This is a genomic window from Burkholderia sp. Tr-862 (assembly GCF_011753085.1).
In the GTDB taxonomy this organism is placed as follows: Bacteria; Pseudomonadota; Gammaproteobacteria; order Burkholderiales; family Burkholderiaceae; genus Burkholderia; species Burkholderia ambifaria.
In genome coordinates, this window is record NZ_VWWG01000058.1 from 1 (window position 1) to 40,579 (window position 40,579).

33 protein-coding genes are annotated in these 40,579 nt (G+C 64.6%); 27 read left to right on the forward strand and 6 right to left on the reverse strand.

Features of this window, described 5'->3' with window-relative positions; translation table 11 throughout:
• The first annotated feature begins 269 nt into the window (after window positions 1-269).
• The 6 genes from F3J14_RS17495 (at window position 270) to F3J14_RS17520 (ending at window position 5,127) form a co-directional block, all read left to right on the forward strand.
• Entirely contained in the window at window positions 270-848 is a 579-nt protein-coding gene (locus F3J14_RS17495) for a YqgE/AlgH family protein (protein ID WP_006751106.1), read from the forward strand.
• Window positions 845-1,294 carry a Holliday junction resolvase RuvX gene (ruvX, locus tag F3J14_RS17500; protein WP_006751105.1) on the forward strand — a complete coding sequence of 150 codons (450 nt, stop codon included), beginning with the start codon at window positions 845-847 and terminating at the stop codon, window positions 1,292-1,294. Before F3J14_RS17495 ends, ruvX begins: the two co-directional genes overlap by 4 nt.
• Window positions 1,281-1,796 carry a bifunctional pyr operon transcriptional regulator/uracil phosphoribosyltransferase PyrR gene (gene pyrR, locus F3J14_RS17505; RefSeq protein WP_166724068.1) on the forward strand — a complete coding sequence of 172 codons (516 nt, stop codon included), beginning with the start codon at window positions 1,281-1,283 and terminating at the stop codon, window positions 1,794-1,796. Before ruvX ends, pyrR begins: the two co-directional genes overlap by 14 nt.
• Before the next feature lie 74 nt (window positions 1,797-1,870).
• Complete coding sequence (locus F3J14_RS17510; RefSeq protein ID WP_006751103.1) at window positions 1,871-2,902, forward strand: aspartate carbamoyltransferase catalytic subunit; 1,032 nt, start codon at window positions 1,871-1,873, stop codon at window positions 2,900-2,902.
• Window positions 2,903-2,963: 61 nt separating this feature from the next.
• Window positions 2,964-4,250 carry a dihydroorotase gene (locus F3J14_RS17515; RefSeq protein ID WP_166724069.1) on the forward strand — a complete coding sequence of 429 codons (1,287 nt, stop codon included), beginning with the start codon at window positions 2,964-2,966 and terminating at the stop codon, window positions 4,248-4,250.
• 19 nt (window positions 4,251-4,269) lie between these two features.
• Entirely contained in the window at window positions 4,270-5,127 is an 858-nt protein-coding gene (locus F3J14_RS17520) for a lysophospholipid acyltransferase family protein (protein ID WP_166724070.1), read from the forward strand.
• A gap of 31 nt (window positions 5,128-5,158) precedes the next feature.
• Here F3J14_RS17520 and F3J14_RS17525 read toward each other — a convergent pair whose 3' ends face one another.
• On the reverse strand, window positions 5,159-5,998 hold the full coding sequence (locus tag F3J14_RS17525; protein ID WP_166724071.1) for a symmetrical bis(5'-nucleosyl)-tetraphosphatase: 840 nt from the start codon (window positions 5,996-5,998) through the stop codon (window positions 5,159-5,161).
• Window positions 5,999-6,342: 344 nt separating this feature from the next.
• Here F3J14_RS17525 and rfbB point away from each other — a divergent pair, with 344 nt between their 5' ends.
• From rfbB to F3J14_RS17620, 19 genes are all read left to right on the forward strand, one after another.
• Window positions 6,343-7,404 (forward strand): dTDP-glucose 4,6-dehydratase, encoded by a 1,062-nt coding sequence (rfbB, locus tag F3J14_RS17530; protein WP_166724095.1) that lies wholly within the window; start codon window positions 6,343-6,345, stop codon window positions 7,402-7,404.
• A gap of 11 nt (window positions 7,405-7,415) precedes the next feature.
• The gene (rfbA, locus tag F3J14_RS17535; RefSeq protein WP_166724072.1) at window positions 7,416-8,309 is read left to right on the forward strand and encodes a glucose-1-phosphate thymidylyltransferase RfbA; all 894 of its coding nucleotides are present in this window, start codon (window positions 7,416-7,418) and stop codon (window positions 8,307-8,309) included.
• The gene (rfbC, locus tag F3J14_RS17540) at window positions 8,294-8,845 is read left to right on the forward strand and encodes a dTDP-4-dehydrorhamnose 3,5-epimerase (RefSeq protein ID WP_166724073.1); all 552 of its coding nucleotides are present in this window, start codon (window positions 8,294-8,296) and stop codon (window positions 8,843-8,845) included. The genes rfbA and rfbC overlap by 16 nt, the downstream gene beginning before the upstream one ends.
• Entirely contained in the window at window positions 8,838-9,740 is a 903-nt protein-coding gene (rfbD, locus tag F3J14_RS17545) for a dTDP-4-dehydrorhamnose reductase (protein ID WP_166724074.1), read from the forward strand. The genes rfbC and rfbD overlap by 8 nt, the downstream gene beginning before the upstream one ends.
• 139 nt (window positions 9,741-9,879) lie before the next feature.
• Window positions 9,880-11,325, forward strand: a complete 1,446-nt coding sequence (locus F3J14_RS17550; RefSeq protein ID WP_166724096.1) for a mannose-1-phosphate guanylyltransferase/mannose-6-phosphate isomerase — start codon at window positions 9,880-9,882, stop codon at window positions 11,323-11,325.
• Complete coding sequence (locus F3J14_RS17555; protein WP_166724075.1) at window positions 11,325-12,119, forward strand: ABC transporter permease; 795 nt, start codon at window positions 11,325-11,327, stop codon at window positions 12,117-12,119. Before F3J14_RS17550 ends, F3J14_RS17555 begins: the two co-directional genes overlap by 1 nt.
• Window positions 12,119-13,339: an ABC transporter ATP-binding protein gene (locus F3J14_RS17560; protein WP_166724076.1), complete on the forward strand. Its 1,221-nt coding sequence runs from the start codon at window positions 12,119-12,121 to the stop codon at window positions 13,337-13,339. Before F3J14_RS17555 ends, F3J14_RS17560 begins: the two co-directional genes overlap by 1 nt.
• Complete coding sequence (locus F3J14_RS17565) at window positions 13,336-14,730, forward strand: methyltransferase domain-containing protein (protein WP_166724077.1); 1,395 nt, start codon at window positions 13,336-13,338, stop codon at window positions 14,728-14,730. Before F3J14_RS17560 ends, F3J14_RS17565 begins: the two co-directional genes overlap by 4 nt.
• Window positions 14,731-14,822: 92 nt before the next feature.
• Window positions 14,823-16,259 carry a PfkB family carbohydrate kinase gene (locus tag F3J14_RS17570; RefSeq protein ID WP_166724078.1) on the forward strand — a complete coding sequence of 479 codons (1,437 nt, stop codon included), beginning with the start codon at window positions 14,823-14,825 and terminating at the stop codon, window positions 16,257-16,259.
• 389 nt (window positions 16,260-16,648) lie between these two features.
• Window positions 16,649-20,305, forward strand: coding sequence for a glycosyltransferase (locus tag F3J14_RS17575; protein ID WP_166724079.1), 3,657 nt, complete (start codon window positions 16,649-16,651; stop codon window positions 20,303-20,305).
• 60 nt (window positions 20,306-20,365) lie between these two features.
• A complete protein-coding gene (gmd, locus tag F3J14_RS17580; RefSeq protein WP_105787408.1) occupies window positions 20,366-21,400 on the forward strand; it encodes a GDP-mannose 4,6-dehydratase in 1,035 nt (344 codons plus the stop codon).
• Window positions 21,378-22,295 (forward strand): NAD-dependent epimerase/dehydratase family protein, encoded by a 918-nt coding sequence (locus F3J14_RS17585; protein WP_166724080.1) that lies wholly within the window; start codon window positions 21,378-21,380, stop codon window positions 22,293-22,295. Before gmd ends, F3J14_RS17585 begins: the two co-directional genes overlap by 23 nt.
• The gene (locus tag F3J14_RS17590) at window positions 22,292-23,443 is read left to right on the forward strand and encodes a glycosyltransferase family 1 protein (RefSeq protein WP_166724081.1); all 1,152 of its coding nucleotides are present in this window, start codon (window positions 22,292-22,294) and stop codon (window positions 23,441-23,443) included. Before F3J14_RS17585 ends, F3J14_RS17590 begins: the two co-directional genes overlap by 4 nt.
• 25 nt (window positions 23,444-23,468) lie before the next feature.
• A complete protein-coding gene (locus F3J14_RS17595; protein ID WP_166724082.1) occupies window positions 23,469-24,545 on the forward strand; it encodes a glycosyltransferase family 1 protein in 1,077 nt (358 codons plus the stop codon).
• Window positions 24,542-25,732, forward strand: coding sequence for a glycosyltransferase (locus F3J14_RS17600; protein ID WP_166724083.1), 1,191 nt, complete (start codon window positions 24,542-24,544; stop codon window positions 25,730-25,732). Before F3J14_RS17595 ends, F3J14_RS17600 begins: the two co-directional genes overlap by 4 nt.
• Window positions 25,733-26,211: 479 nt before the next feature.
• The gene (locus F3J14_RS17605; protein ID WP_166724084.1) at window positions 26,212-27,177 is read left to right on the forward strand and encodes an SDR family oxidoreductase; all 966 of its coding nucleotides are present in this window, start codon (window positions 26,212-26,214) and stop codon (window positions 27,175-27,177) included.
• A 5-nt stretch (window positions 27,178-27,182) separates the two neighbouring features.
• Window positions 27,183-28,199: a glycosyltransferase family 4 protein gene (locus F3J14_RS17610; RefSeq protein WP_166724085.1), complete on the forward strand. Its 1,017-nt coding sequence runs from the start codon at window positions 27,183-27,185 to the stop codon at window positions 28,197-28,199.
• A gap of 12 nt (window positions 28,200-28,211) precedes the next feature.
• Window positions 28,212-30,095 (forward strand): nucleoside-diphosphate sugar epimerase/dehydratase, encoded by a 1,884-nt coding sequence (locus F3J14_RS17615; RefSeq protein WP_166724086.1) that lies wholly within the window; start codon window positions 28,212-28,214, stop codon window positions 30,093-30,095.
• A gap of 317 nt (window positions 30,096-30,412) precedes the next feature.
• Window positions 30,413-32,746 carry a protease pro-enzyme activation domain-containing protein gene (locus F3J14_RS17620; RefSeq protein WP_247682239.1) on the forward strand — a complete coding sequence of 778 codons (2,334 nt, stop codon included), beginning with the start codon at window positions 30,413-30,415 and terminating at the stop codon, window positions 32,744-32,746.
• Window positions 32,747-32,864: 118 nt separating this feature from the next.
• Here the strand turns inward: F3J14_RS17620 and F3J14_RS17625 are convergent, their stop codons facing one another.
• From F3J14_RS17625 to F3J14_RS17645, 5 genes are read right to left on the reverse strand one after another with little or no spacing between them, the layout of a single operon-like run.
• Window positions 32,865-33,971: a glycosyltransferase gene (locus tag F3J14_RS17625; RefSeq protein WP_166724088.1), complete on the reverse strand. Its 1,107-nt coding sequence runs from the start codon at window positions 33,969-33,971 to the stop codon at window positions 32,865-32,867.
• Between the two features lie 27 nt (window positions 33,972-33,998).
• Window positions 33,999-35,021: a UDP-glucose 4-epimerase GalE gene (gene galE / locus F3J14_RS17630; RefSeq protein WP_166724089.1), complete on the reverse strand. Its 1,023-nt coding sequence runs from the start codon at window positions 35,019-35,021 to the stop codon at window positions 33,999-34,001.
• Between the two features lie 14 nt (window positions 35,022-35,035).
• Window positions 35,036-36,172, reverse strand: a complete 1,137-nt coding sequence (locus tag F3J14_RS17635) for a glycosyltransferase family 4 protein (RefSeq protein WP_166724090.1) — start codon at window positions 36,170-36,172, stop codon at window positions 35,036-35,038.
• A gap of 49 nt (window positions 36,173-36,221) precedes the next feature.
• Entirely contained in the window at window positions 36,222-37,046 is an 825-nt protein-coding gene (locus F3J14_RS17640; protein ID WP_166724091.1) for a glycosyltransferase, read from the reverse strand.
• Window positions 37,043-38,299, reverse strand: coding sequence for an oligosaccharide flippase family protein (locus tag F3J14_RS17645; protein WP_166724092.1), 1,257 nt, complete (start codon window positions 38,297-38,299; stop codon window positions 37,043-37,045). The genes F3J14_RS17640 and F3J14_RS17645 overlap by 4 nt, the downstream gene beginning before the upstream one ends.
• 242 nt (window positions 38,300-38,541) lie before the next feature.
• Here F3J14_RS17645 and F3J14_RS17650 point away from each other — a divergent pair, with 242 nt between their 5' ends.
• Window positions 38,542-39,936 (forward strand): phosphomannomutase/phosphoglucomutase, encoded by a 1,395-nt coding sequence (locus tag F3J14_RS17650; RefSeq protein ID WP_166724093.1) that lies wholly within the window; start codon window positions 38,542-38,544, stop codon window positions 39,934-39,936.
• Between the two features lie 126 nt (window positions 39,937-40,062).
• On the forward strand, window positions 40,063-40,579 hold a 517-nt coding region (gene waaC / locus F3J14_RS17655), incomplete at its 3' end, for a lipopolysaccharide heptosyltransferase I (protein WP_348772001.1).

Here is a 40,579-nt window from a genome sequence, read left to right on the forward strand (position 1 = left end):
GCGCTGCTGAAGATCGCCGCGGGGGTGGCGCCGCCGGACCTGACCGCGGCGTCCGGGGCGCTCGGCGAGGCGCTCGGCCGGACCTGACGCGCAACGGGGCGCGTACACGTCGGCAGCCCTTGTCGCGCGGGCCGGCAACACGCTGCCGACAGCGCCCGCGCGCGTGTTAGAGTGCCGTGTGATCCGCGTGCGTCGTTGCCAGCGTCGCGCGGCGTTGCTTGTTGATCGCGGCCCGGTCAGGTCGCGGCGTCTTTGCTAAAATTCAAACCATGTCAAAGCCTTCCGATCGCATCAATCTCACCAACCAGTTCCTGATTGCCATGCCCAACATGGCCGATCCGACGTTTTCAGGAACGGTGGTCTATCTTTGCGATCACAGCGAGCGCGGAGCGCTCGGCCTCGTCATCAATCGTCCCACCGACATCGACCTCGAATCGCTGTTCAACCGCATCGACCTGAAGCTCGACATCGAGCCGCTGCTGCACATTCCCGTGTACTTCGGCGGCCCGGTGCAGACCGAGCGTGGCTTCGTGCTGCACGAGCCGGTCGAGGGCGCGAACTACAACTCGTCCATGTCGGTCGAGGGTGGGCTCGAGATGACGACGTCGAAGGACGTGCTCGAGGCGGTCGCGACGGGCACCGGCCCGAAGCGCTTCCTGCTGACGCTCGGCCATGCAGGCTGGGGCGCAGGGCAGCTCGAGGAAGAAATTTCCCGCAACGGCTGGCTGACGGTTGCCGCCGATCCGCGCATCGTGTTCGATACGCCGGCCGAGGAGCGTTTCGAAGCCGCGCTCGGCCTGCTTGGCGTCAGCTCGTCGATGCTGTCCGGCGAAGCAGGGCACGCATGAGTGGCGCGAGTGCGCGCGATGCGACGCTCCTGGCGTTCGACTACGGCGAGAAGCGGATCGGGGTCGCAATCGGCAATGCGCTGACGCGCTCGGCCCGCGCGCTCGTCGTGATTCCCAACCTGAACCGCGAACACCGCTTCAAGGCGGTCGGCGACCTGCTGGCCGAATGGCGGCCGGACGCGCTCGTCGTCGGCCTGCCGATGCATCCGGACGGCACGCCGCACGAGATGACGCAGCAGGCGAAGCGCTTCGGCAACCAGCTGAACGGTCGCTTCGGGCTGCCCGTCACGTGGGTCGACGAACGCTATTCGTCGGTCGAGGCCGAGGCCGGTCTGCGCGAGCGCAACGTGCGCGGGCGCGCACGCGCCGAGATGCTCGATGCCGAGGCCGCGCGCGTGATCCTTCAACAGTATCTCGATCAATTGTCCGACCATGAGCACCATTGACGCCGACGCGCTCTACCGCGTCCTGCTCGACCAGATTCGCGACGCATACGGCACAGCCTTCGCCGAGCCGGGCGGCCCGCGGCTCGCCGGCATTTACAGCGGCGGCGCGTGGCTCGCCGAGCGCCTCGCGCGCGATCTCGGCGCGCCGGACTTCGGCGTCGTGAACGTCGCGCTGCATCGCGACGACTACGCGAAGAAGGGGCTGCACAGCCAGGCCAGCCCGACGTCGCTGCCGTTCGAGGTCGGCGGCGCGCGCATCGTGCTCGTCGACGACGTGCTGTACACCGGCCGCACCGTGCGCGCCGCGCTCAACGAACTGTTCGACTACGGCCGTCCGGCCGCGGTCGAGCTCGCGGTGCTCGCCGATCGCGGCGGCCGTGAGCTGCCGGTCGCCGCGCGCTTCGCGGGCGGCACGCTCGACGTGCCGGCCGATGCGACGCTCGTGCTCGCGCGCGACGAAGCCGCCCAGCTCACGCTGCGCATCGAGGCGCACGGCGCCTGAGCGAACCGCGAAACCGTATCCCGGGCCGCCGGTTCGCGCCGCGGCCCGTTTGCATAGTTGGAATCACGCACACCATGACCACCGACACCACTGGCCGCACCGGCAATCCCGCTGCGGCCGCGAGCCCCGAGCGGTTCCGCTACGGTTTCCTGAAGGGCAACCCGCAGCTCACGAAAAACGGCGAGCTGAAACACCTGCTGTCGATCGAGGGCCTGCCGCGCTCGATCGTCAATCACATTCTCGACACGGCCGAGCAGTTCGTCAGCGTGACGGACCGCGAGGTGAAGAAGGTGCCGCTGCTGCGCGGCAAGTCGGTGTTCAACCTGTTCTTCGAGAATTCGACGCGCACGCGCACGACCTTCGAGATCGCCGCGACGCGCCTGTCGGCCGATGTGCTGAACCTGAACATCAACGCGTCGTCGACGAGCAAGGGCGAGTCGCTGCTCGACACGATCAACAACCTGTCGGCGATGCATGCCGACCTGTTCGTCGTGCGTCACGCATCGAGCGGCGCGCCGTACCTGATCGCCGAGCACTGCGCGCCGCACGTGCACGTGATCAACGCCGGCGACGGCCGCCATGCGCACCCGACGCAGGGCCTGCTCGACATGTACACGATCCGCCACTACAAGCGCGACTTCACGAAGCTGCGCGTGGCGATCGTCGGCGACATCCTGCATTCGCGCGTCGCGCGCTCGGACATCCACGCGCTCACCACGCTCGGCGTGCCGGAAGTGCGCGCGATCGGCCCGCGCACGCTGCTGCCGGGCGGTCTCGAGCAGATGGGCGTGAAGGTGTTCAACAACCTCGACGAAGGGCTGAAGGGCGTCGACGTGATCATCATGCTGCGCCTGCAGAACGAGCGGATGAGCGGCGCGCTGCTGCCGTCTGCGCAGGAGTACTTCAAGACCTGGGGCCTGACGCCCGAGCGCCTCGCGCTCGCCGCGCCCGACGCGATCGTGATGCATCCGGGCCCGATGAACCGCGGCGTCGAGATCGACTCGCAGGTCGCCGACGGTCCGCAGTCGGTGATCCTCAACCAGGTCACGTTCGGCATCGCCGTGCGGATGGCGGTGATGGGCATCGTCGCCGGCAACAGCGACTGAGCCCGCTTTCGCGCATCCTGATCCAGGCATTCAACGCAATCAACGCATTCACAGACAGCGCATGAAGATTCATATCCAAGGCGGCACGCTGATCGATCCGGTCGCCGGCACCGAGCGGCAGGCCGACGTATTCGTCGCGGACGGCAAGATCGCCGCGCTCGCCGAGGCCGGTACAGCGCCGGCCGGTTTCAACGCGGAGAAGACGATCGACGCGTCGGGACTGATCGTCGCCCCCGGCCTCGTCGACCTGTGCGCGCGGTTGCGCGAACCCGGCTACGAGCACAAGGCCACGCTCGCGTCCGAGATGGCCGCGGCCGTCGCCGGCGGCGTCACGACCCTCGTGTGCCCGCCGGACACCGACCCCGTGCTCGACGAGCCGGGCCTCGTCGAGATGCTCAAGTTCCGCGCGCGCAACCTGCACCAGGCGAACGTCCATCCGCTCGGCGCGCTTACCGTCGGCCTGAAGGGCGAGGTGATCACCGAGATGGTCGCGCTGACCGAATCGGGCTGCGTCGGCTTCACGCACGCGAACGTGCCGGTGCGCGACACCCAGGTGCTGCTGCGCGCACTGCAGTACGCGAGCACCTACGGCTACACGACGTGGCTGCGTCCGCTCGACGCGTTCATCGGGCGTGGCGGCGTCGCCGCGAGCGGTGCGCTCGCGTCGCGGCTCGGGCTGTCCGGCGTGCCGGTCGCGGCCGAGACGATCGCGCTGCACACGATCTTCGAACTGATGCGCGTGACGGGCGCGCGCGTGCACCTCGCCCGCCTGTCGTCGGCGGCCGGCCTCGCGCTCGTGCGCGAGGCGAAGGCCGAGGGGCTGCCCGTGACGTGCGACGTCGGCGTGAATCACCTGCATCTGATCGACATCGACATCGGCTACTTCGATTCGCAGTTCCGGCTCGACCCGCCGCTGCGCGGCGAGCGCGACCGCGAAGCGATCCGCGCAGCCCTCGCCGACGGCACGATCGACGCGATCTGCTCCGATCACACGCCGGTCGACGACGACGAGAAGCTGCTGCCGTTCGGCGAAGCGACGCCCGGTGCGACGGGGCTCGAACTGCTGCTGTCGCTCACGGTGAAGTGGGCCGATGAAACGAACACGCCGCTTGCGCAGGCGCTGCGCCGCATCACGGCCGCGCCGGCCAATGTGTTGCAGCTGCCGGCCGGCCGCGTGGCCGAAGGCGCCGCGGCCGACCTGTGCGTATTCGACCCGCGCGCGCACTGGCGCGTCGAGCCGCGTGCGCTGAAGAGCCAGGGGCACAACTCGCCGTTCCTCGGCTACGAACTGCCGGCCTGCGTGCGCGCGACGCTCGTGGCAGGGCAGGTCGCGTTCGAGCGCCACTGAACCACGCCGGATCCTCGCCATGACCGCTCTTCGCAAGCTGCGTCTCGTCTTTCACCTGCTGCGCGGCATGGCGATCGTCGCGCTGCGCTTTTCGCATGTCACGCCCGCGCGCCGCGCCGAGATGACGCGCCGCTGGTCCATCAAGATGCTGCGCATCTGCGGGATGCGTCTCGTCGTCCACAACGACGGCGCGCGGCTCGACGCGAGCGCGCTCGTGGTCGGCAATCACGTGTCGTGGCTCGACATCTATGCGCTCAACGCGTGGCGGCCGACGCCGTTCGTGTCGAAGGCCGAGGTGCGGCAGTGGCCGGTCGTCGGATGGCTCGCGGAGAAGCTCGATACCGTGTTCCTGCAGCGCGAGAAGCGTACCGAGGCAATGCGGATCATGCACGAGATGGCCGAGCGCCTGCGCAACGGCGGGCTGATGTGCGTGTTTCCGGAAGGCACCACGTCGGACGGGCAGGCGCTGCTGCCGTTCCATGCGAACCTGTTCCAGGCCGCGGTGTCGGCCGGCTGCGCGGTGCAGCCGGTCTGCCTGATGTACGAGGACGCGCAGCGGCGGCAGTCGGTCGCGCCGGCCTACACGGGCGAGCTGTCGCTCGGGAAGTCGCTCGACATGGTGTTGCGCGGCGGCCCGCTCGTCGCGCACCTGTACGTGTGCGAGCCGATCGCGCCGGGCGGCGACCGCCGGGCGACCTCCGCGGCGGCGCGCGACGCGATCGCGGCCGCCCTCGAGACGCTGCAGGCGAAGGTCGGCAAGCCGTCGCCCGAGTCGCTGGCGGAGCTCGAGAGGCATGCGTATCCGGCAACCGAAGTCGGCGCGGGGGCGACGGACGGAGCCGCGGCCGAGGAGGCGGTGCCGGGGCGCGAGGGGTGATGTTCTTTCGCCCGCGCGTGTCGCGTGCGGGCTATTCGCCGCCCTGCGTGCGGCACGCTTCGCATTGCACCTGCGTGACCGTACGCTGTGCGGGGTCGGCCGTCAGTCGCACGGCCGACAGCTGGTTTCCCCACACGCATCCCGAGTCGAGCCCGACGACGTTGTCGCGCAGCATCAGGCCGAGCGCGGCCCAATGGCCGAACACGAGCGTCACGTCTTCGGTGCGGCGGCCCGGCACGTCGAACCACGGCAGGTAGCCGGGCGGCGCACTGTCGGGGCCGCCGTTGGCCTTGAACTCCATCGCGCCCTCGGGCGTGCAGAAGCGCAGGCGCGTGAACGCGTTGAACGCGACGCGCATCCGGTCGCGTTTCTTCAGGGTCGGACTCCATCGATTCGGCTCGTTGCCGTACAGGTTTTGTAGCGTTTCGCGCCAATCCGGCGCGCGCAGTGCGTGCTGCAATTCGTCAGCGAGTTCGAGCGCGAGCGCCGTGTCCCATTGCGGCAGTACGCCCGCGTGCACGAGCAGCATCCCGTGTTCGAAATGCGCGAACGGGCGGTGACGGACCCATTCGAGCAGGGCGTCGGCGTCGGGCGCGTCGAGGATTTCGCCGATCGTGTCGCCCGGGCGTTCGGTGCGGATGCCCGCTGCAACCGCGAGCAGGTGGAGATCGTGATTGCCGAGCACGACGGTCGCGCGTGGGCCGAGTTCGACGAGCGCACGCAGCGCGGCGAGGGAATCGGGGCCGCGGTTGACGACGTCACCGGCGATCCATAGCGGGGTGTCGGCGGGGGCTGAAAGCTTTTCCAGCAGCAGGTGGAAAGCGGAATGACAGCCTTGGATGTCGCCGATGGCGATGGGAGTGGGCGGCATGAGGAGTGGATGTTGCAAATTTTGACGCTGATTGGAAAATGGCGCGGGCGCCACAATACGCCCGTGCACAACTTTGTTCCATCTTAACAGGTTGATTTAAAACATAATTTCATTCGTGTCGGCGCGCGTGGACCACTGTTTCAAGTTGTTAGCACCATGGCTTTTAGAGCGGCTTGCTTCCTATAATTGCCGCTTCCTCGACAAAATTAGCATTTCATGACTTTGACGGTCACGGTGAGAAGTTAGAATGCCCGCCTTGAGCGACGCGCACCTTGGCGTTGTCGCTGTTCGAAATGAGGGCGGCTCGTGCTCGAGGTCTGCCGCGGACGACTAAAGGGAGCCTCATGATCCTGGTGACGGGTGGCGCGGGTTTTATCGGCGCAAATTTTGTACTCGACTGGCTGCGTCATTCCGACGAGGCCGTGCTCAATGTCGATAAGCTGACCTACGCTGGCAATCGTCGCACGCTGCAGTCGCTGGACGGGAGCCCGCAACACGTGTTCGTACGCGCCGACATCTGTGATCGCGCCGCGCTCGACGCGCTGTTCGCCGAATACCAGCCCCGCGCTGTCCTGCATTTCGCCGCTGAAAGCCATGTCGATCGCTCGATTCACGGCCCGGCGGATTTTGTTCAGACCAATGTGGTGGGCACGTTCACGCTGCTCGAAGCCGCACGGACATACTGGAACGGCCTGAACGAAGCAGACCGGTCGGCCTTTCGTTTTCTGCACGTATCGACGGACGAAGTGTTCGGCTCGCTGTCGGCCACCGATCCGCAGTTCTCGGAAACCACGCCGTACGCGCCTAATAGCCCGTATTCGGCGACCAAGGCGGGTTCCGATCATCTCGTGCGCGCCTATCATCATACGTACGGCCTGCCCACGCTCACCACGAACTGCTCGAACAACTACGGTCCGTACCAGTTTCCGGAGAAACTCATTCCGCTGATGATTGCCAATGCGCTCGCCGGCAAGCCGCTGCCCGTCTACGGTGATGGGCAGAACGTGCGCGACTGGTTGTACGTCGGCGACCACTGCAGCGCGATTCGTGAAGTGCTCGCGCGAGGCGTGCCCGGCGAGACTTACAACGTCGGCGGCTGGAACGAGAAGAAGAACCTCGACGTCGTGCATACGCTGTGCGATTTGCTGGACCAGGCGCGCCCGAAGGCAGCGGGTTCATACCGCGACCAGATCACCTATGTGACGGACCGTCCCGGCCATGATCGTCGTTATGCGATCGATGCGCGCAAGCTCGAGCGCGAGCTCGGCTGGAAGCCCGCGGAGACGTTCGAGACCGGTATGGCGAAGACGGTCGCGTGGTATCTCGACAACCAGGTGTGGGTGGACGAGGTGGCCTCGGGTGAATACCGCAAGTGGGTTGAAACCAACTACGCAGCACGCGCTTGAGGAGTTCATCGATGGCACGTAAGGGCATCATTCTCGCCGGCGGTTCCGGCACGCGTCTGTATCCGATCACGCATGCGGTCTCGAAGCAGCTGCTGCCGGTCTACGACAAGCCGATGATCTATTACCCGCTCTCGACGCTGATGGTCGCGGGCATTCGCGACGTCCTGATCATCTCGACGCCGCAGGACACCCCGCGCTTCGAAGCCATGCTCGGCGACGGCAGTCAGTGGGGAATGAATATCCAGTACGCCGTGCAACCGTCGCCGGACGGCCTTGCGCAGGCATTCATCATCGGCAGGGAATTTGTTGGCCGGGATCCGTCGGCGCTGATCCTTGGCGACAACATCTTCTATGGTCACGACCTGGCGAAGCAGCTCGAGCGCGCGGACGCGCAGGATGCGGGCGCGACGGTGTTCGCCTATCACGTGCACGATCCGGAGCGTTACGGCGTCGTCGAATTCGACCAGGACTTCCGTGCCGTGTCGATCGAGGAAAAGCCGGCCAAACCGCGCTCGCACTATGCCGTCACCGGTCTGTACTTCTACGACAATCACGTGTGCGATATCGCGGCGGACATCAAGCCGTCGCCGCGGGGTGAGCTGGAAATCACCGACGTCAATTCGCGCTATCTCGCTGCGGGCGCGCTGAATGTCGAGATCATGGGGCGCGGCTATGCATGGCTCGACACCGGCACCCATGATTCGCTGATCGAGGCCGCGACATTCATCGCGACGCTGCAGAAGCGTCAGGGTCTCATGGTCGCCTGCCCCGAGGAGATCGCGTACCGCCGCAACTGGATCGATGCGGAACAGGTACAGAAACTGGCCGAGCCATTGTCGAAGAACGCCTACGGTCAATACCTCACGAGTCTTCTCACGAGTCAGGTCGCATGGCAATCCAAGTAACGGCAACGGCGCTGCCCGACGTCAAGCTCATCGAGCCGAAGGTGTTCGGCGACGCGCGCGGGTATTTCTACGAAAGCTTCAACGGGCGGGAATTCGCCGAGCATATCGGGCCTGGCATCGAGTTCGTCCAGGACAACCATTCGCGTTCGGCGAAGGGCGTGCTGCGCGGGTTGCACTATCAGGTTCAGCATGCGCAGGGGAAGCTCGTGCGCGTGGTGGAAGGCGAGGTATTTGACGTCGCCGTCGACATCCGGCGCAGTTCGCCGACCTTCGGCAAGTGGGTCGGCGTGATACTGTCGGCGGACAATCATCGCCAGCTCTGGGTGCCGCCCGGCTTCGCGCACGGCTTCGTCGTGTTGTCGGAGGCGGCGCAGTTCCTGTACAAGACGACCGACTACTGGTATCCGGAACACGAGCGCTGCATCGTGTGGGACGATCCCGAAATCGGGATCGAGTGGCCGATCGATGCGGCCCCGGTATTGGCTCCGAAGGACGCGGCGGGCAAGCGTTTGAGCGAGGCGGAAGTGTATGCGTGAGGGTGGCGTGCATCCTGAACCGACGATCCTCGTGACTGGCGTGAACGGCCAGGTCGGGTTCGAATTGCTGCGGTCGCTCCAAGGGCTCGGACGTGTGGTGCCGTGCGATCGGTCGACGCTGGATCTTTCGGATCTCGATCGAGTGCGCGCGTTCGTACGGGACCTGAAGCCATCCCTCATCGTGAATCCGGCGGCCTATACGGCGGTGGACAAGGCCGAGACCGAAGTCGACGCTGCGCGCCGCCTGAATGCAGACGTGCCGCGCATCTTCGCCGAGGAGATGGCGCGCACCGGCGGCGCGCTGATTCATTATTCGACCGATTACGTGTTTGATGGCACGAAGGCCGGCGCCTATACGGAAACCGATGCGACGAATCCCGTGAATGCTTACGGCGCGACCAAGCTTGAAGGCGAGCAGGCGATCGCGGCGACGGGGTGTGCGCATTTGATTCTCCGGACGAGCTGGGTGTACGGGCGGCGCGGAAAGAACTTCCTGCTGACCATGCTGAAGCTCGGCAAGGAGCGGCCGGAGTTGCGTGTCGTGGCGGATCAGGTCGGTGCGCCGACCTGGGCCCGGACGATCGCCGTCGTCACCTCGCACATCATCGCGCAGCAAGCCGCCGCGGATGATGTCGCCGATTGGTGGGCGAAGCGTTCCGGCGTCTATCACTTCACGTCGTCCGGCGCGACGTCGTGGTGCGGCTTCGCGCAGGCGATTCTTGATCACGCGATGGGCGAGCTTGCGCCGAAGGTATTGCCGATTCCGGCGAGCGAGTATCCGGTTCCGGCGAAGCGCCCGGCGAATTCGCGGATGGCGCTGGAAAAGCTGGCGCGGACGTTCGGCGTGACGATGCCGGCATGGGACGATGCACTGAGGCTCTGTCTGGGCGAGTAGGGTGCGTCGGCTATAATTCTGTCCCAACTAAGTTGGCCTAAGTGGCCGATATTTTTTGCTGACGGACTGTTGAATCAAAGGCGAAAGGCGGTGAAAGCCTTCCTTTCGCGGTTGGAAAACCAAATCTGGAGTGAAAGTGATATTGATCCCCGTCATCCTGTCTGGTGGCGCAGGCACACGACTTTGGCCGGTCTCTCGTGAAGGGCACCCGAAACCATTCATGAAGCTTGCGGACGGCGAGAGCCTGCTCCTGAAAACCTATCGCCGCGCGGCTGCCGTGGTCGGCGGTGGTACGGGGTCGCAGCATCGGGAGATTCTCACGGTCACCAATCGCGACTACTACTTCATGAGCAAGGACGAGTTCGCAGGCGTGAAGCTTGGTGAATCTCTGTCCGGCGCATTCATGCTCGAACCTGCCGGTCGCAACACCGCACCCGCAGTCGCAATGGCGGCCCATCACGTCGCGGAAAAGTACGGGCGCGATGCGCTGATGCTGATTCTCGCGGCCGATCATCTGGTTCAGGATCAACAAGGATTTTCCGCCGCGGTCGCGAGTGCCGTCGAACTGGCGAATCAGGACAAGCTGGTGACGTTCGGCATCGTGCCGACCCGCGCGGATACAGGCTTCGGTTACATCGAGGCCGGGCAGACGATCGGCGCAGGTCGGGCCGCGCTGCGTTTCGTCGAAAAGCCGGATGCCGACAAGGCGGCCGAATATCTTGCCGCTGGCAACTATCTGTGGAATTCCGGGATGTTCTGCTTCAAGGCAGGGGTCATTCTGGACGAAATGGCACGCTATGCGCCGGACGTCGCGACAGCGGCCGAGGCGTGCTGGTCGGCGCTGAAGGCGAACAACACGTCGGAGCAGATGCTCGAGATTCCCGCGGAGTCTTTCGCAAAGATGCCCGATATCTCGATCGACTACGCAGTGATGGAGCGCTCGACGAACGTGGCGGTCGTGCCGTCCAGTTTCGGGTGGAGCGATATCGGTTCGTGGGGAGCGGTTCGTGATCTGGTTTCGCCGGACGCGGACAGTAACCGCGCTATCGGCGAAGCAATCTTCATCGACAGCCGGAATACCTATGTGCAGAGCCAGGACCGCGTGGTGGCGGCCGTGGGCGTGGCTGATCTGATGATTATCGATACGCCGGATGCGCTCCTGGTTGCCCATCCCGATTGCGCACAGGACGTGAAGCGGGTCGTGGCTCGCCTCAAGAAGCAGAATCACGAAGCGTACAAGCTGCATCGCACCGTGAGTCGTCCCTGGGGGACCTACACCGTGCTGGAAGAGGGGCCCCGCTTCAAGATCAAGCGCATCGAGGTCAAGCCGGGCGCCAGCCTGAGTCTGCAAATGCACCATCACCGGAGCGAGCACTGGATTGTCGTGTCCGGCATGGCCAAGGTCGTGAACGGAGATCAGGAAATCTTCGTGCGCACCAATGAGTCCACCTACATTCCTGCCGGTCACAAGCACCGACTCGAGAACCCGGGCGTGCTGGATCTCGTGATGATCGAGGTGCAAAGCGGCGAGTATCTCGGGGAAGACGACATCGTTCGCTTCCAGGACGTTTACGGGCGGGCGTGATGCTAGGGATGTTGAAAATCCTTTGGGCCTATCGCGGTTTCATTCTGGGCAGCGTCAAACGGGAATTCCAGTCCAAGTACCGTAATTCGCTGCTTGGCGCGGCGTGGACCGTGCTCAATCCGCTTGCGATGATCGTCGTGTACACGGTGATCTTCTCGCGCGTCATGCATGCGCGCTTGCCCGGGGTGGACAGCACGTTCGCGTACAGCATTCACCTGTGCGCCGGTGTGTTGCCGTGGGGCATGTTTGTCGAAATCGTCAGCAACGGCCAGAACACATTCGTCAACAACGCGAACTTGCTCAAAAAGCTGAGCTTCCCGCGGTTGTGCCTGCCGATCATCGTGGTGATCAACGCGATGGTCAATTTCGCGATTGTGTTCGGGCTGTTTACGGTGTTCCTGGTGATGACGGGCAATTTCCCCGGTTTGCCCTATTTCGCCATCATTCCCGTGTTGACCCTGATGACGTTGTTTGCGATCGGACTGGGTATCACGCTCGGCGTGTTGAACGTGTTTTTCCGCGACGTCGGGCAGTTCTTCGGGATCGTGCTGAATTTCTGGTTCTGGCTGACGCCGGTCGTCTATGCGGCCAACATTTTGTCGAAGTCTGCACAGGAGGCGTTGCACTTCAATCCGATGGCGCGCGTGATCGAAGCCTTCCAGGTCACGATGGTGCAACACGTCTGGCCGGACTGGTCGACGCTGTTGTATCCGTTCGTATTGAGCATCGTGCTGTGTCTCGCCGGCTTCCGTTTGTTCCGCAAGCATGCGGGTGAAATGGTGGATGAACTCTGATGGGCACCATTACCGTTACCAATCTTGGCAAGGCATACAAGCAGTATCCAACGCGGTGGTCGCGACTTCTCGAGTGGCTGGATCCGCGTCGCAAGCCTCATCACACGCTGCACTGGGTGCAGCGTGACGTCAATTTCTCGGTTCGCTCCGGCGAGGCGCTGGGTATTGTCGGCATTAACGGCGCCGGCAAAAGCACGCTGTTGAAAATGATTGTCGGCACCACGCAGCCGACCGTCGGCAGCGTGACGCGGACTGGCCAGATCGCAGCATTGCTCGAGCTGGGAATGGGGTTCCATGCGGACTTCACCGGGCGCCAGAACGTGATGATGGCAGGGCAGCTGCTCGGTTACAGCGTCGAAGAGATCGTCGCGTTGATGCCGGAAATCGAGGCGTTCGCCGAAATCGGCGAATACATCGACCAGCCGGTGCGCGTTTATTCGAGCGGGATGCAGGTACGTCTCGCGTTCAGTGTCGCGACGGCTCGTCGTCCGGACATCCTGATCGTCGACGAGGCGCTCTCGGTCGGTGACGCCTATTTCCAGCACAAGAGTTTCGATCGCATCCGCGAGTTTCGCAAGCAGGGCACGACGTTGCTGATCGTCGCGCACGACAAGGCTGCGATTCAGGCCATCTGCGACCGCGCGATCCTGTTGAATGCCGGGCGGCTGGAGATGGAAGGGACGCCCGAGGCGGTCATGGACTACTACAACGCGATGCTGGCGGACCACCAGGATCAGCAGGTCCGTCAGGAAGTGCTCGAGACCGGCAAGGTCCAGACCATTTCCGGGACGGGCGAAGTCACGATCGATCAGGTGACGTTGCTGAATCGAGATGGCAGACCGATCGAAGTCGCTCATGTCGGGCAGCCGGTGACGCTGCGGATATCCGCCGAATGTCGTGAGTCCGTGCAGGATCTGGTCATGGGCTTCATGATCAAGGACAGATTGGGGCAAACCGTCTTTGGCACGAACACGCACAATCTCAAGTCCGACATCGGGGACGTGGCTGCCGGGGCGAACGCGACGGTCGATTTCGAATTTCCGGCGAACATCGGCCCGGGCAGCTATTCGGTTGCCGTGGCATTGCATACGGGCAGCACGCACATGCAGAACAATTTCGAGTGGAGGGATCATGCCCTTACATTCAGCATGGTGAACGGCAACGAGAGCGAATTCGTCGGGATGACGTGGATGCCGACACAGGCGAAGGTGATGTCGTGAGCGACAATTTCTACCGGGCGTTTGAAGAGCGCTATTACGCGCCCCGGGACCTCATCAAGCGCATCCGCAGGCAGTATTTGCCGTTCGTCGAACCGCTGGCATCGATCTATCCGGGGGGCGGCACGTTCGACCTCGGCTGTGGTCGTGGCGAGTGGCTGGAGCTGATGGCCGAACAAGGGTTGACGCCTTTCGGCGTCGACCTGGACGCCGGCATGCTGCAAGCGTGCGAGGAGCGTGGCCTGCCCGCGACGCAGGGCGATGCGGTGGCCTATCTGAAGACACTGGAATCCGAGAGCCAGGTCGTCGTGTCGGCTTTCCATGTCGTCGAACATATTACCTTCGAGCAGTTGCAGACTGTCGTTTCCGAGGCGTTGCGGGTATTGCGGCCGGGCGGTTTGCTGATCCTCGAAACGCCGAATCCGGAAAATATCGCCGTCGCGACCAACAACTTTCACCTGGATCCCACGCATCAGAAGCCGATTCCGTCGCTGCTGTTGTCTTTCGTGGCCGAGCACGGTGGATTCGAGACGGTGAAGACGCTCCGGTTGCAGGAATCGCCGGCGCTGCGTAATCCTGATCACTCGGTGTCTCTGCTGGACGTGATACGCGGTGCAAGCCCCGACTATGCGGTCATCGCGCAGAAAGCTGCCGCTCCGGAAATCAAGGAGAAGTTTGCTCAGGTGTTCGCGGCTGAGTATGGTCTGTCGCTGGAGCGGCTGGCTGACCGTTACGAAGCACGCACTGACTCCGTCCGGCTCCGGGTGGAAAAAGCCGAAGCGGGCGTCGAGCGGCTGGACGAACTATGTCGTGCGCTCGACGGGCAGCTACAACTGGCCCAGGCGCGGCTTCAGTCCGTCGAAGCTGATCTGGATGCAGGGCAAAGGCAGGTGACCGAAGACCGGCTCAAGCTTGCAGAGGAGCGCTGTCGGCATGCGGAGGAGTTGCGCCAGCATGCGGAGAACCAGCTCGGCGCCGCGGAGGCGCGGGCGCAACACGCCGAAGCGCAGGCCCGGCAGGCGAATGAACTGCTGCATGCCGTGCTGCACAGCACGTCCTGGCGTGTGTCGAAGCCGGTGCGCATGGTCGGCTTTCCGCTGCGCAGATTGACCTCTGCAATCCGTGAACGCAGGTTGCTGCCCGGGATCAAGGCGCGAATCAAGGGCGTACTCAGAATCGGGGCGGCTGAACTGGCGAAGCGGCCGGCATTGAAGCGTGCGGCCCTCAGGTTGGTGCAGATGAGTCCGGCGCTGGACCGTCGACTGCGCGCCGTCATGACACAGTCGGCGAGCGCTGCAGTCGGTTCTCCCGCGTCTCAACGCGCGCTGCCCGAGTCGGCCCGTGAGGTGCTCGACGCGCTCCGGGCCGCCGCGCGTGCGTCCGAATCGCGGTGACGATGCGCGTAACCGAATAGATGGAACTGCCGCGCACGCGATCAGTGTGCACGGTAACAATGGTAAGTGCTGCTTTGGAAACAACATCCCCCATGCATAACCCCCAGCTCGCGAACGCAATCAGACCTCGAATCCTGGTGGTTGGCGACATCATGCTTGACCGCTACGTCATTGGTGGCGTCTCTCGCATTTCTCCTGAGGCACCGGTTCCCGTTCTGGCGGTCGGTCGCGACGAGAATCGGCCAGGCGGTGCGGCGAACGTGGCCGCCAACGTCAGTGCCATGGGCGGGGACGCGACACTGCTGGCGGTGGTCGGTCACGACAGTGCGTCAATCGAGCTTCAGAAGTGCTTGCAAGAGTACGGCGTACAGACACGGTTCGTGTCGGACCCCGAGGGAGGCACGACGCAAAAGACCCGCTTGATGGCGGGTACGCAACAGATCGCCCGCGTTGATCGCGATGTGCGGCCGACCGCACGTACTCAGGCGCTGCTGCTCGAAGAATTCACGCGGGTCGCACCCGACCATGACCTGATCGTGTTTTCCGATTATGCGAAGGGTACGCTGGACCACCTGCCGGAATTTCTGGCGGCAGCCGCGGCCTTGAATGTTCCCACGCTGGTTGATCCGAAACGGACCGACCCCGAGTTCTATCGCGGCGCGACCTTGCTCAAGCCGAACAATTCCGAGTTCATCGGGCTGTTCGGCGACTACACCTCCGAAGAGGAACTGCTGGAGCGGGCACGTCACGCGTTGACGGAGCTGAACTTGCGGCATCTCGTCGTGACCCGTGGCGCGAAGGGCATGGTCTATGTGAGCACGGACGGACATCAGGGCAGCATTCCCACGCACGCACGTGATGTCTTCGACGTTTCGGGCGCCGGCGATACCGTGCTCTCGGCACTCGCACTGGCGCTGGCCCGCGGTACGCCGGTATCCGAGGCGGTGCATATCGCCAATGTGGCGGCGGGCATCGCTGTCTCGCATTCCGGCACCTATGTGGTCACGGCGGATGAGGTTCGCGATCAACTGAATCCGTCACGCCAGCGTGCTCCGAAGCTGGTGGATGAGGAAACACTCGGGACGCTGCTGCTGACGCATCGGCAGCGCGGGGAAGTCATCGTGTTCACCAACGGCCGTTTCGACACGCTGAACCCTGCCCATATTCGCTTCCTCAATGAAGCGCGTGCGCAGGGCGACATTCTGGTCGTGGGGCTCAATTCCGATGCTTCGCTGCGCGAACTCGACGGTGCCGGGCGCCCAGGCAATTCCCTGGCCGATCGCGCCGAAGTGCTAGCCGGCCTGGCGGCAGTGGATTACGTCGTGGAGTTCGATGCGCCGACGCCGTTGAAATTGATCGAGTCGCTTGCCCCCGACGTGCTCGTGAAGGGCGGTGATTACGACGTGAATGACATCGTTGGCCATGACGCGGTAAGCGCTCGCGGAGGCCGCGTGGCCGCGCTCGCGTTCCACGACGGCTACCCGACCACGCGTGTCGTTCGGACGATCAGCACGGTGCGCGATCAATGATCTCGCTTGCTGTCGAATGGAAGCTGAGCCCGCGCGGGTCGTGCGAAGCGGGCATGCCGCGATGGGCAGTCCAGGGTCACGACGCCGGTTCGGGCCTGTTTCGCGAGCGGCTCGGCTTTTCAGGTCGTCCGCGGAGCGCGCTGCTTCGTCGCTTGACGGTGCAATGCCGCCGGCTCGACGTTGTGAGCCGCACGAGTTTCGAAGGCTTGTTTGACGGTAGTTCTCTGATTGAACGAACCTGGAGCGAGGTTCAGCGCCGTGTTTACCACTGGAGGCTGCCTGCTGGACGGACGTTTTCCGTCAGCGCACCGCGATGCACTGCAGCGCCGGATTGTTCCGGGATCGAGACGGCCTCGTGGACGTCGGTAGCCAAGTAAAGTAGGACAACCATGCGAATCGTTATTGACATGCAGGGAGCGCAAACCGAGAGCCGCTTCCGGGGCATCGGGCGCTATTCCCTTTCCTTGGCGCTTGCCATTGCCCGCAACGCGGGAGACCATGAAGTCTACCTGGCGCTCAGCGGACTTTTCCCTGAGACCATCGGGCCGATCCGTGAGGCATTTCGAGGGCTGGTGCCGCAGGAGCGGATTCGGGTCTGGCAGGCGCCGGGGCCGATGCGCTGGGTCGACGCAAGCAATGCGTCGCGTCGCGCCATTGCCGAACGGGTGCGAGAGGCGTTTCTGGAAACGCTCGATCCCGATATCGTGCTGGTCACCAGTCTGTTCGAGGGGCTGGGGGACGACGCGGTCATCAGCATTGGGGCACTGGGTGAGCCGCTGCCGACCGCGGTCATCCTTTACGATCTGATTCCGCTGATCAACCCGGACGAGCAATACCGGACGAACCCCGTTTATCGTGGCTATTATGCTGACCGCATCGAGAACCTGAAGCGGGCACGCCATCTTCTTGCGATCTCGGAAAGTGCCCGGCAGGAGGCATTGGGTGCATTGCCATTTTCGCCCGAGAAGGTGACCAATGTGTCGGGCGCGTGCGATCAAATGTTTACCCGCGTCGTGCCCGATGCAGACTCGCTGGCGACCCTGAAGCGGCGGCTGGGGGTAACGCGGCCTTTCATCATGTACACGGGCGGGGCCGATGCTCGCAAGAATCTCCCGCGGCTGATCGAGGCGTTCGCCCAACTGCCTGATACGTCGCGCCACCACCACCAGCTGCTGTTTGTCGGTCGCATGCCGCAGTCGGAAGTGAGCGCGCTTCGTGCACATGCGCAACGCGTCGGCCTCCGTGCCGACGAGCTATTGTTCAGCGATTACATCTCTGATGAAGAGCTGCTGGCGTTGTTCAGTACGTGCCACCTGTTTGTCTTCCCTTCTCTGCACGAAGGTTTCGGCTTGCCGCCGCTTGAGGCGATGGCATGCGGCGCCGTGGTGATCGCCGCCGACGCCGCCAGTCTTCCGGAGGTCATGGGTAGCCCCGAGGCGCTGTTTGATCCGCAGTCGGTGCCGGCCATCAGCGCCAAGATGCATCAGGCGCTGACCGACGATGGCCTGCGTGCACGGTTGCTGGAGAACGCCAGGATTCAGGCGCAGGCATTCTCGTGGGATCGCAGCGCCAAGCTCGTGTTACAGGCCATCGCGCCCTTCGAGCGAACCCGTGAGGCACGTGCGGCGCGACCCGTGACCTTCGAGCGCACCACACTGTTCGAGCCGAAAATCAACAGGATCCTGCTGCTCAAGCTGGATCACATGGGTGATCTGCTGCTGGCGGTGCCGGCTATTTCCCGTTTGCGCGCACGATACCCGAAGGCCAGTATCGATATCGTGGTGGGTAGCTGGAATCAGGCGTTGGCTCAAACGCTGCCATTCTTTGACCGGGTGTTGACGCTCGACTACTTCAAGCGCAAATCGTCGTTGCAGGCAGAGCTGTCCGACGGGTCGTTGATCGAGTTCGTGAAGCAACTGGGTTTCTACGACCTGGCTATCGATTTCAGGCGACAGCCTGATACGCGATTCGTCCTGGCACAAGTCGACGCGGGACTCAAGGTCGGCTATGGAAGCCTCGATCCGGCCATCGATGCCAAGCTCGACATCGCACTGCCCACGTATCAGGACCTGCCGTTCGTGGAAACGCCGCTGAACCGCATTTCGATCAGCGAACAGATGCTGGCTCTGGTCGACGCACTGCCGGCGCATCCGTCGGACTATGTGGTTTTGCCGCCGATCGCCACCCCGTTGCAGCAGCATACTCGTGCGGTTGCGCTGTTTCCCTACGCCGGTGGCGATGCCAAGGAATGGCCTGTCGCGCGATTCCACGAATTGGCACGCCGGCTGGCCGCGGATCCCGCGGTCGAACTCGTCAGCGTTTTCTTTGCCAGCGAAAAAGAAGCCCAGCGTTTCAGCTTCGACGGCATTGATAAAGTGGTGATTCAAGCGGGGCTCAGCATCCCCGAACTGATGCGGCATCTCGCCGGCCACCAGCTATGCGTCGCCAACAATTCCGGCGGTGCACACATGGCGGCCTATCTGGGCGTGACGGCGCTGGGGGTCTATGGCGGGCTGGAAACCGCGCACGAATGGGCGCCGGTATTCGGCAACAGCTATGTCTTGCATAATGAGGCAGCGTGCTCGCCCTGCCACATTCCGGCGCGACGCGATTGTCCGCACAACTTTTTCTGTCTCGATGACATCACGGTGGACGAGGTGTTTGCCCGCTGCCGTGAGCTGCTGGCCCAGAACGGCGCGGCGCTGCCGACGGCACCGTCACGTCCGAGCGTCAAGTCGACGCGCAAGAAGTTGTTCCAGGCCCTCGCGCCTTTGGTGCGTCAATGCAATGAAGATGAACTGGCTCAAGTCGCGCAGGGCATCGCGCTCAGCTTGCCCACGCGAACGCGTCGTGCGCTGTTTGTCGATGTGTCGGAGCTGGTCAGCCATGACGCCCGGACCGGAATTCAACGGGTCGTACGGAGTATTCTGAGCGAGCTGCTCCAGGACCCGCCGAAAGACTTCGAGGTTTGGCCGGTCTACTCGACGCACGACCGCACGGGGTACTTTTACGCAAAGCGTTTGCGGTCGCGATTCATGGGGCAGGGTGACCCCGGCGCGGTGCAGGAAGATCCCATTGATTTTCAGGCCGGCGATGTCTTTTTGGGGCTGGATCTAAACCCGTACGGCATCGGCGTTCAGGAACCATTTCTTGATGAAATGTCGCGCCAGGGCGTTCGCATCCAGTTTGTCGTGTACGACCTCTTGTGCGTTCAGATGCCCAGCTACTTTGCGCCGGGCAGTGAGGCGCTGTTCGACAAATGGCTGAATACGATCTCCCGTTATGACGGTGTCGTGTGCGGCTCCCGGACGGTGGCGGACGAATTCACGCAGTGGTTGCGCGAGCATCATCCCCAGCGCGAGCGCGCGCTCGAGGTCGGCTGGTTCCATTACGGCGCAGACGTACAGAATTCCCGACCGAGTACCGGCATGCCGGGCGATGCACCTCGTATACTCAAGGCATTGCGCGCGGCTCCCAGCTTCCTGATGGTAGGGACGGTCGAGCCGCGTAAAGGGCATGCACAGGCGCTGACTGCTTTTGAGCAACTATGGCAACAAGGTACGGCGGTCAATCTGGTGATCGTCGGCAAATCCGGTTGGCTGGTCGATAAGCTGGTCGCACGACTGCGCGCGCATCCCGAGCTTGGAAAGCGGCTATTCTGGCTGGAGAGCATCAGCGATGAATACCTGGAGCAAGTCTATGGCGCTTGCAGTTGTTTGCTTGCGGCGTCGGAAGGCGAAGGCTTCGGGTTGCCGCTGATCGAGGCGGGGCGCAAGCATCTGCCTATATTGGCGCGGGATTTGCCCGTGTTCCGTGAGGTAGCGCTGAGCCATGCGCATTATTTCCATGGCAACAGTGGCGAAGCGTTGGCGCAGGCCGTGACACACTGGCTCGAGCTGTATCGGCAAGGCACCCACCCGAAGTCCGAGGGAATGCCGACGCTGACTTGGCAAACCTCTGTTCAGCAGTTGCTGGACAACGTATTACCGACGCGCCAGGTCATCAAGGTGGTCCCCCGCATGGAAATCCCTGCGGAGACCGAGTGACATTGCCGTCAATCATCCGATAAAGATTTTGCAAGAGAACTTAAGATGAATTCTCAAACTATGAAAGTTTCCATCATTACCGGCATCACTGGCCAAGACGGTGCCTACCTCGCCCAGCTCCTGCTCGAGAAGGGCTATCAGGTCTACGGCACCTATCGCCGCACCAGCTCGGTGAACTTCTGGCGTATCGAAGAGCTTGGCATCGCCAAACACCCGAACCTGCACCTGATCGAATACGATCTGACGGACCTGTCGGCGAGCATTCGCCTGCTGCAGACGACGGGCGCCACGGAGGTGTACAACCTCGCCGCGCAAAGCTTTGTCGGCGTGTCCTTCGACCAGCCGGTCACCACCGCGGAAATCACCGGTATCGGTCCGCTGAACCTGCTCGAGGCGATCCGTATCGTCAATCCGAAGATCCGCTTCTACCAGGCGAGCACGTCCGAAATGTTCGGCAAGGTGCAGGCGATCCCGCAGATCGAATCGACGCCGTTCTATCCGCGTAGCCCGTATGGCGTGGCCAAGCTGTATGCGCACTGGATCACGGTGAACTACCGCGAAAGCTACGATATCTTCGGCTGTAGCGGCATCCTGTTCAATCACGAATCGCCGCTGCGCGGCCGCGAGTTCGTCACGCGGAAGATCACGGACTCCGTCGCGAAGATCAAGCTCGGTCAGCTCGACGTGCTCGAACTGGGCAATATGGACGCGAAGCGCGACTGGGGTTTCGCGAAGGAATACGTGGAAGGTATGTGGCGCATGCTGCAGGTCGACGAACCGGACACGTACGTCCTCGCCACGAATCGAACGGAAACCGTTCGCGATTTCGTCCGCATGGCGTTCAAGGCCACCGGTGTCGATCTCGAGTTCAAGGGCAGCGACGTGAATGAAATCGGCGTCGATGTCGCGACCGGCAAGACGGTTGTGCGCGTCAATCCGAAGTTCCACCGCCCGGCCGAAGTCGACCTGCTGATCGGCAACCCGGAGAAGGCGAAGCAGAAGCTGGGCTGGGAGCCGACGACGACGCTCGAGCAGCTGTGCGCAATGATGGTTGAAGCGGATTTGCGTCGCAATGAACTCGGCTTCTCGTTCTGACGCGCCGCGGGCCCTGGTGACAGGGCTGGGCGGCTTTACCGGCGACTTCCTGGCGCAGTCGTTGCGGGCGGCCGGCTATCGCGTGTTCGGCACGACGCACGGTTCCGAAGCGACGGGGCCCGATATGTATCGGGTCGATCTGTGCGACCGCGCGGCGCTCGCACAGGTTGTCGCCGACGTGCAGCCTGACGTGGTCGCGCATCTCGCCGCGATCGCGTTCGTTGCGCACGGTGACGCCGATGCGATCTATCGCACCAACGTGGTCGGCACGCGCAACCTGCTCGACGCGCTCGCGAATCTGGAGAGCCGCCCGAAGGCGGTTCTGCTGGCGAGCAGTGCCAATATCTACGGCAACGCGGCGGTTGAAGTCATCGACGAATCGGTCGAGCCCAACCCGGCGAACGATTACGCGGTGAGCAAGCTGGCGATGGAGTACATGGCGCGCCTGTGGTGCGACAAGTTGCCGATCGTCATCGCGCGTCCGTTCAACTACACGGGCGTCGGGCAGTCGCCGCAGTTCCTGCTTCCGAAGATCGTCAGCCACTTCCAGCGCGGCGAGCGCGTGATCGAACTCGGCAATATCGACGTCGAGCGTGATTTCTCCGACGTGCGCCGCGTGGTGGATGCCTATCGACGCTTGCTGCAGCTCGCACCGGCCGGCGGCGTGTTCAACGTATGCTCCGGTCGCGCGGTGTCGCTGAAGGCGGTGATCGCGATGATGGAGAAGATTGCCGGTTACACGATCGAGGTGCGCGTCAACCCGGCTTTCGTGCGCGCGAACGAAGTGCGCCGGTTGCAGGGCGACGGTACGCGGCTGGAGGCCGCCATCGGTCCGCTCGACGATATTCCGCTGGAAAGCACGCTACGCTGGATGTTTGGCGGAGGGCGTGGGTGAAGGTCGGTTTTGGCACGACGGCGCTGGCACGGAGCCGTGCGCACGGCGGCGTAGACGGCATTGGTTCGTATACACGCGAATTGGGACAGGCGCTGATCGCGCGGGGCGGGGTCGACCTGGTTCCCGCCGGTTTCGGCGCGACCGTCGGGGACGACGTATTTCCGGGCGCCCGGCCCGCAGTGAATCTCGGTCGGCATGAAATCGCGACGGTGCTGGGTGCCGTGACGCCGTGGACTTCCATCGACGAGAAGGTATTGCGCGCGGAACGCGTCGACGTGTTTCATGCGACGGATCACCTGATTCCGAAGCTGTCCTCGACACCGGTCATCGCGACGCTGATGGACGCGATCCCGCTGTCGCATCCTGAATGGACGACGATCCGGCTGGCGGCACTGCGGCGTTGGCTGCTGCGTCGCTCGGGCGCCTGGGCCGACCATGTGATCACGATCTCCGACTACTCGAAACAGGAAATCGTCGAGCATTTCGGCATTGCACCGGAGCGGATTTCGGTGGTTCCGCTGGGTGTCCATCCCCGGTTCTTCGAACGGATCGACCAAGCCGAGCGCGACGCGGTACGGGAGCGTCTCGGCTTGCCGACGCAGTTCTTCCTGTGCATCGGGACCCTGCAGCCGCGGAAGAATCTCGAGCGAGTGGTTGATGCCCATGCGAGCCTGCCTGCCGGCCTGCGCCGCGATTTCCCGCTGGTGATCGTCGGACGGGCAGGGTGGGGCTGCGAGCAACTCGTCGTGCGCCTGCGCGCGGACGAGAGCGGTAGCGTTCGCTGGCTCGAGTATCTGCCTGATCATGACGTGCGCGCGCTGCTGCAGTCCGCAAGCGCGCTCGTGTTCGCGTCGCTGTGCGAGGGTTTCGGGTTGCCCGTCGTGGAAGCTTTTGCTTCGGGTTTGCCGGTCGTTGCATCGAACACGACGTCCGTTCCCGAAGTCGCGGGCGACGCGGCGATCCTCGTCGATCCCACCCGGACCGGTGAGATCGCCGACGGCATGAGAATGGTGGTCGAGCAGCCCGGGCGGGCCGACGTGCTTCGCGAGGCCGGGCTGGCACGGGCGCGAGCGCTGAATTGGCCGGCTTGTGCGGAGAAGACGCTGGCGGTCTACGAAGCTGTCCTGGGCGGAACACGTCGTCAATGAATCAATTCGCTTCAAGGAGCACCGCGTGAAGTTGGGGGTGGACATCACCTGGATGGTCGGCAACTACCGCGGCATGGGGCGTTTTGCCCGTCAACTGGTGGCGCCGATCGGCGAGTCGGTGCTGGGCTTCGCGCCAGACGGCGTGAGCACCGACGAATGGCCGTGCGTCAGCCAAGGGCGCGGTTTCTTCCCGTGGTGGGAGCAGGTCGAGTTGCCGCGGTTGTGCCGCGAGCATAAACCGGACTATCTGCTGTGCCCGTACAACACCGGGCCGCTGCGCGCCACCGGCAACACGCCGTTGATCGCGGTCATTTACGATCTGATCTACATGCAGCCGTGGAGCGTGCTGCCGCCGGCGAGGTCGCTGTATCAGACCGCCGGGCGGGTGTATCGCCGCCATGTGGTGCCGCGGCTGGCGCGCCGGGCCGACGTCGTGCTGACCATCTCGCGGTTTACGCAACGGGAACTGGTCGAAACGTTCGGACTGAACGAGGCCGACGTGCACGTCATCCCGTGCATGATTTCGGACGACTGGTTCGACGCGCCGGTGAGCGCGGCGGCACGTCGGCCGTACCTGTTCACGGTCGCGGGCGAGGTGCCGAGCAAGAACGTCGATCGCCTCCTGCAGGCGTTCGCGATCGCGCGGCCGGCGCTCGGCGATGACGCTACGCTCCGGATCGCCGGGATCAAGTCCGAACATCACGCGCATTTTCTCGGGCGGGCGGCAGCGCTCGGCCTCGCGGGTGCGGTCGAGTTGCTCGGCTATATTTCGCGGGACGAACTGCGCGAGCAGTATCGGCACGCACACGCGTTCATCTTTGCTTCGTTGTTCGAAGGGTTCGGCATTCCGCTGCTGGAAGCGATGGCGTCGGGGACACCGGTTGCGTGCAGCAATACGACGTCGATGCCCGAGGTCGTCGGCGACTGCGGCCTGCAGTTCGATCCCTTTTCCGTGGACGACATGGCGGAGCAGATTCGCAGGGTATGGAACGACGGCGCGCGATTCGACGTCGCGATCCGCGACGGTGTCGCCCGCGCACGCACCTTCTCGGAGTCAGCCGTGCGTCCGTTGATTCAGGATTTCTGGGCGCATCTATCATGAACCAGGACAAGAAGAAGCTGCTGGTGCTGACGCCGCGATTTCCGTATCCGGTGATCGGCGGTGACAAGTTGCGGATCTACCATCTCTGCCGTGTGCTGTCCCGTCGATACTCGCTGACGCTGCTGAGCATGTGCGAGAGCGACGACGAAATGCACGCTGCGTTGCCGGACGATGGCGTATTCGATCGGGTCGAACGGGTCTTTCTGTCGCGCCGGCGATCGTACTTGAATACGTTGCTCGCGCTGCCCACGCGCACGCCGCTGCAGGTGGCGTACTACCGGAGTCGCGCGTTTGCGGCGGCGGTGGCGCGATTGCTGCCGTCGCACGACGGCGCCTTCGTGCATCTCGTGCGCTGCGCCGAGTATGTCCGCAAGTCGGACAAGCCGCGCGTCCTGGAAATGACCGATGCGATTTCGCTCAACTACAGCCGGGTGAAGCAGCTGAGGCGCGCACGGGGGCTGAAGTCGCGCGTGTTCGGCATCGAGGCGAAGCGCCTGCTCGACTACGAGCGCACGATCGTCGACGATTTCGACCTGTCGGTGCTGGTTTCGCGGACCGATCGCGACTACCTGTTTCCCGGCGAATCGGGCAAGAAGGTGATGGTGTGCTCGAACGGCGTGGACCTGTCAGGCCTGCCGTACATCGCGCGCAGCATGGCGAGCCGTATCCTGATTTTCATCGGCGACATGCGCACGGTCCAGAACCAGGACATGTGCCACTATTTCGCGGAGGCCGTGTTGCCGTTGCTGCGCAAGCGTGCCGATTACCGCTTCCGGATCGTCGGGTCCATCGCGCCCGCACTTGCAGAACGATTTCGCGCGTATGAAGGCGTCGACGTGACGGGCCGCGTCGAGTCGGTCGCGCAGGCCGCATCCGACGGCGCAATCGGCGTGTGCCCGATGCGCATCGGTGCAGGTGTGCAGAACAAGATTCTCGAATACATGGCACTCGGGCTGCCCGTGGTCACCACGTCGCTGGGCCACGAGGGCCTGGGCGCGCAAAGCGGCCGCGATCTGCTGATCGCGGATACGCCGGAGGAGTTCGTCGATCGGATCGAGCAGCTCGTCGCCGACGAGGCCGGGGCGGTCGAGATGACGGCGCGAGCGCGAGCCTTCGTCGAGCACGAGCACGGTTGGGAGCGGATGCTCGCGCCGCTCGTCGACGAGGTGGGCGCGTTGCTGGCCTGAGCGGCGGCACGTCCGGCTCTCGTGGCGCCGGTGGCCGCGGGGCCGGGCTCAGGCTTGGTTGCTGCCGATCGGCAAGGTTACAATGTTCGCGATCGATGCGGCCCCATGGGCGTGCGCCGCCAATGGCCTTCGGTCGGTATTGCGTCGCGGCGACGCCGCTGTCCCGCAAGCCGAGCGAGCCGGCCCGCACGACGCCTTCCTCTGATACGGAACCCGTACATCGACGTGTCTTTCCATAGGGTTGCATCCGGCAGCACATGCTTCGATGCATCGCCAGATGCCGGTCGCGCGGCACCGATCAACAACGGTGCCGGCGAGCGGCATGCTTTACGTCTTCGAGATCCCGACGTGTTTGTCTCAACTTCCCTTTCCATTTCCCCGTGCCGTTCCAGCGTGCATCGGCCCGCGCCGCCTGCCGGCGCGACAGGCGGGTTCACGCCAATTCGGTTAGTCGTCAGCCGACACGGCCGGAGGGGGCGATGACCCACCTCGTCGTCACCGGCGCGAACGGTTTTGTCGGCCGTGCACTGTGCCGCCGTGCGCTGCAGGCCGGTCACACGGTGACCGCACTGGTCAGGCGACCGGGCGGCTGCATCGATGGCGTGCGCGAATGGGTACACGGCACCGCCGATTTCGATCACCTGGATGAAGGGTGGCCGGCCGATCTGGCCGCCGACTGCGTGATCCATCTTGCCGCCCGTGTGCACGTGATGCGCGACGAGTCACCCGATCCCGACGCGGCGTTCGACGCCACCAACGTCGTCGGCACCCTGCGGCTCGCCCAGGCGGCGCGCAATCACGGCGTGCGCCGCATCGTGTTCGCGAGCAGCATCAAGGCGGTCGGAGAGGGCGACGACGGCGTGCCGCTGTCGGAAGCCGTCGAACCCGATCCGCAGGATGCATACGGCCGCTCGAAACTGCATGCGGAACGACAACTCGCGCAGTTCGGCGCGTCGGCAGGGCTCGACGTCGTCATCGTTCGTCCTCCGCTCGTTTATGGCCCGGCCGTACGCGCCAACTTCCTGCGGATGATGGATGCGGTCGCACGCGGGATACCGCTGCCGTTCGGCGCCGTATCCGCGCGCCGCAGCATCGTCTACGTCGAAAACCTCGCGGATGCGCTGCTGCGTTGCGCGATCGACCCGCGTGCGGCTGGCGAATGCTTTCATGTTGCCGATGACGACGCACCGTCGGTCACAGGCCTGTTGCGCCTCGTCGGAGACGCGCTGGGCAAGCCGGCGCGGCTGGTCGCGGTGCCGCCGGTGCTGCTGCGCGTGCTGGGTAAGCTGACGGGCCGCAGCGCGGCCATCGATCGCCTGACCGGCAGCCTGCAGCTCGATACCGGCCGGATCGGGCGCGTGCTTGGCTGGCATCCGCCCTATACGACCCACCAGGGCCTCGCAGCGACCGCCGCATGGTATCGTTCGCGCGATACACAACAATAGTCGACATGCATTTCCCGATCTCCACATGGCCCTACACGATCGTGGTGGCGCTGGTGGCCGCCATCGCGTCGACGGCCATCCTGCGCATGCTGCTTGCGACCGGCCTCGCATGGCGCCTCGCCACTGATATTCCGAACGATCGTTCGCTCCATACGCTGCCGACGCCGCGCGTCGGCGGATGGGGGATCGTGCCGGTCTGCGTTGTCTTGCTGCTGGCGCTTGCGCCGGCGTTGTGGCTGATTGCTGTCGGCGCGGCGGGGCTGGCGGCGATGTCGCAAATCGACGACCGGCGCGGGCTGCCGGCCCGCGTGCGGTTTTCGGCTCACCTCGCGGCCGTGGTTGCGCTGATCGTCGTCTATCCGGCCGATGCACCATGGTGGCTGCTCGCGGGCGTCGGCTTCGTGATGGTCTGGCTGACGAACCTGTACAACTTCATGGACGGCGCCGACGGCCTCGCGGGTGGTATGGCGCTGTTTGGTTTCGGTGCATACGCGGTCGCGGCGCTGACCGGGCCGAACCTGTCACCGGATCTCGCCGTGGCTGGCGCGGCCGTTGCCGGCGCGGCGCTCGGCTTCCTGTTGCTCAATTTCCATCCGGCTCGCCTGTTTCTCGGCGACGCAGGCTCGATTCCGCTGGGATTCCTGGCCGGCGCGCTCGGCTACTGGGGATGGCGTGCCAATGCGTGGCCGATCTGGTTTCCGGCGCTCGTCTTCGCGCCCTTTATTGCCGATGCATCTGTAACACTTTTGAGACGCCTGTTACGTGGAGAAAAGTTCTGGCAGGCGCACCGGGAGCATTATTATCAAAGGATGGTCCGCTCGGGCGTAGGTCATCGTCGGACTGCTCTTTATTGGTACCTCATCATGCTCGCAGGCATAATCATCGCCGTGTGGGCAAAAGGCCGCCCTGAACAGCAGCAATGGCTGTTGTTTTTCGCATGGTATGGCGTCCTGGCATGTATCGGGTTGGTGATCGACATGCGTTGGCGCCGGTTTCAGTCGGCCGCCGAAAACAACTCTTGAGGTTTCCTGCCGATGTTGCGATCCAAAGCATCGTGGCTGTCGCTGAGTGCTTTCCTGTTCGACCTGACGGCGGTGGTCACGTCGTGGTTGTTCGCTTATCTCGTTCGTTTCAACGGTAGCGTTCCGGCTGATTTCCTGGGCGGCGCGGTGACCGCGCTCGTCTGGACGCTGCCGGTCTACGCGCTGATGTTCCATGTGTTCGGCCTGTATCGCGGCCTCTGGGTGTTCGCGAGCCTTCCCGACCTGATGCGAATCTCGAAGGCGGTTGCCGGCGGCAGCGTGATCGTGATGATCGGGGCCGTGATGTTCCAGCCGTCGCCGATCATCCCGCGCTCGGTGCTGCTCGTCTCGCCGCTGATGCTGTTCCTGTTGATGGGCGGCGCCCGTGCGCTCTACCGGGCGACGAAGGAGTTCTACCTGTACGGCGGCCTCGTCGGACAGGGCAAGCCCGTGCTGGTTCTCGGCGCCGGCACGGCTGGCGCAAGCCTCGCGCGCGAATTGTCGCGTTCGGGCGAATGGCGCCTGGTCGGCTTGCTCGATGACGACGTCACCAAGCATGGGCGCGAGATCTACGGCTACAAGGTGCTCGGCTCGTTCAACGACCTGAAGCACTGGACCGACGCGATCAAGGTCGAATACGCGATCATCGCGATTCCGTCGGCCTCCGTCGAAACGCAGCGCCGCGTCGCGACGCTGTGCGTGCGCGCCGGCATCAAGGCGATGGTGCTGCCGTCGCTCACCGCGCTGATGCCCGGGCAGGGGTTCCTGTCGCAGGTGCGTAATATCGACCTCGAGGATCTGCTCGGCCGCGATGCGGTGACGATCGACACGCCGCACGTCGAGGCGCTGCTGCGTGGCCGCGTCGTGATGGTGACGGGCGCGGGCGGTTCGATCGGCTCCGAGCTGTGCCGCCAGATCCTTCGTTTTGCACCTGCGCAGATCGTCGCGTTCGATCTGTCCGAATACGCGATGTATCGGCTCACCGAGGAGTTGCGGGAACGCTTCCCGGACCAGCCCGTCGTGCCGATCATCGGCGACGCGAAGGATTCGTTGCTGCTCGACCAGGTGATGTCGCGCCATGCGCCGCACATCGTGTTCCATGCGGCCGCATACAAACACGTGCCGTTGATGGAGGAGCACAATGCGTGGCAGGCGCTGCGCAACAACGTGCTCGGCACATATCGCGTCGCGCGTGCTGCGATTCGCCACGATGTTCGCCATTTCGTGCTGATCTCGACCGACAAGGCCGTCAACCCGACCAACGTCATGGGCGCAAGCAAGCGTCTTGCCGAGATGGCGTGCCAGGCGTTACAGCAGACGAGCGGTGGCACGCAGTTCGAGACCGTGCGGTTCGGCAACGTGCTCGGCAGCGCGGGCAGCGTGATCCCCAAGTTCCAGCAGCAGATCGCAAAGGGCGGCCCGGTGACGGTCACGCATCCCGAGATCACGCGGTTCTTCATGACGATCCCGGAAGCGTCCCAACTCGTGCTGCAGGCGTCGAGCATGGGCCACGGCGGCGAGATCTTCATTCTCGACATGGGCGAGCCCGTCAGGATCGTCGATCTCGCGCGCGACCTGATTCGTCTGTACGGCTTTTCGGAGGGGCAGATCCGGATCGAGTTCACGGGGCTGCGACCCGGCGAAAAGCTCTACGAAGAATTGCTCGCGGACGACGAGACGACGACGCGCACGCCGCATCCCAAACTGCGGATCGCGCGTGCGCGGGAAGTGCCGGATCACTTGCTTGACGAATTGCTGCCGTGGCTGATGCAGAATCGGGTGCTGAGCGACGACGAAGTCCGGCGCGATCTGCGCCGCTGGGTGCCTGAATACCAGTCGACGGTTGCTCCCGTGCTGCAGAGTGTGCCGGATGTGCGGGCGGCGTCGAGCAAGTGAGACGCACCGCCGCGTGAGTCGGCTGTCCCCCAAAAAAGCGCCCCTGAGGCGCTTTTTTTTATTACTGGCACCGGATCGTGTCGGGATCGGCTTTGGCACGCACGCGGCGCCACGGTGTCGCTCGACGCGTGAATCGGCCGGTTCTCATCCCCCGCATCGACTGGCCGCATTCATTTGACTACCGGCCAATTACTTCCTATGTTTTCCTCAAGGTTGCCGTGCGATTGCCGTAAAAGAACGAAAAGCCAAATACGAGCTCTACGGTCCATACCAATCCAATGAAGCAGCATATTGCAAGGGGAATGAGCGCGGCCCTCATGGTGTTCGCGCTTGCCGGGTGCGGCGGCGACGATAGTCCGACGGCCGCCGCTACCAATGTCGCTGCGCAGACGGGCAAAGTGTCCGCACTGCGCGCTACGGGCAACGTGGTGAGCGCGGCGCCGATGAACGCGACGGCGCCGATCCATGTCGCGCTCGTACTCAAACTGAACGACGAAGCCGCGTTGCATCGCTTCGTGCAGGACGCGCGAACGCCCGGCAGCGCCAGTTACGGCGCCGTGCTGACTTCCGCGCAGATCGCCGCGCGATACACGCCCTCCGCCGGCCAGGTCGCCACCGTGAAGACCTATCTGCAAAGTAAGGGCTTCACGAACATCAACGTCGCCGGCAACAACATGATCGTCGAAGCCGACGCGCCGGCCGGTGTGATCTCCGGCGTGTTCCAGACGACGCTGGTGCCGGTCGCGATGTCGGACGGCACCAGTGCACATATCAATATCGCCCCGGAGACGATGCCCGACGCGATCGGCGGGGTAGTTCAATCGGTACTGGGGCTGGATACGGCGACCCGCCTCCATCCGCATTTCGTTCGCGCCACCCTTTCGGCAGCGGCGCCGCAAGCGAATGCGTCGCCGACAACCGCGGCCGTGACGGTCGCGCATAGTCCGACGGACTTTCCCGGCATCTATTCCGTGGGCGGTACGCCGACGGCCAGCAACATCACCGTGGGCATCATTGCGGAAGGCAATCTGACGCAGCCCGTCATCGACCTGGCCACCTTCGAAAGCAACCACCAGTTGCCTGCCGTACCCGTTTCGGTGATCAACGTCGGCTCGCCAAGCGCCGACACCAGCGCGAACACCGAATGGTCGCTCGATAGCCAGACCATCGTCGGGATGTCCGGTGGCCTCAAGCAACTCAATTTCTATGTCGCGCCATCGTTCGCGTGGAGCAACATGGCGCTCGCGATCAATCGGGCCGTGACCGACAACACCGCCCGCGTCGTGAACATGTCGATCGGCGGTTGCGAGAACTGGGCGCCGACGGCCGCCATCGACGCGCTGTTCGAGCTCGCCGTCGCGCAGGGACAGACTTTCGCGGTCAGCTCCGGGGATTCAGGCAGTGTTGCATACGGCTGCAGCGGCACGTCGGTGCAATACCCGGCGACTTCCCCCTACGTGGTAGCCGTGGGCGGCACATCGCTTTATACGAACGGGAACGGCAGCTACGCGGGCGAGACCGCGTGGGACGGCAGCGGCGGCGGCATCAGTGGCATCGAGCCGATTCCGTCGTGGCAGTCGAACGTGCCGGCGCTCAAGGGCCGTTTCTTTCGAGGCATGCCGGACATCGCGTTCGACGCCGATCCGTACAGCGGTGCACAGGTCGTCGTGGGTGGACAACTCGAGATCATAGGCGGGACGAGCCTGTCCGCGCCGCTGTTTGCCGCGACCTGGGCGCGCATGCTGTCCGGTGGCTGCGCGGCCAGTCTCGGTTTCGCGGCGCCCACGCTGTACAGCGCACAAGCGACGACCCCATCGATCTTTCGCGATGTCACCAACGGGTCGAACGGCGCATACAGTGCGGGTTCGGGATGGGATTTCGTGACCGGCTGGGGCACGCCGAACGTCAGCGCGCTGCATTCCGCGATATGCGTGCCGACCTCGCCGATCTATGGCGGCGAGGTCACCGAAGGGACGACGCTCAGGCCGTCGCAAATCGTGTACTCGGCGTCAGGAAGTCATCGACTGGCCATGCAGGATGACGGCAACCTGGTGCTGTACAACACGGCCAACGGCGCCGCGGTGTGGAATTCGGGGACCAACGGAAATGCCGGTGCCTATGCCGTGTTCCAGACTGACGGCAACTTCGTGGTCTACAACGTGAGCGGCAAGCCGTTGTGGTTCTCGTCGACCAACGACACCACCTTTGGCCACAGGCTCTCCGTGCAGGACGACGGCAACATGGTGATCTACCGGGTGTCCGTGCCGGTATTTGCCACGTCGACTTCCGCGGCGGGCCTGCCGAATTCATCGAGCGGCCCGGCCGTCTGGAACGGCGGCATGACGCTGAGCAGCGGCCAGAGCCTGACTTCAGGCAACGGCGCGAACGTGCTCGTCATGCAGGGCGACGGGAATCTGGTGCTGCTTCGCCAGGGCGTGCCGCAGTGGAGTTCGCGTACTTACAATCACCCTGGTGCGTATGCGACGATGCAAGGGGACGGCAATCTGGTCGTCTACAGTTCCGCGGGCGCTCCGCTCTGGTATTCCGGCACCAGTGGAAATCCGGGGGCGACCACGTACTTGCAGGACGACGGAAACATCGTGATCTATGCGCGGTTACCGAGCTGGAGCTCGAATACCGCGGGAAGCTAGCAGTTCGGTGGTCGAGTCGCCGGGGCGCCGTCATGATCCTGTCGGCAACGGCGGCTCGTCCGTCATCGGGGGCACGCGTCGTCGCGCGAACCGGCAACACGCCGGCCATCCGCCACGCTCAGTGCCCGCGCCGTTCCTTCCTCACGACCATCCACCTCGGCACCTTGAACCGCACGATGCTGAGATAAAGCCACACATAAGTCAGCGCGAACAGCACCACGAACACGAACAGGTGCACGGTGTGCCGCCAGAACAGCGTCGCGGGAATCACCGCGACGAGGCACAGCAGCCAAAGATAAGGTGATGTGAGCGAATTCCGCCGCGTGAGGTCGTGCGCATGCTTGGTCCCGACGGCCCAGCGCATCAGCCGCTTGTACACGAGCATGTGCAGGTGCACGCCATCCGGAATCCCCGGCGACATCCCGCGAATGAACTTCTTCCGATAGATCGAGAAGCACGTCTCGAAGATCGGATACATGAACAGCAGCACCGGATACCACGCGGACACTTCCCGGTTGCGCATCACCAGCATGATCGCGAGTTCGGCGAGCATGAAGCCGATGAAATACGCGCCGCCGTCGCCGAGGAAGATCAGGCCGGCCGGGAAATTCCACAGGAAGAAGCCGAGCACGGCGCCCATCATGATGATCGACGCGGACATCACGACCGGGTCGTTGACGTGGAACGCGACGTAGGCAAGCGACGCGAACATCATGAAGCTGACCATCGACGCGAGGCCGTTGAAGCCGTCGATGATGTTGATCGCGTTCGCCAGCGCCGCGACCGCGAGCACGGTGATGAACGCCGAAATGGCGACGTAGTGGAGCAGGAAGTCGAGCGGCGGCACGCTGATGCGCGTGACCGCGATGTTCAGCAGCCAGAACGCCAGCGCGGCGGCGCCCATCGTGCACAGCAGCCGCGCGCGCGGCGACACGCGCTTGGTCAGGTCCTCGACGAGGCCTGACAGGAACGCCGGCATCCCGCACGCGACGATCCCGAGAATGCTGCCGGAGATCGTCGGGTAGCGCCGGGACAGCACCAGCGCGGCAATGACGACGCCGGCGAGGATCCCGATGCCCCCGACGCGCGGCACCGGCCGCACGTGGAATTTCTGCACGCCGGCCAGGTCGCTGTCGATCGAGAATTTCTCGTGCAGATGCGCATAACGCACGATGAACAACGTGACGAGCAGGGAGACGATGAAGCCGGACGCGAAGCTGAGCATGGGATCGCTCGAAAAATGGACAGCGGATTATACAAAACCGCGCGGGTTCGCCTCCTGCCATTTCCAGTGGTCGGCACACATCTCGTCGATTCCGAGCGTCGCGCGCCAGCCGATGAGGTCGGCCGCGGCCTGCGGATTTGCGTAGCATTCGGCGACGTCGCCCGGGCGGCGTGCGACGAGTTCGTACGGCACCGGGCGGCCCGACGCCTTCTCGAACGCCCGCACGACCTCCAGCACGCTGTAGCCCTGGCCCGTGCCGAGGTTCACGACGAAGCTCGCGTCGCGCGTCGCGAGCGCGTCGAGCGCGGCGATGTGCCCCTTCGCGAGATCGACGACGTGGATGTAGTCGCGCACGCCGGTGCCGTCCGGCGTCGGATAGTCGGAGCCGAACACGCGCAGCTTCTCGAGCTTGCCGACCGCGACCTGCGCGACGTACGGCATCAGGTTGTTCGGGATGCCGGCCGGATCCTCGCCGATCAGCCCGCTCGCATGCGCGCCGACCGGGTTGAAGTAGCGCAGCGTCGCAATGCGCCACGACGGGTCCGATACCTCGAGATCGCGCAGGACCTGCTCGGCCATCAGCTTCGACTGGCCGTACGGGTTGGTCGCGGACAGCGGGAACGATTCGTCGATCGGCGAGCGCTCCGGCACGCCGTACACGGTCGCCGACGAGCTGAACACGAATTGCCTGACGTTGCGCTCGCGCATCACCTTGAGTACCGTCAGCAAGCCGCCGAGGTTGTTCTGGTAGTACTCGAGCGGCTTCGCGACCGATTCGCCGACCGCCTTGAGCGCCGCGAAATGGATCGTGCCGGTGATCGGATGCGCGTCGAACACCTTGTCGAGCGCGGCTTCGTCGCACACGTCGACCTGGTGGAACGCGGGCGTCTTGCCCGTGATCTTCTCGATGCGCCGCACGGACTCGGCCTTGCTGTTGACGAGGTTGTCGACGATCACGACATCGTAGCCGTTGTCGAGCAACTCGACGGCCGTGTGCGAGCCGATGTAGCCCGCACCGCCGGTAACGAGGATGGTGCCTTTAGCGGTCATGCTGATGCGCTCCTTCAGAGTGTGATGCCGGTCAATGTATGAATGGTCTGCCGGTAACGTTCGACGACCTGCTGCTCGTCGAATTCCTCAGCCACCTTGCGGCGCCCCCGCGCGCCCATCGCGTCGCGGCCGGCGTTCCCGAGTTCGATCATGCGGACCAACTGCTGCGCGAGGCTTGCGCTGTCGCGCACGCGGCACAGCAAGCCGGTTTCGCCGTCGGCGACCACGTCGCGGCAGCCCGGCACGTCGGTCGCGACGATCGGGCGGCCCATCGCGGACGCTTCCATCAGCGTGCGCGGCACGCCTTCGCGGTACGACGGCAGCACGACACAGTCGGCCGCCGCGATGTGCGGTCGCACGTCGTGCGCCTCGCCGAGATACTCGACCACGCCTTCGCCGACCCACGCGTCGACGTCCGCGCGGCTGATCGCGCTCGGGTTGTCGACACCGAGCGGCCCGAGCAGCTGGAAGCGCGCGTCCGGGTAGCGGGCACGCACCACGCGCGCGGCCTCGACGTACTCGCGCACGCCCTTGTCCCACAGCAGCCGGCCGATCAGGATGAACACCGGGCCGTTGCCGCCGGGCAGCGGCACCGGCGCGAACTGGTCGAGATCGACGCCTTCGCCGTGCAGCAGCCGCGCGCGGTCCGGGTGCGCGAGCAACTGCTCGTCGGTGAAGGTCGCGAGATCGTCGCGGTTCAGGAACCAGACTTCGCGCGGGAAGCGGAACGCGAACCGGTACAGGCGTTTCGCGACGCTCGCCGCGCGGCTTTTCTGGATGAACACGTAGCCGAGGCCGGTGGTGACCGCGATCGACGGCACGCGCGCGAGCCATGCGGCGACCGATCCGTAGATGTTCGGCTTGATCGTGTAATGAAACACGAGCGCGGGCTGCAGCGCGCGGTAATGGCGCACCAGCGCGGCGAGCGTGCCGAGATCCTCGCGCGGGCTCGTGCCTTTCGACGCGACGGCGAGCGCGACGTGGCGGCAGCCCATCTGCTCGAGCAGCGGCACCGTGCGGTCATGCGGCGCGATCACGATGACCTCGGCGCCGCGCGCGACGAGCGCACGGATCAGCCCGTGGCGGTACGTATAGATCGCCCAGGCCGTGTTGCAGACGAGCGCGATGCGCAGCGAGGAGATAGCGGACATGAAAAAAAGAAAAAAATAAAGCGTCGAAAATGCCGGGCGTGAACAGACCCTAAGCGGACGGCCGCGCCGCGAACAGCGTCTGCTTGATCCGCTGCAGCGTACGGTACGGCGTCACGAAATGCAGCAGGTTCTTGGCGAGGCCGGCCCAGTCGTACGGGTTCAGCGCGTTGAAGTGACGCAGCAGCAGCGACAGCGTCGAAATCAGCTGGCGGCGGCGCCGGGTCGCACTGATCCCGCCCTCGTTGAGCTCGTAGTAGAGGCCGAGCTCGGGCAGGTTCGCGCAATCGTAGCGTTGCATTAACCGTAAAAAAAGATCGAGATCCTCGGCCGCCCGGTACTTCGCGCGGTAGTTGCCGACTTCGCGCACCGCGTCGATGCGCAGCATGACCGACGGATGCACGAGCGGCGAGCGCAGGAAGCGCGTGCGGCGCAGCATGCGCGGATCGGCCGGCGGAGTCAGCATGAAGCGCGGCTCGCCGGCACGCGACACGACCTGGGTCCACATGCCGACGCAGGCCACGCGCGGATGAGCGTCGAGATACGCGCGCTGTTTCGCGAGCCGCCGCGGCGCGGCGAGGTCGCCGGCGTCGATGCGGGCCGCATAGCGGAAGCCGCGCGCCGCGAGTGCGTCGATGCCGGCCTCGAGCGCGCGCTCGATGCCGCCGTTTTGCGGCATGCGCAGCACGTCGACCGCGAGGCCGGGCAGCTCGGGCGCGACGATCGGCGGCGTGCTGCCGTCGTCGACGATCAGCACATGCACCGGCGCGTCCTCGCTGAACGACGAGAGGGTGCGGGCGACGTCGTCGTGTCCGTTGTAGGCCGGCATCAGCACGGCCACGTCGTCGAGCGGGAGCGGGCAATCGGGAGACGTCATGGGCGCAGCCTGAAACGAATGTAATAAAAATTAACGGCGGTGGCGGCGACATAGCCGGCCGCCAGTCCGACGAGCGCCCCGTACAGGCCGAGCCGGGGGATGGCGAACACGTTGACGAGCGCGGCGATCGCGAGCGCGAGCACCCATTTCGCCAGCAACACGAATTTTGCTTGATATTTGAGAACGATAAGATTGCCTATCGCCTCGATGCCGGCCGGCACGGACAGCCAGACGGCCCAGCGGAAGATGTCGACCGACGCCTCGTAGCCGTGGCCGAACACCTTGCCGACGATGAGCGGTGCGGCCGCGTCCAGCACCAGCGCGCCGGCCGTCATCAGGCCGGCGGTCATCGCGGTCAGCCGGACGATGTTGCGGCGCAGCCGCGCGACGTCCTGCACGCGGTACACGAACGCGGGTGCGATGGTCTGCGCGAGCATCAGCGCGAGCGTGATCCAGTTCTCGTTGAGCTGCTGGGCCGCCGCGTAGCGGCCGAGGTCGGCGAACGACACGTGACGCTCGAGCATCAGGCGGTCGAGCTTCAGGAACAGGTACATGCAGATCAGGCCGAGCCAGAACACGGTGCCGGCAGTGGCAAAGTGCCTGAACAGCGGTTTGTCGAACGTCCAGCCGAGCGCGCCGCCGTTACGATGACGGTAGTACAGCACGAGCGCGAAGCCGATCGCGGCGGCCTCCAGCGCCCACAGCCACGCGAAGCGGGCAGGGCCGGCGGCCGCGCGCACCAGCAGCCAGACGAGCAGCGCCTTCGCCAGCGCCGTGACCATGCTGGTCATGAGCTGCGGCTTGCTGTAGGTCATGCTCTGCAGCCACGCGTTGATCACGCCGACGAACGGCTCGCGGAACACCATCGTGACCGCGAGGCCCGCGAGCATCGCGCCGACGAGCGGGTCGAACGCGCCGGCGCCGATCGCGATCCAGGTCGCGACGAGCGCGACGGCGGACACGCCGATACGCAGCGCGAACGCGCTGCCGAGCACCGCGCCGAGTTGCGCGGGCGGGCGCTGGACGATGGTCGGAACCAGGATTTCGGCGCCGCACACCCAGGTGAGCGGCGCCAGTACGAGGAGAAGCGTATTCGCATACTGCCATTTGCCGAACACGTCCGGCCCGAAATAACGGGCCAGAAGGCCACTGATCGCGATCGCGACGCCGATCTGCGTGAGCCGTTCGAGCCCGAGCCAGACGAGATTCGCGACGGCCTTCGCGACGTCCGGGTTGCCGAATCGCTTCAGCATGCGGGGCGGCCGCACGCGCTTTGGGCGGCCGGCAGGGCGCCGGGAGGCGGGAGGTTGGCGGCGGCGGAACGGCTAGGCATTAAAATGGACAGAATGCGCGTCATCAAAACCCGCGATTATAAGTTGGATCGGGGCCGCACCAGCCGCCCCGTTCCTTGTCGCGCAAGGCCCGCATGTATGATGCCGGGCACGCGCGAAAGGCGGCCAGATTATTTTCCATGCACGCAACCGAGAGAGAATCGATGATCTCCCAATCCATCTTCAAGGCATATGACATTCGCGGTGTGGTCGGCAAGACGCTCGACGCCGACACGGCGCGCGGGATCGGCCGGGCATTCGGCAGCGAAGTGCGCGCCCAGGGCGGCGACGCGGTCGTCGTCGCGCGCGACGGCCGCCTGTCGGGGCCCGAGCTCATCGGCGCACTCGCCGATGGCCTGCGTGCGGCGGGTGTCGACGTCGTCGACGTCGGCATGGTGCCCACGCCGGTCGGCTATTTCGCGGCGAGCGTGCCGCTTGCACTGAAGGGCGGCGAACGCCGCGTCGATTCGTGCATCGTCGTCACGGGCAGCCACAATCCGCCCGACTACAACGGCTTCAAGATGGTGCTGCGCGGCGCCGCGATCTACGGCGAGCAGATCCAGGCGCTGTACCGCCGCATCGTCGACGAGCGCTTCGAAACGGGCAGCGGCACGTTCGAGCAGTTCGACGTCGCGGACCAGTACATCGCGCGCATCGTCGGCGACGTGAAGCTCGCGCGCCCGCTGAAGCTCGTCGTCGACGCCGGCAACGGCGTCGCGGGCCCGCTCGCGACGCGCCTGTTCAAGGCGCTCGGCTGCGAACTCGTCGAGCGCTTCACCGACATCGACGGCACGTTCCCGAACCACCACCCCGATCCCGCACACCCGGAAAACCTGCAGGACGTGATCCAGGCGCTGAAGGACACCGACGCCGAACTCGGCTTCGCGTTCGACGGCGACGGCGACCGCCTGGGCGTCGTCACGAAGGACGGCCAGATCATCTACCCGGACCGCCAGCTGATGCTGTTCGCGGAGGAAGTGCTGTCGCGCAACCCGGGCGCGCAGATCATCTACGACGTGAAGTGCACGCGCCATCTCGCGCAGTGGGTGAAGGAGAAGGGCGGCGAGCCGCTGATGTGGAAGACGGGCCATTCGCTCGTGAAGGCGAAGCTGCGCGAGACGGGTGCGCCGCTGGCCGGCGAGATGAGCGGCCACGTGTTCTTCAAGGATCGCTGGTACGGCTTCGACGACGGCCTCTACACGGGCGCGCGCCTGCTGGAGATCCTCGCGAAGACGGCCGATCCGAGCGCGCTGCTGAACGGCTTGCCGGACGCGATGAGCACGCCCGAACTGCAGCTCTGGCTCGACGAAGGCGAGAACTTCCGCCTGATCGACAAGCTGCAGAAAGAGGCGAAGTTCGACGGTGCCGAGGAAGTCGTGACGATCGACGGCCTGCGCGTCGAGTACCCGGACGGTTTCGGCCTCGCGCGTTCGTCGAACACGACGCCGGTCGTCGTGATGCGGTTCGAATCGGAGACCAAGGAAGGGCTCAAGCGCATTCAGGACGACTTCCGCCGTGTGCTGACGGCCGCGAAGCCGGACGTCAAGCTGCCGTTCTGAACCCTGGCGGCCCGAGGGCCGCCGTCGGCGCGACGGGCGAACGAACCGTCGCGCCATGCCCGAAAAGCGGCGCACGCTGACGCGTGCGGCCGCTTTTTGTCTGTCTGACGTCCCGGGCGCGATAAAATCGCGTCTTTATGCCTGTCGCCGGCCGTCCGCCGGCGTTTTTTCAGCGTGCAAAAGATCCTGATCGTGCGCGTGTCGTCGCTGGGCGACGTCGTGCACAACATGCCGGTGATCGCCGATATCCGGCGCCGCCACCCCGATGCGCAGATCGACTGGCTCGTCGAGGAGAGCTTCGTCGACCTCGTGCGGCTCGTCGACGGCGTGCGCAACGTGCTGCCGTTCTCGCTGCGCCGCTGGCGCAAGAAGCCGTTCTCGGGCGCGACGTGGCGCGAGATCCGCGCGTTCCGCAAGCGGCTCGTGGCCGAGCAGTACGACCTCGTGATCGACTGCCAGGGTCTGATCAAGACGGCCTGGGTCGCGAGCTGGGCGCGCGGCCCGCTCGCCGGCCTCGGCAACCGCACCGACGGCGCCGGCTACGAATGGCCGGTGCGCTTCTTCTATCGCAAGCGCGTGCCGATCGCGCCGCGCACGCACGTGGTCGAGCGCTCGCGCCAGCTGGTCGCGGCCGCGCTGGGCG

What these genes read in the sequence shown, in the direction of transcription:
- ruvX (WP_006751105.1), top strand. Translation starts at nt 845, where the DNA reads ATGAGTGGCGCGAGTGCGCGCGATGCGACGCTCCTGGCGTTCGACTAC.
- F3J14_RS17645 (WP_166724092.1), bottom strand. Translation starts at nt 38,299, where the DNA reads ATGCTGAAGCGATTCGGCAACCCGGACGTCGCGAAGGCCGTCGCGAAT.
- rfbA (WP_166724072.1), top strand. Translation starts at nt 7,416, where the DNA reads ATGGCACGTAAGGGCATCATTCTCGCCGGCGGTTCCGGCACGCGTCTG.
- F3J14_RS17650 (WP_166724093.1), top strand. Translation starts at nt 38,542, where the DNA reads ATGATCTCCCAATCCATCTTCAAGGCATATGACATTCGCGGTGTGGTC.
- rfbB (WP_166724095.1), top strand. Translation starts at nt 6,343, where the DNA reads ATGATCCTGGTGACGGGTGGCGCGGGTTTTATCGGCGCAAATTTTGTA.
- F3J14_RS17525 (WP_166724071.1), bottom strand. Translation starts at nt 5,998, where the DNA reads ATGCCGCCCACTCCCATCGCCATCGGCGACATCCAAGGCTGTCATTCC.
- gmd (WP_105787408.1), top strand. Translation starts at nt 20,366, where the DNA reads ATGAAAGTTTCCATCATTACCGGCATCACTGGCCAAGACGGTGCCTAC.
- F3J14_RS17600 (WP_166724083.1), top strand. Translation starts at nt 24,542, where the DNA reads ATGAACCAGGACAAGAAGAAGCTGCTGGTGCTGACGCCGCGATTTCCG.
- F3J14_RS17610 (WP_166724085.1), top strand. Translation starts at nt 27,183, where the DNA reads ATGCATTTCCCGATCTCCACATGGCCCTACACGATCGTGGTGGCGCTG.
- F3J14_RS17495 (WP_006751106.1), top strand. Translation starts at nt 270, where the DNA reads ATGTCAAAGCCTTCCGATCGCATCAATCTCACCAACCAGTTCCTGATT.
- galE (WP_166724089.1), bottom strand. Translation starts at nt 35,021, where the DNA reads ATGACCGCTAAAGGCACCATCCTCGTTACCGGCGGTGCGGGCTACATC.
- F3J14_RS17605 (WP_166724084.1), top strand. Translation starts at nt 26,212, where the DNA reads ATGACCCACCTCGTCGTCACCGGCGCGAACGGTTTTGTCGGCCGTGCA.
- F3J14_RS17585 (WP_166724080.1), top strand. Translation starts at nt 21,378, where the DNA reads ATGAACTCGGCTTCTCGTTCTGACGCGCCGCGGGCCCTGGTGACAGGG.
- F3J14_RS17575 (WP_166724079.1), top strand. Translation starts at nt 16,649, where the DNA reads ATGCGAATCGTTATTGACATGCAGGGAGCGCAAACCGAGAGCCGCTTC.
- F3J14_RS17620 (WP_247682239.1), top strand. Translation starts at nt 30,413, where the DNA reads ATGGTGTTCGCGCTTGCCGGGTGCGGCGGCGACGATAGTCCGACGGCC.
- F3J14_RS17515 (WP_166724069.1), top strand. Translation starts at nt 2,964, where the DNA reads ATGAAGATTCATATCCAAGGCGGCACGCTGATCGATCCGGTCGCCGGC.
- F3J14_RS17560 (WP_166724076.1), top strand. Translation starts at nt 12,119, where the DNA reads ATGGGCACCATTACCGTTACCAATCTTGGCAAGGCATACAAGCAGTAT.
- F3J14_RS17615 (WP_166724086.1), top strand. Translation starts at nt 28,212, where the DNA reads ATGTTGCGATCCAAAGCATCGTGGCTGTCGCTGAGTGCTTTCCTGTTC.
- F3J14_RS17555 (WP_166724075.1), top strand. Translation starts at nt 11,325, where the DNA reads ATGCTAGGGATGTTGAAAATCCTTTGGGCCTATCGCGGTTTCATTCTG.
- F3J14_RS17570 (WP_166724078.1), top strand. Translation starts at nt 14,823, where the DNA reads ATGCATAACCCCCAGCTCGCGAACGCAATCAGACCTCGAATCCTGGTG.
- rfbC (WP_166724073.1), top strand. Translation starts at nt 8,294, where the DNA reads ATGGCAATCCAAGTAACGGCAACGGCGCTGCCCGACGTCAAGCTCATC.
- F3J14_RS17625 (WP_166724088.1), bottom strand. Translation starts at nt 33,971, where the DNA reads ATGCTCAGCTTCGCGTCCGGCTTCATCGTCTCCCTGCTCGTCACGTTG.
- F3J14_RS17640 (WP_166724091.1), bottom strand. Translation starts at nt 37,046, where the DNA reads ATGACGTCTCCCGATTGCCCGCTCCCGCTCGACGACGTGGCCGTGCTG.
- F3J14_RS17520 (WP_166724070.1), top strand. Translation starts at nt 4,270, where the DNA reads ATGACCGCTCTTCGCAAGCTGCGTCTCGTCTTTCACCTGCTGCGCGGC.
- pyrR (WP_166724068.1), top strand. Translation starts at nt 1,281, where the DNA reads ATGAGCACCATTGACGCCGACGCGCTCTACCGCGTCCTGCTCGACCAG.
- rfbD (WP_166724074.1), top strand. Translation starts at nt 8,838, where the DNA reads ATGCGTGAGGGTGGCGTGCATCCTGAACCGACGATCCTCGTGACTGGC.
- F3J14_RS17510 (WP_006751103.1), top strand. Translation starts at nt 1,871, where the DNA reads ATGACCACCGACACCACTGGCCGCACCGGCAATCCCGCTGCGGCCGCG.
- F3J14_RS17635 (WP_166724090.1), bottom strand. Translation starts at nt 36,172, where the DNA reads ATGTCCGCTATCTCCTCGCTGCGCATCGCGCTCGTCTGCAACACGGCC.